Origin of the sequence: Caballeronia temeraria (assembly GCF_001544795.2) — a bacterium.
In the GTDB taxonomy this organism is placed as follows: Bacteria; Pseudomonadota; Gammaproteobacteria; order Burkholderiales; family Burkholderiaceae; genus Caballeronia; species Caballeronia temeraria.
Window position 1 is genome coordinate 1 of the sequence record NZ_FCOI02000033.1, and the last position, 57,671, is coordinate 57,671.

48 protein-coding genes (1 of these 48 running past the window's edge) are annotated in these 57,671 nt (G+C 64.4%); 36 read left to right on the forward strand and 12 right to left on the reverse strand.

All coding sequences use genetic code 11. The features are described from left to right. Positions 1-327 precede the first annotated feature (327 nt). Both purU and AWB76_RS31615 read right to left on the reverse strand, forming a co-directional pair. The gene (gene purU / locus AWB76_RS31610; protein ID WP_061164048.1) at positions 328-1,203 is read right to left on the reverse strand and encodes a formyltetrahydrofolate deformylase; all 876 of its coding nucleotides are present in this window, start codon (positions 1,201-1,203) and stop codon (positions 328-330) included. Between the two features lie 119 nt (positions 1,204-1,322). After that, entirely contained in the window at positions 1,323-2,234 is a 912-nt protein-coding gene (locus tag AWB76_RS31615; protein WP_061164049.1) for a choline sulfate utilization transcriptional regulator, read from the reverse strand. Between the two features lie 108 nt (positions 2,235-2,342). On the opposite strand from AWB76_RS31615, the gene betC reads away from it, so the two are divergent. Together betC and AWB76_RS31625 are read left to right on the forward strand one after the other, a co-directional pair. Continuing rightward, the gene (gene betC / locus AWB76_RS31620; protein WP_061164050.1) at positions 2,343-3,878 is read left to right on the forward strand and encodes a choline-sulfatase; all 1,536 of its coding nucleotides are present in this window, start codon (positions 2,343-2,345) and stop codon (positions 3,876-3,878) included. Positions 3,879-3,922: 44 nt separating this feature from the next. Next, complete coding sequence (locus AWB76_RS31625) at positions 3,923-4,870, forward strand: choline ABC transporter substrate-binding protein (RefSeq protein ID WP_061164051.1); 948 nt, start codon at positions 3,923-3,925, stop codon at positions 4,868-4,870. Between the two features lie 23 nt (positions 4,871-4,893). On the opposite strand, the gene AWB76_RS31630 is transcribed toward AWB76_RS31625, so the two are convergent. Beyond that, the gene (locus AWB76_RS31630; protein WP_061164052.1) at positions 4,894-5,898 is read right to left on the reverse strand and encodes a glycosyltransferase family 2 protein; all 1,005 of its coding nucleotides are present in this window, start codon (positions 5,896-5,898) and stop codon (positions 4,894-4,896) included. Positions 5,899-6,320: 422 nt separating this feature from the next. Here AWB76_RS31630 and AWB76_RS31635 point away from each other — a divergent pair, with 422 nt between their 5' ends. Beyond that, positions 6,321-7,469 carry a porin gene (locus tag AWB76_RS31635; RefSeq protein WP_061164053.1) on the forward strand — a complete coding sequence of 383 codons (1,149 nt, stop codon included), beginning with the start codon at positions 6,321-6,323 and terminating at the stop codon, positions 7,467-7,469. Here AWB76_RS31635 and AWB76_RS31640 read toward each other — a convergent pair. After that, positions 7,466-8,443, reverse strand: a complete 978-nt coding sequence (locus tag AWB76_RS31640) for a GlxA family transcriptional regulator (RefSeq protein ID WP_061164054.1) — start codon at positions 8,441-8,443, stop codon at positions 7,466-7,468. The two genes, AWB76_RS31635 and AWB76_RS31640, sit on opposite strands and share 4 nt — an antisense overlap. Positions 8,444-8,560: 117 nt before the next feature. Next, positions 8,561-11,629, reverse strand: coding sequence for an acetoacetate--CoA ligase (locus AWB76_RS31645; RefSeq protein ID WP_061164055.1), 3,069 nt, complete (start codon positions 11,627-11,629; stop codon positions 8,561-8,563). Between the two features lie 529 nt (positions 11,630-12,158). Here AWB76_RS31645 and AWB76_RS31650 point away from each other — a divergent pair. From AWB76_RS31650 to AWB76_RS31665, 4 genes are all read left to right on the forward strand, one after another. Then, positions 12,159-13,109, forward strand: a complete 951-nt coding sequence (locus AWB76_RS31650; RefSeq protein WP_061164056.1) for a choline ABC transporter substrate-binding protein — start codon at positions 12,159-12,161, stop codon at positions 13,107-13,109. Between the two features lie 698 nt (positions 13,110-13,807). Next, positions 13,808-14,737: a 3-dehydrocarnitine:acetyl-CoA trimethylamine transferase CdhC gene (cdhC, locus tag AWB76_RS31655; protein ID WP_061164057.1), complete on the forward strand. Its 930-nt coding sequence runs from the start codon at positions 13,808-13,810 to the stop codon at positions 14,735-14,737. A 20-nt stretch (positions 14,738-14,757) separates the two neighbouring features. After that, positions 14,758-15,705 (forward strand): L-carnitine dehydrogenase, encoded by a 948-nt coding sequence (locus AWB76_RS31660; protein WP_061164058.1) that lies wholly within the window; start codon positions 14,758-14,760, stop codon positions 15,703-15,705. A 10-nt stretch (positions 15,706-15,715) separates the two neighbouring features. Further along, a complete protein-coding gene (locus AWB76_RS31665) occupies positions 15,716-16,198 on the forward strand; it encodes a thioesterase family protein (RefSeq protein ID WP_061164059.1) in 483 nt (160 codons plus the stop codon). On the opposite strand, the gene AWB76_RS31670 is transcribed toward AWB76_RS31665, so the two are convergent. Continuing rightward, entirely contained in the window at positions 16,138-18,384 is a 2,247-nt protein-coding gene (locus tag AWB76_RS31670) for a heavy metal translocating P-type ATPase (protein WP_061164060.1), read from the reverse strand. The two genes, AWB76_RS31665 and AWB76_RS31670, sit on opposite strands and share 61 nt — an antisense overlap. A 406-nt stretch (positions 18,385-18,790) precedes the next feature. Here AWB76_RS31670 and AWB76_RS31675 point away from each other — a divergent pair, with 406 nt between their 5' ends. From AWB76_RS31675 to AWB76_RS42385, 3 genes are all read left to right on the forward strand, one after another. Continuing rightward, positions 18,791-20,254, forward strand: coding sequence for a DUF1254 domain-containing protein (locus AWB76_RS31675; protein WP_061164061.1), 1,464 nt, complete (start codon positions 18,791-18,793; stop codon positions 20,252-20,254). Between the two features lie 157 nt (positions 20,255-20,411). Further along, positions 20,412-24,122: a DUF748 domain-containing protein gene (locus AWB76_RS31680; protein ID WP_061164062.1), complete on the forward strand. Its 3,711-nt coding sequence runs from the start codon at positions 20,412-20,414 to the stop codon at positions 24,120-24,122. Between the two features lie 167 nt (positions 24,123-24,289). Beyond that, a complete protein-coding gene (locus tag AWB76_RS42385; protein WP_244173524.1) occupies positions 24,290-24,496 on the forward strand; it encodes a DUF29 family protein in 207 nt (68 codons plus the stop codon). 33 nt (positions 24,497-24,529) lie between these two features. Here the strand turns inward: AWB76_RS42385 and AWB76_RS31685 are convergent, their stop codons facing one another. The 3 genes from AWB76_RS31685 to AWB76_RS31695 form a co-directional block, all read right to left on the reverse strand. Continuing rightward, entirely contained in the window at positions 24,530-26,104 is a 1,575-nt protein-coding gene (locus tag AWB76_RS31685) for a DHA2 family efflux MFS transporter permease subunit (protein WP_061164107.1), read from the reverse strand. Positions 26,105-26,223: 119 nt separating this feature from the next. Then, entirely contained in the window at positions 26,224-27,006 is a 783-nt protein-coding gene (locus AWB76_RS31690) for an ABC transporter substrate-binding protein (RefSeq protein ID WP_061164063.1), read from the reverse strand. A gap of 30 nt (positions 27,007-27,036) precedes the next feature. Beyond that, entirely contained in the window at positions 27,037-28,191 is a 1,155-nt protein-coding gene (locus AWB76_RS31695; protein WP_061164064.1) for a methionine aminotransferase, read from the reverse strand. 130 nt (positions 28,192-28,321) lie between these two features. On the opposite strand from AWB76_RS31695, the gene AWB76_RS31700 reads away from it, so the two are divergent. Continuing rightward, entirely contained in the window at positions 28,322-29,248 is a 927-nt protein-coding gene (locus AWB76_RS31700) for a LysR substrate-binding domain-containing protein (RefSeq protein ID WP_061164065.1), read from the forward strand. An 11-nt stretch (positions 29,249-29,259) separates the two neighbouring features. On the opposite strand, the gene AWB76_RS31705 is transcribed toward AWB76_RS31700, so the two are convergent. Next, the gene (locus AWB76_RS31705) at positions 29,260-30,414 is read right to left on the reverse strand and encodes a branched-chain amino acid ABC transporter substrate-binding protein (RefSeq protein WP_096031382.1); all 1,155 of its coding nucleotides are present in this window, start codon (positions 30,412-30,414) and stop codon (positions 29,260-29,262) included. Positions 30,415-30,701: 287 nt separating this feature from the next. On the opposite strand from AWB76_RS31705, the gene AWB76_RS31710 reads away from it, so the two are divergent. The 3 genes from AWB76_RS31710 (at position 30,702) to AWB76_RS31720 (ending at position 33,126) form a co-directional block, all read left to right on the forward strand. Beyond that, positions 30,702-31,130 carry a MarR family winged helix-turn-helix transcriptional regulator gene (locus AWB76_RS31710; protein WP_061164067.1) on the forward strand — a complete coding sequence of 143 codons (429 nt, stop codon included), beginning with the start codon at positions 30,702-30,704 and terminating at the stop codon, positions 31,128-31,130. A gap of 81 nt (positions 31,131-31,211) precedes the next feature. After that, entirely contained in the window at positions 31,212-31,919 is a 708-nt protein-coding gene (locus tag AWB76_RS31715) for an SDR family oxidoreductase (protein ID WP_061164068.1), read from the forward strand. A gap of 13 nt (positions 31,920-31,932) precedes the next feature. Next, entirely contained in the window at positions 31,933-33,126 is a 1,194-nt protein-coding gene (locus AWB76_RS31720) for a thiolase family protein (protein WP_061164069.1), read from the forward strand. 9 nt (positions 33,127-33,135) lie between these two features. On the opposite strand, the gene AWB76_RS31725 is transcribed toward AWB76_RS31720, so the two are convergent. After that, the gene (locus AWB76_RS31725) at positions 33,136-33,552 is read right to left on the reverse strand and encodes a YciI family protein (RefSeq protein WP_061164070.1); all 417 of its coding nucleotides are present in this window, start codon (positions 33,550-33,552) and stop codon (positions 33,136-33,138) included. A 195-nt stretch (positions 33,553-33,747) separates the two neighbouring features. Here AWB76_RS31725 and AWB76_RS31730 point away from each other — a divergent pair, with 195 nt between their 5' ends. The 6 genes from AWB76_RS31730 to AWB76_RS31755 are packed head-to-tail and all read left to right on the forward strand — an operon-like array spanning position 33,748 to position 40,478. Further along, complete coding sequence (locus tag AWB76_RS31730) at positions 33,748-34,767, forward strand: LacI family DNA-binding transcriptional regulator (protein WP_061164071.1); 1,020 nt, start codon at positions 33,748-33,750, stop codon at positions 34,765-34,767. Between the two features lie 2 nt (positions 34,768-34,769). Next, positions 34,770-36,257, forward strand: a complete 1,488-nt coding sequence (locus AWB76_RS31735) for a sugar ABC transporter ATP-binding protein (RefSeq protein ID WP_061164072.1) — start codon at positions 34,770-34,772, stop codon at positions 36,255-36,257. Beyond that, positions 36,238-37,254 (forward strand): ABC transporter permease, encoded by a 1,017-nt coding sequence (locus tag AWB76_RS31740; RefSeq protein ID WP_061164073.1) that lies wholly within the window; start codon positions 36,238-36,240, stop codon positions 37,252-37,254. Before AWB76_RS31735 ends, AWB76_RS31740 begins: the two co-directional genes overlap by 20 nt. A 26-nt stretch (positions 37,255-37,280) precedes the next feature. Further along, positions 37,281-38,246 (forward strand): substrate-binding domain-containing protein, encoded by a 966-nt coding sequence (locus AWB76_RS31745; RefSeq protein ID WP_061164074.1) that lies wholly within the window; start codon positions 37,281-37,283, stop codon positions 38,244-38,246. Between the two features lie 46 nt (positions 38,247-38,292). Then, positions 38,293-39,360 carry a sugar phosphate isomerase/epimerase family protein gene (locus tag AWB76_RS31750; protein ID WP_061164075.1) on the forward strand — a complete coding sequence of 356 codons (1,068 nt, stop codon included), beginning with the start codon at positions 38,293-38,295 and terminating at the stop codon, positions 39,358-39,360. Next, positions 39,357-40,478, forward strand: a complete 1,122-nt coding sequence (locus AWB76_RS31755) for a Gfo/Idh/MocA family protein (protein ID WP_061164076.1) — start codon at positions 39,357-39,359, stop codon at positions 40,476-40,478. The genes AWB76_RS31750 and AWB76_RS31755 overlap by 4 nt, the downstream gene beginning before the upstream one ends. A 53-nt stretch (positions 40,479-40,531) precedes the next feature. On the opposite strand, the gene gnd is transcribed toward AWB76_RS31755, so the two are convergent. Next, positions 40,532-41,938, reverse strand: a complete 1,407-nt coding sequence (gnd, locus tag AWB76_RS31760; RefSeq protein ID WP_061164108.1) for an NADP-dependent phosphogluconate dehydrogenase — start codon at positions 41,936-41,938, stop codon at positions 40,532-40,534. 285 nt (positions 41,939-42,223) lie between these two features. Here gnd and AWB76_RS31765 point away from each other — a divergent pair, with 285 nt between their 5' ends. From AWB76_RS31765 to AWB76_RS31840, 16 genes are all read left to right on the forward strand, one after another. Further along, positions 42,224-42,565, forward strand: a complete 342-nt coding sequence (locus AWB76_RS31765; protein WP_061164109.1) for a hypothetical protein — start codon at positions 42,224-42,226, stop codon at positions 42,563-42,565. A gap of 41 nt (positions 42,566-42,606) precedes the next feature. Continuing rightward, a complete protein-coding gene (panE, locus tag AWB76_RS31770; RefSeq protein ID WP_061164077.1) occupies positions 42,607-43,533 on the forward strand; it encodes a 2-dehydropantoate 2-reductase in 927 nt (308 codons plus the stop codon). Continuing rightward, positions 43,530-44,087, forward strand: coding sequence for a chromate transporter (locus AWB76_RS31775; RefSeq protein WP_061164078.1), 558 nt, complete (start codon positions 43,530-43,532; stop codon positions 44,085-44,087). Before panE ends, AWB76_RS31775 begins: the two co-directional genes overlap by 4 nt. Further along, positions 44,084-44,611, forward strand: coding sequence for a chromate transporter (locus AWB76_RS31780; protein WP_061164110.1), 528 nt, complete (start codon positions 44,084-44,086; stop codon positions 44,609-44,611). Before AWB76_RS31775 ends, AWB76_RS31780 begins: the two co-directional genes overlap by 4 nt. Before the next feature lie 57 nt (positions 44,612-44,668). After that, complete coding sequence (locus AWB76_RS31785; RefSeq protein ID WP_061164079.1) at positions 44,669-45,007, forward strand: thioredoxin family protein; 339 nt, start codon at positions 44,669-44,671, stop codon at positions 45,005-45,007. Positions 45,008-45,093: 86 nt separating this feature from the next. Next, entirely contained in the window at positions 45,094-45,798 is a 705-nt protein-coding gene (locus tag AWB76_RS31790; protein ID WP_061164080.1) for a FadR/GntR family transcriptional regulator, read from the forward strand. Between the two features lie 10 nt (positions 45,799-45,808). Beyond that, a complete protein-coding gene (gene ltnD, locus AWB76_RS31795; RefSeq protein WP_061164081.1) occupies positions 45,809-46,705 on the forward strand; it encodes an L-threonate dehydrogenase in 897 nt (298 codons plus the stop codon). Then, complete coding sequence (gene otnK, locus AWB76_RS31800; RefSeq protein ID WP_061164082.1) at positions 46,702-47,979, forward strand: 3-oxo-tetronate kinase; 1,278 nt, start codon at positions 46,702-46,704, stop codon at positions 47,977-47,979. Before ltnD ends, otnK begins: the two co-directional genes overlap by 4 nt. Further along, a complete protein-coding gene (gene otnC, locus AWB76_RS31805) occupies positions 47,979-48,620 on the forward strand; it encodes a 3-oxo-tetronate 4-phosphate decarboxylase (RefSeq protein ID WP_061164083.1) in 642 nt (213 codons plus the stop codon). The genes otnK and otnC overlap by 1 nt, the downstream gene beginning before the upstream one ends. Positions 48,621-48,960: 340 nt before the next feature. Beyond that, a complete protein-coding gene (otnI, locus tag AWB76_RS31810; RefSeq protein ID WP_061164084.1) occupies positions 48,961-49,749 on the forward strand; it encodes a 2-oxo-tetronate isomerase in 789 nt (262 codons plus the stop codon). Between the two features lie 16 nt (positions 49,750-49,765). Then, positions 49,766-50,731, forward strand: coding sequence for a D-erythronate dehydrogenase (gene denD, locus AWB76_RS31815; protein ID WP_061164085.1), 966 nt, complete (start codon positions 49,766-49,768; stop codon positions 50,729-50,731). Between the two features lie 259 nt (positions 50,732-50,990). Next, positions 50,991-52,094: a DedA family protein/thiosulfate sulfurtransferase GlpE gene (locus AWB76_RS31820; RefSeq protein WP_374729961.1), complete on the forward strand. Its 1,104-nt coding sequence runs from the start codon at positions 50,991-50,993 to the stop codon at positions 52,092-52,094. Further along, the gene (locus AWB76_RS31825) at positions 52,091-53,890 is read left to right on the forward strand and encodes an FAD-dependent oxidoreductase (protein WP_061164087.1); all 1,800 of its coding nucleotides are present in this window, start codon (positions 52,091-52,093) and stop codon (positions 53,888-53,890) included. The genes AWB76_RS31820 and AWB76_RS31825 overlap by 4 nt, the downstream gene beginning before the upstream one ends. A gap of 381 nt (positions 53,891-54,271) precedes the next feature. After that, the gene (locus tag AWB76_RS31830) at positions 54,272-54,940 is read left to right on the forward strand and encodes a cysteine hydrolase family protein (RefSeq protein ID WP_061164088.1); all 669 of its coding nucleotides are present in this window, start codon (positions 54,272-54,274) and stop codon (positions 54,938-54,940) included. 210 nt (positions 54,941-55,150) lie between these two features. Continuing rightward, positions 55,151-56,701, forward strand: a complete 1,551-nt coding sequence (gene fdrA, locus AWB76_RS31835) for an acyl-CoA synthetase FdrA (protein WP_061164089.1) — start codon at positions 55,151-55,153, stop codon at positions 56,699-56,701. A gap of 14 nt (positions 56,702-56,715) precedes the next feature. Further along, positions 56,716-57,671 carry the 5' portion of a YlbE family protein gene (locus AWB76_RS31840; RefSeq protein WP_061164090.1) on the forward strand. Its footprint extends 472 nt past the window's final position, so only the first 956 of its 1,428 coding nucleotides appear in the window; its start codon is at positions 56,716-56,718; the stop codon falls past the right edge of the window.

Consider the following 57,671-nt stretch of genomic DNA (forward strand, 5'->3'; position numbering starts at 1 on the left):
CCAATGGTTTCCCTCGCAGACCCGGCGGCAGCGCGCAGCGCTGTGCCGGAACTCTTTCGTGCTGAACCAGCGCCCTAGAATGACCGGCTAGTCAGACCGTGCGCGATCCAAGCCCGTTGGGGCCTTCGAGGGCACTCTTTAGGCGAGTGCCACCGAGGACGAGAGGACTACCCAAATTGCGTGTGACCGCGGGCCTGAACGAGCTGCTTTCTTTGGTTACTTTCTTTGCAGCAGCAAAGAAAGTGACTGCCGCCCCGCACAGGGGCAGTGCAAATAGACCGATAAGAAAACGGGACCCGGCGAAAGCACAAGCAAGCAAACAACGGCTCAACGCAAAACCACAGTCCGCTCCCCATTGATAAAAACCCGCCGCTCGATAAACGCTTTAACGGCGCGTGCAAGCGTAATGCACTCCACATCCCGCCCGGTGGCGAGCAACCGCTCCGGCCCATAGGAATGATCGACCCGTTCGACTTCCTGCTCGATGATCGGCCCTTCATCAAGATCATCGGTAACGAAATGCGCCGTCGCGCCGATAAGCTTCACCCCACGCGTATGCGCCTGATGATAGGGTTTAGCCCCCTTGAACCCCGGCAAAAACGAATGATGAATATTGATCGCACGCCCGGCGAGCTTGCGACTCGTCTCGCCCGAAAGAATCTGCATATACCGCGCAAGCACCATCAATTCGGCGCCTGAAGTCTCGAACAGATCGAGCAAGCGCGCTTCCTGCTGCGCCTTGGTATCGGCGGTGATGGGCAGATGATGGAACGGCAAGCCATGCTGCTCCGCCAGATGCGCAAGATCCGTATGATTCGACCCGATCCCGACGATATCCATCTTCAACTCGCCCATGCGCCAGCGGAACAGCAAGTCCGCAAGACAGTGCTCGAGCTTCGACACCATGAGCAGCACCTTCGGCCGCACGGCGAGATCGTGCATCGCCCAGGACATCGAGAAACGCGCCGCGATCGCCTCGAATTCGCGCTTCAGCATCGCGAGATCGAGCGTCTCCTCAGGCCGCGCGCCATGAAACACGCAACGCACGAAAAAACGCTCCGAGAGATCGTCGTCGAAGACAGTGAGTTCGTCGATATAACCGTGATGCCGCTCCAGAAAGCCGACGATGGCGGCGACCTGTCCCGCCGCGCTCGGGCACGAAACGGTAAGCACCAGTTGATCAAAGCGGGTATCGGCTGCCATGCGTGCTCCACATTCGAATGGTTGCAGCACCGCGAAATGCGGCGAGCGTACGCGCTAGTAAAGCAAACCCACGCGCCTTCCGGATAGAAGCGAACCGCCGCGTAAATAGTACGAAAACGTCAGCCGGCGACGTCGCATTCGTCCAGCAGCCACTCGCTGAACGCTCGCACTGCCGCGGACGGCTCGCGCTGCGTCACGAGCACGTAGCCGCGATCGGTGACGAGCGGCGCATCGCAGAGCGCGACGAGCTGGCCCGTTGCGATCAGTTCGTCGATGAGCGGCGCCCAGCCGAGCGCCACACCTTGGCCCATCACTGCCGCATGCGCGACGAGCGCGTAGCTGTTGAACGTGAAGCCGCCATGCGTCGGCGGCGCGGCGAGACCGTGTGCTTGGAACCATGCGTTCCACGAAAGCCAGCGCTCCGGAAATGTCGGCTCCAGATGCAGCAGCGGCAGCTTCAGAAGATCGGCGGGCGACACAGGCTCGCTTCTGCCCGCGATCAACGCCGGGCTGCACACCGGCATCACGCGCTCCGCGAAAAGCTTTACGGCGCTCTTGCCGCTCCAGTCCGCTTGCGTGTCGCCGAACACGATCACGACATCGGCATGATCGCCCGATGCGCTCGGCAAGCTCTGCGACGTGATGATCTTCACGTCGACGTCGGGCATCAGCGCCTTGAACTGCGGCAGGCGCGGCATCAGCCAGTAGGTGGCGAAGCCGAAGTCGGTGGACAGCGTGAGCGTGCGCTGCGCATGACGCGAGCGGATATCCGACGTCGCCGCGCGAATCACATCGAGCCCATGACGCACCGCATCGAAAAGACGCGCGCCGTCGTCAGTCAGCGTGACGCCGCGATGCCCGCGCTCGAATAGCGCCGCGCCCAGCGACTCTTCCAGCTGCACGACACGCTGACTCACGGCGGGTTGCGTCGAGCCGAGCTCGCGCGCGGCGGCCGTAAAGCTCGCGAGACGCGCGGCGGATTCGAACATCAACAGCGCCTGCATCGGTGGCAGGCGTTCTTGCCGCGACATAAGTGCCCCTTATATGCGCATAACGAAATGCTGTCTTCACAGCCGCGATTTGAACGGCAATAGTGACATCGAACGCTCAGTGAACGATTCTATTCGAGGCACGCATTCATGCTTGAGACGAAACAAAATATCCTTGTGCTGATGGCCGATCAGCTCACGCCCTTCGCACTCTCCGCCTACGGCAATCGCGTGACGAAGACGCCGCGCATCGACGCGCTCGCACGCGAAGGCGTCGTGTTCGACTCCGCGTATTGCGCGAGCCCGCTGTGCGCGCCGTCGCGCTTTTCGCTTCTCGCGGGCAAGCTGCCTTCGAACATCGGCGCGTACGACAACGCCGCCGAATTTCCGTCCGAATCGCTTACCTTCGCGCACTATCTGCGCGCCGAAGGCTATCGCACGATTCTCTCCGGCAAGATGCATTTCTGCGGCGCGGATCAGTTGCACGGCTTCGAGGAACGCCTCACGACCGATATCTATCCCGCCGATTTCGGCTGGACGCCCGACTGGCAGAACGCCGACGCACGCCCGACCTGGTATCACAACATGGGCTCAGTGATCGATGCGGGCCCGTGCGTGCGCACCAATCAACTCGACTTCGACGACGAAGTGACCTTCACGACGCGTCAAAAGCTTTTCGATATCGCACGCGAGCGCAACGCGGGCAAGGACGCGCGTCCCTTCATGATGGTCGCGTCGCTCACGCATCCGCACGACCCGTATGCGATTCCGCGCAAGTACTGGGATCTGTATCGCGATGAAGACATCGACATGCCTTCGTATCGCGATTCGCTCGATGCCTGCGATCCGCATTCGAAGCGTCTGCGCCATGTGTACGAAGCCGACCGCACGCCGCCGACGGAGCGCCAGGTCCGCAACGCACGGCGCGCGTACTACGGCGCGGTGTCCTATGTCGACGACCAGTTCGCGTCGATTCTCGAAGCGCTCGACGAGGCCGGATTGGCGGACGATACGATCATCATCGTCACGTCGGATCACGGCGAAATGCTCGGCGAACGCGGCCTCTGGTACAAGATGACGTTCTTCGAAGGCGGCTGCCGCGTGCCGCTCATCGTGCATGCGCCGAAGCAGTTCCGCGCGCATCGCGTGAAGGATTCGGTCTCGCATCTCGATGTGCTGCCCACGCTCGTCGACTTCGCTCGCGGAGAAGCGCCGCAGACATGGCCCGATAGCATCGATGGTCAGAGCCTCGTGCCGCACTTGCGCGAGACCGGCGGGCATGACGAAGCGATCGGCGAATATCTCGCGGAAGGCGCGATCGCGCCCATCGTGATGATCCGGCGCGGCCGCTTCAAGTTCATCCACACACGCGTCGATCCCGATCAGCTTTACGACGTCCAAGCCGATCCCTTCGAGCGCGAGAACCTCGCGAGCGATGAACGTCACGCCGCGCAAGTGGCCGAGTTCCGCGCCGAGATCGCGCGCCGCTGGAATCTCGACGCATTGCATCAGGACGTTCTGACGAGCCAGCGTCGCCGTCATTTCCACTTCGCCGCGACGACGCAAGGCACGATTCAGTCATGGGACTGGCAGCCTCATGTCGATGCGAGCCAGCGCTACATGCGCAATCACATCGATCTGGACGATCTCGAAGCGATGGCGCGCTTTCCCAGCGTCGAGCACTGATGCATCGGCCGCAATCCCCACACCACATCCATCAGGATCGCACCATGAAAAAGGGCTTCATCCGCACGCTCTTCGCCGCCGCGCTCGCTTGCGCGGCTTCTCATGCGTTCGCCGCCGAACCGCAGTCCTGCACGCAGGTGCGCATGGCCGGGCCGGGCTGGACCGACATCGACGCGACCAACGCGATGAGCGGCATCGTGCTCAAGGCGCTCGGTTATCGGCAGAACGTCGCGAATCTGTCGGTGCCGATCACCTATCAGGGCATGAAGAAAGGGCAGATCGACGTGTTCCTCGGCAACTGGATGCCCGCGCAGGCGCCGCTCGTGAAGCCGTTCTTCGAGGAGAAGTCGATCGACGTGGTGCGCCCGAATCTCTCGAACGCGAAGTTCACGCTCGCGGTGCCGGACTATGTGGCGGCGGCCGGCGTGCATTCGTTCGCGGATCTCGCGAAGAACGCCGGCAAGTTCGATAACCGCATCTACGGCATCGAGCCGGGCGCGCCCGCGAATCAGAACATCAAGCACATGGTCGACGACAAGGCCTTCGGCTTAGGCGACTGGAAGCTCGTGGAATCGAGCGAAACGGCGATGCTCACGCAAGTGGAGCGCGCGGTGCGCGACAAGAAGTGGATCGTGTTTCTCGCGTGGGAGCCTCATCTGATGAACACGAAGTTCAAGCTCGCCTATCTCGATGGCGGCGACAAGTACTTCGGCCCGAACTACGGCGGCGCGACGGTGAACACGGTGGCGCGCAGCGGCTACGAGCAGCAATGTCCGAACGTGAGCCGGCTCTTCAGGCAGATGGCGTTCAACGTCGATCTGGAAAACGGCGTGATCACCGAAGTGCTCGAGAAGAAGACCCATGTCGATGCAGCCGCCACGGATGCGCTCAAGCGTCATCCGGAGCTGCTGAAGTCATGGCTGGACGGCGTGACCACGGCGAGCGGCGGCAACGGGCTGGAAGCCGTTCAGACCGCGCTCGGCGTGAAGTGAGTGAGACGCGGGGAGTCGCCGGCTCAGAGCTCGAGCGCGTCGAACGCCGAAGCGGTGCGCGGCGAAACGAGGTAGCGCATGGCCTGCACGTGCGACGCATCGAGGAGCTTGTTGTCGATATAGATGCCGAGCATTTTTTCGAGCCGGTCGATGACGATTTCCTGCACGATGGAAACGTCCTGTCCGAGATCGCGCGCCCTGGCGGCGACGAATCTGTCGATTGCGCGCACGATCGTGAGCATGGCGTCCGTCGAGCCCGGATAGACGCTCAGGAACGGCGCCAGGACGAGATCGATGTCGCTCGGATCGAGCGACGGATACCAGAGCGACAGCAGGCGTCGCCGTGCGGTCTGAAGCCACGGTTCCGCGATGTCCGTCCGGCTGTTCGTGAAGCTGCCGCGATGCGACCGGTGCTCCGTGAGAACCTGGTCGACATTGGCGAGCTTGCCGCCGGCCGCCATCACCGAGGTGAGGTAGTCCAGGTCTTCGGCGCTGGCCGAGCGGTCGTCGAACCGGACGTGATGCTTGCGGACAAAGGCGCGCCGCACCATGAGTGTACCGCCGCTGATCGTGTTGGCGCCGTCGAGCAGGCGCGCCTTGATATTGCCGTCGCCCATCGCGCAATGCGCGATGCCGTCGGGTACGTCGCCGAATACGCGGGCATGCGATCCGGCGACTGCCAGCCGGTCACATTCTCTGAACGCGTTGACCTGAGCGGCCAGCCGATGCGGCAGCGCTCTGTCGTCCGCGTCCAGACGAGCGATGAACTCGCCTCGAGCCGCGTCGAAGCCCGCATTCGACGCCGTGCTGATGCCCTGGTTCCGGTCGAAGCGAATGATACGGACGCGCGGGTCGCCGCCGGCTGCGTGGCGGGCGACGGACCGCGTCTGATCGCTCGAACCATCGTCCACGACGATGAGTTCCCAGCTTTCGAGCGTTTGACACTGAATGGAGGCGATGGCTTCGCCGATATAGGCCTCGGCGTTGAAGGCGGGAATGACGACAGTGACGAGAGGAAAGGATGACACGGCAGTTCGGAAAGCAAAGGGTTGGGCAGGCAGCGTTCCCGAAGACCACTGAAAATTGGCGGCCTCGGCCCTGATCGCTGATGCGGGACTGACGGAATGCAGCTTTTTTACATATTCCGAAGTATGCGGAGCGGTGCCCCGTCGCGACTATCGGGCATGTCCGAAATCGCCGCTGTTCTCTCGACGTGAAACACAGCATTGCAGTAGTCGCAACTGGACAGATTTGCGTCGCACCCGGTCGAGCCGCGACATATATGGACCCTTATTTTTACGACAGCGGCACACAGCTTCATCGCATTCCGTAGCAGATCAAACGTAGTCTCCGGCAACGTCAGCTTGCGATATGTCCTCACGCCGTGCGCGCGAGGCAGGGCATCGCTTTTTCCAACGCAATATCGATCAGGACGAGCAAAGGACAGCACATGAGAAAAGGACATGCCGCAAAGATCGCAGGCCTCGCGTTCGCAGCGGGCGCGGCGAGCGTACCGATGGCGGCGCATGCGCAAAGCAGCGTGACGCTATACGGCATTCTCGATGCAGGCGTCACGTGGGTCAGCAACACAGGCGGCTCGCACGTGGTGAAGTTCGACGACGGCATTTCCTACGGCAACCGCATCGGCTTTCGTGGCACCGAGGATCTGGGCGGCGGATTGCAGGCGGTCTTCGTGCTCGAATCGGGCTTTCATCTCGGCAATGGCCAGCTCGGCTTCGGCGGCGCGGAATTCGGCCGGCAAGCCTATGTGGGCCTGAAGAACCAGTGGGGCACGGTATCGCTCGGCAATCAGCTCGACATGACCGAGGAGTTCGTCTATCTCTACAACATCTCCGCGTGGGCGAGCGGCTACGCGATCCACCAGGGCGACTTCGACCGCATGAACGGCGACCGTCTGCCGAACTCGATCAAGTTCCTGTCGAACAACTTCGGCGGCTTCACGTTCGGCGGCATGTATTCGTTCGGCAATCAGGCGGGCGACTTCCATCGCAACAGCGCGTGGAGCGTCGGCGCGCACTATGCGGCGAACACCTTTAATGTCGGCGCGGCGTACACGCAACTGAACAACCCGAACGGCATCTATGCGTTCGATCCCTACGCGATGATCGGCGCGCGCACGTTCCTCGGCCAGCCGACGGTATCGGTCAACCCGACGACGGGCGCCGTCACCGATCTCTATAGCTCGACGCCGTTTCCCGTCGACAAGCAGGGCGCGTTCGCCGTGGGCGCGGCGTGGACCATCGGCGACCTGATGCTGTCGGGCAACTTCACGTACACGACTATCAAGGGACTCGGCCAGACTTCGCACATGCAGGTCTACGAAGGCGGCGCGTCATACAGCTTCATGCCCGACCTGAGTCTCTACGGCGGCTATCAGCACACGCGCTTCGAAGGCAATCACTGGAATCAGGGCTCGCTCGGCCTGCACTATCTGCTCTCGAAGCGCACTGACGTCTATGTCTCCGGCGACTACTTGCGCGCGTCCGGTCCCATCGATGCAGTGATCGGCTACAGCTTCACGCCGTCGTCGTCGAATACGCAGTCGGATGTACGTATCGGCATGCGGCATTCGTTCTAAGCCGCAGCGAGCCGCGCGGGCGGGACGGCGCGCAATGCGCTGCGGTCCTGCCGCGGGCTCGTGTGAAAGCGCGCGCGATACGTGCGCGAGAAATGCGACGGCGATTCGAAGCCGCACGCGACGCACACGGCGAGTATCGACATGTCGGTCTGATGCAGCAGTTCGCGCGCGCGCACGAGGCGCAGGCCGAGGTAGAAATGCGTCGGCGTGTCCTTCATCGACGCGCAGAAGAGCCGCTCGAGTTGCCGCCGCGTCACGCCGATGGACTCGGCGAGCGCATCCGGCGACAGCGGTTCCTCCATGTGCTGCTCCATCAGTTCGATGACCTGAATCAGCTTGCGATTGTGGATGCCGTAGCGCGCCGCGATCTGCATGCGCTGATGATCCGAGCGCTGCCTGATGCGCCCCAGCACGAACTGCTCCGACACTTGCGCCGCGAGCTCCGCGCCGTGCTCGCGCGCGATCAGATCGAGCATCAGATCGATCGATGCCGTGCCGCCCGCGCACGTGATGCGCCGCGTGTCGATTTCGAAAAGCTCCTGACTCGTCGCGATCGCCGGATAACGCTCGGTGAACGCGGCGGCCGCTTCCCAATGCAGCGTCGCGCGCTTGCCCGCGAGCAGGCCGGCTTGCGCGAGAATGAAGCTGCCCGTGTCGATGCCGCCGAGCGTCGCGCCCGCGCGATCGAGCCGCTTGAGCCAGTCGCCGATCGCGCGCGTGTAGCCCGACAGCGGCTCGAAGCCCGACACGACGAACACCGTGCGCGCATCGTTCACCTGATCGAACGCGCATTCGGCGTTGAGCGTGATGCCGTTGCTCGCGGCGACCGGCCCGCCGTCGACGCTGAGAATGTGCCAGCGATACAGCTCGCCCGCGAAGCGATTGGCGACGCGCAGCGGCTCGATCGCGGACATGAATCCGATCGACGAGAATTCGGGCAGCAACAGGAAATGGAAATCGTGGGGAGCGGACATCGGTCGATGATCAAGGCTCGTCGATGAGCAAGCCTTCCACCCTAGCGCGCACAATAAACGCGCGCAATCCGGCGCGCCCCGTAGGACGGGCGGATCGCGATGACGTTACACGCGGGTCTAGGCGCTCGCGAGCGCGTTCGTGAGCGTCTGTGCGACCGTGGCGAGATGCGGCTCCACCACGAGGTCGGTATGCCTGCCGATGACCGGCATCACGCGCACGCCCTGCTTCGCGACGCGCTGCCACACCGGCAGCGGATCGCTGCGCGATTCGTCGAGCAGCGTCGCGCGCACGTAGACGATCGGACCGCCGTCGTAGCGGCGCGGCTTGTAGGTCGCCATCGCGACGTTCATCGAATCGCGCACGCGCTGGAGCACGGGCGGCAGATCCGCGATGTCGCTCGCGGGCCGGTGCGTCTCCTTGCCCATGCGCCCGCGCACGCGGCCGGTGAGCGCCGCCGCCTTGCCGCGCACGAAGCCGATGCGCGCGCCCGCTTCGAGCGAGCGCAGTTCGCGCAGACGTTCGACGAACACGCCCGCCTGATAGCGCGTCCACAGCGAGAAGGGCAGACAGTGCGTGTGAATGTAGGTATCGAGCAGGCAGAGCATTTCGATCTTTTCGCCCGCCGCGACGAGCTGCTGCGCGATCTCGAACGCGACCAGTCCGCCGAACGAATAGCCGACGAGCGCATACGGGCCGCTCGGCTGCACTTCGCGCATGCGCAGCACGTAGCCGCGCGCCATTTCCTCGACGCTGTGCTGCGGCGGTTCATCGCCGTCGAGGCCGAGCGCCTGCAGGCCGTAGACGGGCCGCTCGTTCTGCACCATGCCGGCGAGCGTCAGGCACTCCATCACGGAGCCGGTGATGCTGTGCACCATGAAGATCGGCCGGCCGACGCCCGCGCGCATCTGCACGAGCGTCGAGTCCGCGGTGCGCGCGCCGGGTTCGGCGGCGAGCACGGCGGCGAGTCGCCCGATGGTCGGCGCGACGATCATCGTCGAGAGAGGAAGGGCGCGGCCGGTCGCGCGCTGCACGTCGGCGAGCATGCGCGCGGCGAGCAGCGAATGGCCGCCGAGCTCGAAGAAGTTGTCGTCGCGGCCGATCGGCGAGAAGCTGAAATGCTGCTCCCAGAGCGCGCACAAATACGTTTCGATGGCGTCGATCGATTCGCCCGGCGCGGGCAGTTCGCGTTTCGCGCGGGTGAGCGACGGATGCTCGCGAATCTGATCGAGACATTCCGGATTGGCCAGCGACGACACATTGCGCGCGGGCAGGCCGTTGACCGCATCGCGCGCGGCGGCTTCGGATGGCTTGTTGTTGTGCGTGACAGGCAGGCCATCGACTTTCACGATGACATCGGGCACGAGCGCGGCGGAGCCTTTGCGCGTCAAGTCGCGGCGCACGCGCGCGGCGAGCGCCGCGTTCAGTTGCGCGCCCGGCCGCAGCACGAGCAGCAGCACGATGCGCTGGCCGGCATCGCCCGCGTTGGCGCCGGTCTGGGCGACGACCATCGCATGACGGATCTCGTGAATCTCGCTCAGGATGCGATAGATCTCGCCCGGGCTCACGTTGATGCCGCGCACGTTGAGCACGCCGTCGCTGCGGCCGTGCAGGCGCGCGGAGCCTTCCGGCGAGAACTCGATCACGTCGCCGTGCGTCCACACGCCTTCGTTGGCGGCGAAATACGCCTTGTGGAAGCGCGAGCCGTCGTCGTCGCCGAAGAAGCCGAGCGGACGCGACGGAAACGGATTCGTGCAGACGAGCTCGCCCGGCATGATCGTGCTCGCGCCCTGATCGAACGCCTGCACGTCGAGGCCGAGGCTTCTGCACTGCGCTTCGCCCGCATAGACAGGCAGATTCGGGTTGCCGAGCACGAAGCAGCCGATGATGTCCGTGCCGCCCGAAATCGATTGCAACTGCAACTGCTTCACGTGCTTGTAAACCCACTCGAATTGCGAGTCGTAGAGCACGGCGCCCGTGGACATCATCGCGCGCAGTGCGGAGAGATCGAACTGCGCGGCAGGCTCGATGCCCGCATCCTCGCTCATCTTCAGATAGGCGGGACTCGTGCCGAAGACGGTCGCGCGCTCGTTCGCGATGAGACGCCAGAGCGTGTCGACGGCGGCGACGGGCCCGTCGTACGTGACGATCTCGACGCCCGACGCGAGCACCGACACTTGCCAGTTCCACATCATCCACGAGCAGCTCGTGTGGAAAAAGAGCTTGTCGCCGGGACCGAAGTCGCTGTGCAGACGATGCTCCTTCACATGTTCGAGCAACGTTCCGCCCGCGCCGTGCACGATGCATTTCGGCTTGCCGGTCGTGCCCGACGAAAACATGATGAAGAGCGGATGGTTGAACGGGAAGCGCTTCCATGCAAAGCGCATCGCGTCGCCATGTGCGATCAGCGCGCGCAGTTCGTGCTGGCGCTGCGTCACCGTGCTGGGCAGTTCGGTGTCGTCGAGGCAGACGACATCGGTCAGCGACGGCAATTGCGCGACCACGGCGGCAACGTGCCCCGAGAGCGAGCCGCCCGTGTCGAAGGGGCGCTGCATCGTGTGGGCGAACATGAACGTCGGATCGAGCGGGGCGAAGCGATCGAGAATCGCCTGCACGCCGTTTTCCGGCGCGGCTGTCGAGAGCGTTGCGCCGAGCGCGGTCACGGCGAGCGCCGCGGTGATCGCTTCGCAGTCGTTGCGCATGATCGCGACCACGCGGTCGCCTTCCTTCAGCCCGAGTTCGGAGAGCGCCTGCGCGAGACGCACGACGCGCTCGCGCAATTCGCCGCGCGTGTAGGTCAGGCGGCGGCCATCGGCGAAACAGGAGGTGATCGCGGGCGCGTCGTCGGGCGCGATGCGCTTGCCGAGCAGATTCTCGGCGTAGTTCAGTAAGACGTTGGGGAAGAAGCGCGCCGTTTCGCACTGGTTGCCGATGCAGACGGGCTCGTCGGAACCTGACCATTCGAGTCCGTGCGCCGATTCGAGAAAGCATTTCCAGAATTGGCGATAGTCACGCACCGAGTGAGCATGCAGTTCCGAATAGTCGGCGAAGTGCGCGCCGGTTGCCTTTTCGAAAGCCTGTGCAAAGGCTGTCATGCGCGATGCGGAAATCTGTTCGGCGGAAGGCAGGTAAAGCGGTTCTCGCGCGTAGAGCCGCGCGCTCTCTCGGATGGCGTCTTGACGGTCCATTATCCAGGCACCTTAGTTTTGGGCAGCGTGTATCGAACGGCTATGTTCCCGGCAGACTTCGCGGCAAGCTCCACTGCGAAAGCTTTGCGTTTCTTTCAGCCGCGTCGCTGCCGAGACGAGCTATCTCTTTCCCGAACAATAACCGTCCGCACGTCGCGGCAATGTGCGACCAACCACAGAGGCCGTGGCGTTTCGGCAAAGATTGATCTTGCACAAGCGCGTCGCGCATGCTTCGGATACCGAACGGCGGCAATAAATACGTTTCGCGGACGGACTGTTCATCTCAATGGGTGTTAACACCATTGGCGCCGATCTTTCGGATATGAGCAAAAAAGCCTCATTACAAGGCGCTTACGTGTAATGTTCGCCGCATGCGAACGAGCGTGCATGAACGGTATGTCGGGGCAGGTCGCAGGCAGTCAAGTCGCGGTCGCAAGCGGGCGTTCGGGCGCTTTTATGCGGCGTTACTTTGTATGCACGCCGGCACTCGAACCGGCGCATCGATCCAACTCTCAACGAAAGGCTCGCCATGAGACAACGCCTGATTTCCACACTGCTTTTTGCCGGCGCGTGCGCCGCGTTGGCTGCCGCTCAGGGCGCGCACGCGGAGGATGCGAGCTGCCGCACGGTGCGCTTCGTCGATATCGGCTGGACCGACATCACGTCGACGACGGCGCTTGCGTCGGTCGTATTCGAAGGGCTGGGCTATGCGCCGCGGACGACGGTCGCATCGGTGCCGATTTCGCTCGCGGGCTTGAAGAGCAAGCAGATCGATGTGTCGCTTGGTTACTGGTGGCCGGTGCAGCAGAAGGCGGTCGAGCCGTTCCTGGAAGCGAAGAGCATCGAGAAGCTGGAGCCGCCGAATCTGTCGGGCGCGAAGGCGACGCTGGCGGTGCCGAGCTATGCATATGACGCGGGCATCAAGACGTTTGCGGATATCGCGAAACATCGCGATGAGCTGGGCGGCACGATTTACGGCATCGAGCCCGGCAGCAGCGCGAACGCGAAGATCCAGAAAATGATCGACACGAACCAGTTCGGACTGGGCGGATTCAAGCTGGTGCAGTCGAGCGAGGCGGGGATGCTGGTGACGGTGGAGCGTGCGATCCGCGAGAAGAAGCCGGTGGTGTTTCTCGGCTGGGAGCCGCATCCGATGAACATCCAGATGAAGATCAGTTATCTCTCCGGCGGGGATGATGTGTTCGGGCCGAACTACGGCGAAGCGCGCGTGTACACGCTGACGAATACGGATTTTCTGACGCGTTGCCCGAATGCCGGGAAGTTTGTTTCCAATTTGCGCTTTACGACGGATCTGGAGAATCGGCTGATGCAGCCGGTGATGAACAAGGAGCGGCCTCAGGAGGCGGCGAAGGCCTATCTCAAGCAGAACCCCCAGGTGCTGGATGCCTGGCTCGCAGGCGTGAAGACTCTTGACGGTAAGGATGGCCTGCCGGCGGTTAGGCAGTATCTTGGGCTTTGAGGTTTTTGGTTTTTTTTCGCCGGATCCCTTTGCGTTGCCGGTCTATTAGCACTGCCCCTGTGCGGGGCGGCAGTCACTTTCTTTGCTGCTGCAAAGAAAGTAACCAAAGAAAGCAGCTCGAAACGCCCGCGGTCACACGTAGTTTGGGTAGTTCTCTCGTCCACGGCGGCACTCGCCTAAAGAGTGCCCTCGAAGGACTAACCGGGCTTGGATCGCGCACGGTCTGACAAGCTAGGAGGTTTAGGGCGCTGGTTCAGCGCGAAAGAGTTCCGGCACAGCGCTACGCGCTGCCGCAGGGTATGCGAGGGAAACCAACGTGCGGCACGCGCAGTGAGATGGACATGTTAGCAAAGAAGCACACGCAGCCCCGATTGACCGGTCGGCCGCGAAGCAGGCTGGAGCCATTTCGTGCTGAACCCGTTCGTTATGCGGCGCGAAGCGGCAGACCGTGCGCGATCCAAGCCGGGTGATTGTGATGAGGGCACTCTTTAGGCGAGTGCCGCTGAGGACGAGAGAACTACCCAAATTGCGTGTGACCGCAGGCGTATCGAGCTGCTTTCTTTGGTTACTTTCTTTGCAGCAGCAAAGAAAGTGACTGCCGCCCCGCACAGGGGCAGCGCAAATAGACCGAGAAGAAAACAGGATTCAACGAAAACCCAATGCCAAAGTATTAGGAACCCTAAAGGAAGGCCAAAAACATGAACTACGAAGTGATAGTAACGTGCGCGGTAACGGGCGCAGGCGACACGACGAGCAAGCACCCGTCGATCCCGGTAACGCCGAAGCAGATCGCAGACGCGGCGATAGAAGCGGCCCGAGCGGGCGCCACCGTCGCGCATTGCCATGTCCGCGATCCGAAGACCGGAAGAGGCAGCCGCGACCCGGCGTTATACCGGGAGGTGGTGGACCGCATTCGCTCATCCGATACCGATGTGATCATCAACCTGACGGCGGGCATGGGCGGCGACCTCGAGATCGGCGCGGGCGAAGACCCGATGCGCTTCGGTCAAGGCACCGACCTCGTCGGCGGACTCACGCGTCTTGCCCACGTCGAAGAACTGCTGCCCGAAATCTGCACCCTCGACTGCGGCACGCTCAATTTCGGCGATGGCGACTACATCTACGTATCGACGCCCGCGCAACTTCGAGCCGGCGCCAAACGCATCCAGGAACTCGGCGTGAAGCCGGAACTGGAAATCTTCGACACAGGCCACCTCTGGTTCGCCAATCAACTGCTGAAAGAAGGCCTGCTCGACAACCCGCCCCTCTTTCAACTGTGCATGGGCATTCCGTGGGGCGCGCCGCCCGACACCGGCACGATGAAAGCCATGGTCGACAACCTGCCGCCCGGCGCGCATTGGGCCGGCTTCGGCATCGGCCGCATGCAAATGCCGATGGTCGCGCAAGCGATGCTCCTCGGCGGCCACGTGCGCGTCGGTCTCGAAGACAACCTGTGGCTCGATCGCGGCGTCCACGCGACGAACGGCACGCTCGTGCAACGCGCCGTGGAAATCATCGAACGGCTGGGCGCACGCGCGCTCACGCCCGCCGAAGGCCGCCGCAAGCTCGGACTTCGCCCGCGCGGCGAACGTCTGCTGGAAAAACGCACCGCAGAACAATTCGCCTGAACTGACAAGGACACGACGACATGCAAGTCAAGCAATTCGCCGCGCTCGGCGCGGGTGTGATCGGCAGCGGCTGGGTGGCGCGCGCGCTCGCGCACGGACTCGATGTCACCGCGTGGGACCCGGCGCCCGGCGCCGAGGCGCAGCTGCGCGCCAACGTCGCGAATGCATGGCCCGCGCTCGAACGCGTCGGCCTGACGGAAGGCGCATCGCAAAAAAGATTGCGCTTCGTCGCGACCGTCGAGGAATGCGTCGCCGATGCCGACTTCATCCAGGAAAGCGCGCCCGAGCGCGAGGAACTGAAGCTCGCGCTGCACGAGCGCGTGAGCCGCGCAGCCGAGGCCGATGCCCTCATCGCGTCGTCCACATCCGGGCTTCTGCCGAGCGAGTTCTACGCGCGCGCCGTCAATCCCGCGCGCTGCGTCGTCGGGCATCCGTTCAATCCGGTGTACCTGCTGCCGCTCGTCGAAGTGCTCGGCGGCGACCAGACGTCCGGCGAAGCCATCGATGCAGCCATGAGCTTCTACGCCTCCATCGGCATGCGGCCGCTGCGTGTGAGGAAGGAAGTGCCGGGCTTCATCGCGGACCGGCTGCTCGAAGCGCTCTGGCGCGAGGCGCTGCATCTCGTGAACGACGGCGTCGCGACGACCGGCGAAATCGACGACGCCATCCGCTACGGCGCAGGCATCCGCTGGTCGTTCATGGGCACGTTCCTGACCTACACGCTGGCCGGCGGCGAAGCGGGCATGCGACACTTCATGCAGCAGTTCGGCCCCGCGCTCGAATTGCCGTGGACGAAGCTCGTCGCGCCGAAACTCACCGATGAGCTCATCGACCGCGTGGTCGACGGCACGTCGAAACAGACGAACGGGCGCGGCATCAAGGAACTGGAGCGTTATCGCGACGACTGCATCGCGAGCGTGATCGAGGCGATCGCGCAGGCGAAGGCGCGTCACGGCATCGAAGACTAAAGGAACCACGATGATCTATCGCGACACGGTCAGACCCGAATGGGTCGACTACAACGGCCATCTGCGCGATGCCTTCTACATGCTGATCTACAGCCTCGCGACCGATGCGTTCATGGACCGCATCGGTCTCGACGACGCGGGCCGCCGCGCGCGCCAGCGCACGCTCTACACGCTCGAAGCGCACGTCAGCTATCTGCGCGAGATCAAGGAGGGCGCGGCGGTGCGCGTCGACGTGCGGGTCGTCGGGCATGACAGGAAGCGCGTGCATCTCTATATGGAGATGTTCGAGGGCGATGCCGCCGAGCCCGCGTCCGCGTGCGAGCAGATGCTGCTGCACATCGATTCGAGCGGCGAGCCGAAATCCGCATCGTTCGATGAGGACATCGCCGCGCGCATCGCCGCCGAATCGGGTGTCGCGCTGAAGGACGCGCGCTATGCGGGCCGCGTGATAGGCTTGCCGGCGCGGGCTGCGTCGGCGGGCGCGCCGGCCTGAGCGCGCCACGTTCTCAGCAAGAGCGCGTTGGTCACGACGCTCACGCTCGAGAACGCCATCGCCGCGCCCGCGAACATCGGATCGAGCAGCCCGAACGCCGCGAGCGGAATGCCGATCAGGTTGTAGACGAACGCCCAGAAGAGATTCTGCTGAATCTTGCGATACGTGCGCCGCGAAATATCGATCGCGTCCGCGACGAGCGCCGGATCGCCGCGCATCAGCGTGATGCCGGCCGCTTCGATCGCGACGTCGGTGCCGCTCGCCATCGCGATGCCGATATCGGCGGCGGCGAGCGCGGGCGCGTCGTTGATGCCGTCGCCGGCCATCGCCACGATGCCGTCGCCCGACGCCTTCAGTTGCGCGACGACGCGCGCCTTGTCGTCGGGCAAAGTCTGCGCGAACACGAGATCCGATGGAATGCCCAGCGCACGCGCGACGTTCCGCGCGCTGCCTTCGTTGTCGCCGGTGACGAGCGCGCTTCGCACGCCCATCCGCGCCAGCCGTTCGATGGCGGCGCGTGCGGTCGGCTTGACCGTATCGCCGAAGGCGAGCAGCGCGAGCACGGCCTTGTTTCCTTCGATCAGCCACGACACCGTATTGCCCTGCGCTTCGAGCTCGTTCGCGCGTTTTGCCAGCGACGAAGGCACGTCCGCGCCCAGTTCCGCGACCCAGCGCGCGCTGCCGATCGCGATGCGCCGTCCGTCGACAGCCGCCTCCACGCCGCGCCCCGCAACCGCGCGCGCGGCGCTCGCCTCGAAACGCGGCGCATCGGTCGCGGCGGCGACGACGGCCTTCGCCAGCGGATGCTCGCTCATGCGCTGCACGGCGGCGGCGAGCCCGAGCGCGTGCGCACGATTCTGCCCGGGCGCGGCATCGAACGCGACGAGGCTTGGTTTGCCGACCGTCAGCGTGCCGGTCTTGTCGAACGCGACGATTCTGATCGCATGCGCCTGTTCGAGCGCCTGCGCGTCCTTGATGAGAATGCCCTGGCGCGCCGCGACGCCGGTGCCCGCCATGATCGCGGTCGGCGTCGCGAGGCCGAGCGCGCACGGGCACGCGATCACGAGCACGGCGACCGCGTTGAGCAGCGCCGTTTCGGCGGCCGCGCCGTGCCAGAACCATCCGGCGAGCGTGACGAGCGCGATCGCCAGAATCGCCGGCACGAACACCGCCGACACGCGATCGACGAGCCGCTGGATCGGCGCCTTTTCCGCCTGCGCCGATTCGACGAGCCGGATGATGCGCGCGAGCGTCGTTTCCGCGCCGATCGCCGTGGTTTCGATCGCGATCACGCCTTCGCCGTTGATCGAGCCGCCGGTCGTGCGCGCGCCCGGTTCCTTCGCCACGGGCAGGCTTTCGCCCGTGATCAGCGATTCGTCGATGTGCGTGCGGCCCTCGCGCACGATGCCGTCGACCGGCACGCGCTCGCCCGGCCGCACGATGGCGATATCGCCGATGCGCACGTCCGCGAGCGGCACGTCGCGTTCACGCGCGGGATCGTCGCGGTCGCGCACGCGGGCCTTGTCGGGCCGCAGCGCGTTGAGCGCGCGGATCGCGTCGGTGGTCTGGCGCTTGGCGCGCGCTTCGAGCCACTTGCCGAAGCGCACCAGCGTGATGACGACCGCCGACGCCTCGAAGAACAGATGCTCCGTCATGCCGCCGTGCGCGAACATTTGATAGACGGACAGGCCCCACGCCGCCGACGTGCCGAGCGCGACGAGCAAATCCATATTGCCCGCGAACGCCCGCGCCGCGCGATATCCGCCGATATAAAACCGCGCGCCGAAGCCGAACTGCACGACGCTCGCGAGCGCGAGTTGCAGCCACGGGTTCAGCGTGGCGCCGAACATCGGCGCGAGCAGCGGCAAGGTGAGCACGCCGGAGGCGAGCACCGCCGCAAGCTCGCGATCGAACGCGCCCGGCGCAGCGGCGGCGGGCGCGGCGTCGGGCAAAATTGGCGCGGCTTCGTAGCCGGCTTTCGCGATCGCCGCGACGAGCTGATCGTCGGTGACTGTGCCGCTCGCGTGCACGGTCGCCTTCTCGGTCGCGAGATTGACCGCGACGCTCTCGACGCCCGGCACGCGCCTGAGCACTTTTTCGACGCGCGCGACGCACGACGCGCACGTCATGCCGCTGACGGCCAATTCCGCGGTGCGCGGATTCTCGGATGGTGCTGTCGACATCATGAAACGCTCCGGTCTGGCTGGGATCGCGAAGATCCCTCACGAGACAAGTATTGACCTTCCAATGATTGGAAGGTCAAGCCTGCGATGAATCGCATCGGGAAAGAGGATTCGGTGGAGCGGGATCATCGAATGCTACGAGATGAAGCGATTCGAAGGACGAAATGCGCGTCTTTCAGTGCTTTTGGGCGACATCTGGTGCATTCTTCGGCATGCCGATGCGCTTTTGCCGACTTAATCTTGCCTATAGTCAGCGGATAAGTTAAAACCCGAATTTCGAGATACTGCTCGTGGCGCGCCGCGCGGGGACTTGAGGCGGCGTCGACCGGCGTGCGAGCGTGCTTCGCATCGATGGCGAATCGATGCGCGCGAAAACCCAAATCGAAAGAAGAACCGGATTTCCATTCGAATGAAGAACAACCGACGCTGGACGTTGCCGCTCAACACCGCAATCTGGATGAGCGTGAGTCTCGCGGGCATGGCGGTCCTGGCGGGCTGCGCGACCAGGCAGCCCGAGTTGAAGCCGACGACCACCGGCTGGGTGAAGAACCAGGTCGCCGACGCCTACACGTTCGGCTTCCCGCTCGTTGCCACGGATATCGCTCGTGAGCGCGCGAGCGGCCGCGCCGGACAGCCCGGCCAGGCGCCGCTCAACACCTTCCGCCACGCGAGCGCGCTGCCGCCCGCCGGCGCGGCTGGCTGGCCGAGCGTCGACACGCTCGAATCGACGGCCTGGCTCGACGTCTCCGCCGATCCCGTGATCGTCACGCTGCCCGCCGCGCCGCGCGGCCGCTATCTGGACGCGCGCGCGTTCGATGCATGGACCAACGCGCTCTATTCGAGCGCCGACACGACGCCGTATCCGAAGATGCAGCTGATCGCGTTCGTGCCCGCGGGCTTTGCCGGCACGCTGCCCGCCAACGCGACCCGCGTCGAGACGCGCACGCGTTACGTGTGGCTCTCGGTGCGCGTGCGCGTGAACGGCCCGCGCGATGTGCGCGACGCGCGCAAGCTCCAGACCGCGATGCGCATCGACACGCTGACGCCCGCGAAAGGCTCCGCCGCCGATCCGACGCCGGTCGTCGCCGGCGCGTGGCCCGCGAACGGCGCGCAGCAACCGGCGGTGCCGCCGCTGCCCTCTTCACTGGCGACGATCGCGCCGGGCGCGCAGGCCGAAGCGCTCGACGCGAACGCGTTCTTCGCGCGCCTTGCCCGCTCGCTCGACGACAATCCCGCCGCCACCGACGACAGCCATGCGATGAGCCAGCTTGCCGATCTCGGCGTGAAGCCGGGCGAACCGGTGCAGTTCAAGAAAACGGATGCGCCGCTGCTCGATTCCGGTCTCGCCGATGCACGCGAGCGGCTGGACACGGCGCCGCCGAACGCGATCACGAAGAACGGCTGGACCTGGTTCGGCGATGGCGTCGGCGTCTACGGCACGGATTACACGCTGCGCGCGTATCTCGCGCGCCGTCAGACCGCGACGAGCACGAAGGAAGGCGAAGTGAAGCCGGTGACGCGCGTGGACAGCGAAGGTCACGCGCTCAACGGCGCGAACGCGTACACGCTGCATTTCGCGCCGGAGCAGGCGCCGCCCGTGCGCGGCTTCTGGACGATCACCGTCTACACGAAGGACGGCGCGCTCGCGGATGCGAAGCTGCCGCGCCTGTCGCTTTCGGATCACGACCGGCTGAAGAAGAATCGCGATGGTTCCGTCGACGTGATCGTGTCGGCGAAATCGCCGGGACGCACGCGCGATGCGAACTGGCTGCCCGCGCCCGAAGGCGAGTTCCAGCTCACGATGCGTCTCTACGCGCCCAAACCGCAGGCGAGCGACGGCTCGTGGGCGCCGCCGCCGGTCGTGCGGCAGTGAGCCGGGCGCGCAAAAGCGCTTGAACCGAGCATTGAAGGCCGCGATTTTTTCGCGGCCTTCATGCTTTTGACGCGCAGTTTGGCGAACGTTTGCGGGCCGCGTCGTCGTATACTCGGGCATCATCTTCCCGGGGACGGCGGCTCGTCGCCACGCATCAATGTCAAGCATCACGAAGTCTTCTCTCGCCTCCGCCGGCCAGACGCTGCGCGGCGTCGTTCACGCGCGGCGCACGCGGCGCATTTTCATCGGCCTGCTGATCGCGCTGCTCGTGATCGGCGTGCTCGGGTTCTTCGTCGCGCCGCCGGTCATCCGGCATATCGCCGAGCAGCAGCTCGCGAAGCAGCTCGACCGGCCCGTCAGCATCAAGCGCATTTCGCTCAATCCCTACACGCTGGATTTCGAAGCAGAAGGCGTGCATATCGGCGAATCGCCGGCGAATCTCGCGAAGGCGCCGGGCGCGTCGGCGGATTTCGTCGATGTATCGCGGCTCGTCGTGCGCACGTCGTGGGCGTCGGTGGTCAGGCTTGCGCCGGTCGTCAACGAGCTGAAAGTCGATTCGCCGCGCATCAACGTCGTGCGCTACGACGGCGAGCATTTCAATTTCTCAGATCTGATCGCCAAATTCTCGAAGCCGTCGTCGCCGCCGTCGGACAAGCCGGCGCGCTTTTCGGTGTCGAACATCCGGCTCGAAAACGGCCGGATCACGTTCGATGACAGGCTTCTGAAGGCGAAGCACGTGATTGACCGATTTGCGCTCGGCATTCCGTTCATCGCGACGCTGCCGTCCGCCACGGACATTTTCGTGACACCGCTGTTACAGGCGCGCATCGACGGCTCGCCGCTCGTCGTGAAAGGGCGCACGAAGCCGTTCGCGCAGTCGCGTGAATCGGAGGTCGCGCTCACGCTCGACGGCCTCGACGTGCCGCAAATGGCGTCCTACGCGCCGGCGTCGGTGCCGGTCGCGGTGAAGAGCGGCAAGCTCTCGACCGATCTCAACGTGAGCTTCGCGATTTCGGGCGATACGCCGACGATCCGCATCGAAGGCACCGCCGATCTCGCCGATCTCGCCGTGACGGACAAGGCGAACGCGCCGCTCGTCGCGGCCCGCGCGCTGCATGTGAAGATCGCGAACGCGGAACCGCTGCGCGACATCTATCACCTCGACGAAGTGACGCTCTCGAATCCCGATGTGCATCTCGCACGCGATTCCGCTGGCCAGTTGAACGTGCAGAAGCTGGCCGGTCCCGCGCCGAAGCCTGCCGCGCAGGACGGGAAGAAGGAAGCGGCGAAGGAAGCGCAGAAAGAAGCGCCGCCGCTCGATCTGGCGATCCGCCATCTCGCGATCGACGGCGGCACGATCGCGCTCGACGATCAGTTGCTGAAGCAGCGCGTGCAGGCCGCGCTGACCGGATTCGCGGTCACCCTCGACGATTTCTCGACACTCGCGAAGACGCCCGCGAAATACACGCTCAAGACCGCGTTCGACAAAGGCGGCGCGCTCGATGCATCCGGCAACGTGACGCTCGCCGCGAAGACGGCGGACGTGAAACTCGCGTTGAACGCGCTGGCGCTGCCGCCGTTGCAGCCGTATCTCGCGAACATGATGGCCGCGCGCGTGACGAGCGGCACGCTCGGCGCGAATCTGCCGGTGTCGGTGGACTGGAGCAAGCCGGACGCCGGCGTGCAGGTCGGCGCGGGCGATGTGAAGCTCGACGCGCTCGCGCTCACGCCCAATGCAGGCGGCGCGCCGGTCAAGCTGGCATCGGCGACGGCGAAGATCGGCAAGGTCGACGTGCCCGCGCGCAATGCCGTCATCGACAGCGTGCAGTTGAGCGGCCTCGCGCTCGATGCGACCCGCCGCAAGGACGGCAGCATCGATCTCGCCGCGCTCGCCGAGCCGCACGAAGCCGCGCCCGAGCAGACGGCGGCGCACAAGATCCAGAAGGCGCAGGCGGCGGGGCCGGCGTGGCGCTATCAGATCGGCGAGATCGCGCTGGCGGATGCATCGGCGAATATCACCGACGAAACCACGGCGCGGCCGGTCAAGCTGCGCATCGCGCCGCTCGCGCTGAACGTCAGGCAATTCAGCGACGACCTGACGAAGCCGCTCGCCGTCGACGGCAAGCTGACGCTGAACGGCAAGGGCGCGCTGGCTGTCGGCGGCAATGTCACGGTGACGCCGCTCAAGCTCGCACTGCACGTGAAGGGCGATCAGGTCGATGCCTCCGCGTTCGAGCCGTACTTCGGCGACAAGCTCAATATCGAGCTGGCGAGCGCGTATCTGAACGCGAACGGCGACGTCGCGATGTCGGGCAGCGGCAAGACGCTCGCGGCGTCCTATAAGGGCGATGTGTCGCTGTCGGACGTGCGCATGCTCGACAAGGCGACCTCCGACCGCTTCGCCGGCTGGAAGCTGCTCGGCCTCAGCAACGTGAAGGTGAACTACAGCGAGCGCGGCACCGATGTCGACGCGGCCCGCGTGACCTTCGCGAAGTTCTACGGCCGCGTGCTGCTCGACGCGCAGGGCAAGCTGAACCTGAAGAGCGTCGTGGCGGGCGAGAACGGCCCGCAATCGCTGACGCGCGACCGGGCGAAGGAAGAGGGCGCATCCGCGCCGGCCGCGGCGAGCGCGAGCGCGACGGCGCCGGTGAAGACCGCGGAGAAATCGGGGCCGCCGGTCAACATGCGCTTCGGCCAGCTCGTGCTGCAGGACGGTCGCGTGACGTATACCGACAACTTCATCAAGCCGAACTACACAGCGAATCTCGTCGCGATCAACGGCACCATCGGCGCATTCGGCACGCATTCGACGACGCCCGCGCCCGTCGATGTATCGGCGAAGCTGGCGGCGAACGGGCCGGTGTCGATCAAGGGGCAGGTCAATCCGCTGATCGACAAACCCGCGCTCGATCTGACCGCGAGCGCGCACGGCGTCGAGCTGACGAACCTCACGCCGTATTCGTCGAAGTACGCGGGCTATCCGATCACGAAGGGCAAGCTCAATGTCGACCTGCACTACATGCTCGCCGACAACAAGCTCACGGCGAACAACCATTTGTTCATCGATCAACTGACGTTCGGCGATCACATCGACAATCCGACCGCGACGAAGCTGCCGGTGCGGCTCGCGGTGTCGTTGCTGAAGAATTCGCGCGGCGAGATCGACGTCAACATTCCGATTTCCGGCTCGCTGGACAATCCGGAGTTTTCGATCGGCGGGCTCGTGTGGCAGGCGATCGTCAACCTCGTGCAGAAGGCGGTGACCGCGCCCTTCACGCTGCTCGCGCATGCGTTCGGCGGCGGCGGTGGCGAGGATCTGAACTACATCGAGTTCGATGCAGGTTCGGCCACGCTGAACGATGCCGCGCAGAAGAAGCTCGATACGATCGCGAAGGCGCTGGCCGACAAGCCGTCGATACGGATGGACGTGACGGGCCGCGTCGATCCGAAGACCGACGAGCCGGCGTTGCGCACCGCGTGGCTGGACCAGCAGGTCAAGCGCGCGAAGGTGCGCGACATGTCGAGCAACGGCGAGAACGTGGACTGGAACGCGATCAGGATATCGGATGCGGACTACGACAAGTATTTGACGAAGGCGTATAAATCGGCGGATTTCAAGAAGCCGACCAATCTCATCGGCATGACGAAATCGATCTCCGACGACGACATGAAAGCCGCGCTGACGAAGAACGCACCGGTCGATGAAGGCTCGCTGCGCGATCTGGCGCAGCGCCGCGCGCAAGCCGTGCAGGAATACTTCGACGGGAAGATCGACAGCGCGCGGATTTTCGTCGTCGCGCCGAAGATGAACGCCGATGACATCAAGGACAAAGGGGCGGGCTCGCGCGTGGAACTGGGACTGAAGTGAAGCGCGTTGGCCGAACGGACGATCTGTATGAATAAAGGAATCCAAACTAATATCGGCGACACCGGGAACGATGAAGAGAACGGGAGTCAGCCGATGGGAACACCTTATGAGAAGGACGTTGGCAATGGCAGCCGGAGCGGCGGACCAGTAGCTGGACGAACACCATCCTGACGCAGCGCGCGGCGATCGAGCGTCGGATCAGGAAAACGCCGAGTCTAAGACCTATGTTCACCGATGAGGACTGGATTGCCGATATGTGGGGCGACGCTCTCGAACAGGCGGCGAATGAAACACATATCGATTTTGCCGATCTCCCGGAAAGCTGTCCGTGGCCGATGTCCTCCGTGCTTGAGGACGGTTTTCTGCCCGAGTAGCGTCCGGCGCACGAGCCTTCCGGCTCGCGCCCCTCAATGCGCCCCCGACGCCGCCCCGCCACCCCCGCCTTTCGCCACCTTCGTAATCCAGATCAGCGGAATGATCAAAATGAAGATCACCGCCGAGATCAGGAAAATATCGTTCAGCCCCATCATCGCGGCCTGCGAATTGACGGTGAAGTTGAACATGCCGCGCGCCTGCGCTTCGCTGACGTCGAGCGTCGATCGCGATAATCCGAGCGACTGCACAAACGCCGGATTGTAGATATTCGCCTGCTCGGTGAGCCGCTCGTGATGCAGCGCGATGCGGTTATCCCACGCATTGCCCGCGAGCGACGTCCCCACCGCGCCGCAAAACACCCGCGCGAAGTTCGACAAACCCGCCGCCGCGGGAATCTTCGAAGGCGGCAGGCCCGACAGCACGATCGCCGTGAGCGGCACGAAGAACATCGCCATCGGGATGCCTTGCAGCAGCGTCGGCAGCACGAGATGCCAAGTGTCGATTTCGATCACGTACTTCGAGCGCAGCCAGAACACGAACGCGAAGCCGACGAACGCCGCCGTCGCGATGATGCGCGCGTCGCTGCGCGGCAGCACCTTGCCCATGATCGGCGCGAGAATCACCGCGAAGATGCCGAGCGGCGCGGTGACGAGGCCGGCATCGATGGAGCGGTAATTCAGATACTGCTGCATCCACTGCGGCAGCAACACCAGATTGCCGAAGAACACGCCGTACGCGACCGAAATCGCCACCGTGCCGCCGAAGAAATTGCGCCCCGCGAACAGCCGCAAGTCGACGACCGGATTCGGGTCCGTCAGCTCCCACACGACGAAGAACGCAAACGCGATCACCGCGACGATCGCCAGCACGACGATCAGCGGCGACGAAAACCAGTCGAGATCGCGTCCCTTGTCGAGCATGATCTGCAACGACGCGACCCACGAGACGAGCAGCAGCAGGCCGACGACGTCGATCGGCGCCTTGCGTGTCGGCGATTCGCGCTCGCGGTAGATCATCCACGTCACGCCCGCCGCGAAGATGCCTACCGGAATGTTGATGTAGAAGATCCACGACCACGAATAGCTGTCGGTGATCCAGCCGCCGAGCGCGGGACCGGCGATCGGGCCGACGGTCGCGGTCATCGCCCAGAGCGAGAGCGCCATCGACGACTTCTCTTTCGGATACGAGCCGAGCAGGATCGCCTGCGACAGCGGAATCAGCGGCCCGGCGACGGCGCCCTGCAAGACGCGCGCGAGCAGCAGCACCGGCAGATTCGGCGCGAGGCCGCACAGCCACGACGACAGCACGAACATCAGGATGGCGCCGACGAAGAGATGCACCTGCCCGAGCCGCTGCGTGAGCCAGCCGGTGAGCGGAATGGAAACGGCGTTCGACGCCGCGAACACCGTGATGACCCACGTGCCCTCGTTGACGGACACGCCGAGGTTGCCGGAGATCGTCGGAATCGCGACATTGGCGATCGACGAATCCAGCACGTTCATGAAGGTCGCGAGCGCCACGGCGAACGTGGCGAGGACGAGTTGGCCGCCCTGGAGCGGCTTCGGCGGCGGTGCGGCGGCGGGCTTGGGCGTCGTCGGCGTGCTCATGCGGTCCTCGTGTTCGAGGCCGCGATCTCGCGATCGACGCGCGGCGGCCAAAGAAGGTCAAGCCGCCAGTGTGCCTGCGCTCAAGAAAAGCTGCTGAAGCCGCCGCCGCGCGCCGTGCCTTACTTCGCCGAAATATCGATGTTGCCCAGATACTTCTTCGCGTACTTGTCGATCGTGCCGTCCGCCTTGACCTTCTCGATCGCCGCGTTGAGCTTGGCCTTGAGCGCGTCGTCGCCCTTGCGGATGCCGTAGGCGATGCCGCTGCCGAGAATCTTGTCGTCGCGCACCGGCGCACCGACGAACGCGAAGCCTTCGCCGTCCGGCTTCGAGAGGAAGCCGCTCTGTCCCGCGGGCGCGAGCACGAGCGTCCCATCGAGACGGCCGGACTTCAGGTCCGCATACACCTGATTCTGGTCCTGATACGGCACGACCTTCACGCCTTCGCCTTCCCAGTGCGCCTTCGCGAACGTTTCCTGAATCGAGCCTTGCAGCACGCCCACGCTCTTGCCCTTGAGCGACGCCGACGTCGGCTCGATGCCGCTGCCCTTCTTCGCGATGAGTTGCGTCGGCACGCGATACACGACCGTCGTGAAGTCGATCGCCTGGCGGCGCTGCTCGGTCGCGTTCATCGCCGAATTGATCGCGTCGAACTTGCGGCCCTGGAGCGCCGGAATCAGGCCGTCGAACGACGTTTCGACCCACTTGCACTGCATCTTCGCGGCGGCGCACACCGCATTGCCGACGTCGATATCGAGCCCTTGCAGCTCGCCCGTCGACGATTTCGATTCGAACGGAGGATATTGCGCCTCAAGGCCGAAGCGCAGCGTATCGGCGGCGAGCGCCGCTCCGCTTGCGAACGTGCATGCGAAAAACAGGGCGCCGGCGAGGTGTTTGAGTTTCATCGTGTGGTCTCCAGAAATGTCGGGAAATCGTCAGATCGCGCAAAGGCGGCGCGCGCCTTCGACGAGCGTGTCGTCGTCCTTCGCGAAGGAAAGACGGATCAGGTGGTTGTCGGTGCCGTCGGTGTAGAACGCCGACAGCGGAATCGTCGCGACACGCGCCTCGCGAATCAGGCGCAGCACGAAGTCGCTGTCGCTCTGGTCGGAAATCGCGTCGTAACGCGCCAGCATGAAGAAACTGCCGGCGCTCGGCAACAGCTCGAAGCGCGATTCCTTCAGCGATTCGGCGAGCAGATCGCGCTTGTGCTGATAGAACGGTCCGAGATTCAGATAGCTCGATTCGTCCGCGAGCGCTTCGGCGAAGGCCATCTGCATCGGCGTATCGGCGGAAAAGGTCATGAACTGGTGAATCTTGCGGATTTCCGCCGTCAGCGCGGCGGGCGCGAGACAGTACCCGACACGCCAGCCCGTCACGTGATACGACTTGCCGAATGACGACACGATCACGCTGCGCTCGGCCAGCGCCGGATAGCGCGCCATGCCGTGATGCAGCGCGCCGTCGAACACGACGTGCTCGTAGACTTCGTCCGACAGCACGATGATCTTCGTGTCGCGCGTGAGCGCCGTGAGCCGCTCGATGTCGGCGGATGTGAAGGCGCTGCCCGTCGGATTGTGCGGCGTGTTGACGAGGATCATGCGCGTCTTCGGCGTGATCGCGGCGGCGACTTCGTCCCAGTCGATGCTGAAATTCTCCGCCGACAGCTTGATCGCGACGGGCTTCGCGCCCTGCAACTGGACGATAGGCGCGTAGCTGTCGAACGACGGCTCGAAGTAGATCACTTCGTCGCCGGGATGCACGAGCGCGCTGATCGTCGCGTACAGGCCTTCGCTCGCGCTCGCGACCACGGTGACTTCCGTGCCCGGATCGTAGGTCGCGCCATAGAGCTTTTGCGTCTTTACGGCGATGGCCTCGCGCAGCGCGAGCACGCCGGACATCGGCGAATACTGGTTATGTCCTGCCCGCATGGCTCGCTCGACGCCTTCGATGAGCTTCGGATCGCACGCGAAGTTCGGCGCGCCTTGCGACAGGTTGAGCGCGTGATGCTCATCAGCCAATTGGCCGATGACCGTGAAAATAGTCGTGCCGACGTTCGGCAGCTTCGACTCGGGAATGCAGGCGCTTTGCACGGCGGGTGTCTCCGGAATTGCGGTTCGGCGAAATGCTGCCGATGATTCAACCGCAGCAATAAAGCGCGGACAATCGAAACTTTGTCATACTAGCCATGCTTGCAGATCATGGCTACATGTCAAAAACCCGATGAAACCGCTGCCTTCCCTCGATGTGCTCAAGACTTTTCTCGTCGTCGCGCAGAAACTGAACTTCACGCGCGCGGCCGATGTGCTGAACGTGACGCAGGGCGCGGTGAGCCGCCAGATCGCGGGACTGGAGGCGCATCTGGGCTACGCGCTCTTTACGCGACAGGCGCGCGGGCTCGCGCTCACGCATCACGGCGCGTTGCTGGTCGCGCCGTTGCAGCAGGCGTTTGGACAGATCGACGATGCGCTCGCGAAAGGCGGCGCGCAATCCGGCGTTCTGCGCGTGAAGTGTCCGACCTGCGCGATGCGCTGGGTGCTGCCGCGCGTGATTCGCCTGCAAAACGAGCGGCCGGAGCTGGTGGTGGAAGTCACGGCGTCGGTGTCGCACGGCGTCGAGTTCAGCGCGGAGCAGTTCGACGCGGCCATTGTCTTCGGCGCGGCGCCGTCGGGCAAAGGCATGAACGCGCATCATCTTTTCGATGAAGTGCTGACGCCCGTTTGCGCGCCCGAATTGTGGAAGCCGAAAAAAAGCGCCGCGCCGACGCCCGACGAGCTCGCCGGCAAAACGCTGCTGCATCCCACGCGCGACCGCCGCGACTGGCTGCTGTGGCTCGGCGCATACGGCTATGCGGGATTGCCGTCGACGAAAGCGCAGCATTTCGACACGCTCGATCTGGCGATCTCGTCGGCGATGCAGGGTCTGGGCGTGACGATCGGCGATATCTCGCTGATCGAGGAAGACTTGCGCGCGAAACGCGTGATCGCGCCGTTTTCGCTGTGCGTGCCGAGCGGCGCGGCGTACTACCTCGTGTATCCGGAGCGGCCGGCGCCGTCGTCCGCGTTGCAGCAATTCGCGCAATGGCTGGACGACGAAGCGGCGCGCACCCGTTCGATGCTTCAGGCCCGCGCGCACACGGCGCAAGCCTGAAGCGTTTCGCGTCACATGCCGTGCTTGGTGACGACCGACTCCCACTGACCGTTCTTCACCTGATACAGCGTCGACGATGCGTTCTTCAACGCGCCGTTGCTGTCGAACGCGATCGGCCCGGTGATGCCGTCGAACTTGTTGGTCTTCAGCACCGGGCGGTACACGTTCGGATCGATGGAATTGGCCTTTTGCATCGCGTTGATGGCGGCCCACGCGGCGTCATAGCCGAACGGCGCGTACGAAAGAATCGCGACGCCGAAGCGTTTCTGGAACTTGTCGCTGAACGCCTTGCCCTCGGGCAGCTTGTCGAGCGGGCTGCCGTATTCCCACGCCTGCGCGCCTTCGGCGGCATCGCCCGCGAGCTTGAGGAAGTCGGCGTCCATCACGCCGCCGCCGCCCACGAACTGCGCGTTCATGCCGAGCTGCTTCATCCGCTTCACGACCGCCGCCGCCTGCCGGTCGAGACCGCCGAAGAAGATCAGATCCGCGTTGGTCGACTTGATGCGCGTGAGCTGCGCGCTGAAATCGACGGTCTGGTTGTCGCTGTACTCGCGCGTGACGATCGTGCCGCCCTTCGCCTTCACCGCTTTCTCGAACTCATCGGCCTCGCCCTGACCGAAGGCCGTGCGGTCGTCGATGATCGCAATGCGCTTCGCCTTCGTCGTCGCGACTGCGTAGACGCCGGCGTTGCCCGCGTTCTGCGCATCGCTCGAAATGACCGTGAACATGTTTTCCAGACCGCGCGTCGTGATGGTCGGGTTCGTCGCGGCGGGATCGATCGTCGGGATGCCGGCGCTGTTGTAGATCGGCGAGGCGGGCAGCGTCGTGCCCGAATTGAAGTGGCCGACGACGACGACCACGCCGTCATCGACGAGCTTCTGCGCCGCCTGCACGCCGACGCGCGGATCGGCCTGATCGTCCTCCGCGCGGATCTCGAACTTGGCCGTCTTGCCGCCGATCGTGATCTTCTTCGCGTTGGCTTCGTCGAGCGCGAGCTGCACGCCGTTCTGGAGATCCTTCCCGTAGCCCGCGTTCGCGCCGGTCAGCGGCGCGGCGAAGCCCACTTTCACGGGAAGTTCGTCGGCGCTCGCGGCGAACGGCATGGCGCCGAGCGTGGCCGTGGCGCACGCCACGAGCCAGGCCAGAGGTTGGGTACGGAAGCGCATGATCATTCCTCTCCTTTTTGGTTTGGCAATTCGTATGGAACACGCCCCAAGCAGCGGACATGCGAAATGTAGGGAGCCAATTTCGCCGCGTCTTGGTGTTTAGTTGCGCGTCCGATGCGGATTTCGGCACAGCCCCGATGCGCCTCGATCGCAAGGCCGGGGCGGCTCTGCGCGTTTTCCCTGCCCGCCGCGCGCGACGATTCGCGACCACCCTCGCGCCGCGCCTATCGCGCCGATTGAAATTTCCGCGCTTGACAAAGTGCATATGCACTCATATCCTGCGACACATGACTTCCCACTCTTCTCCTCTCGACTGCAACTGCTTTGCGATCCGTCAGGCGGCGCGTTACGTGTCGCAGATGTACGAGCGGCATTTGAGCGTCGTCGGCATCACGGCGGCGCAGTTCACGATTCTCGCGGCGATTGGGCGCAGGCCCGGCGTGCAGATGATCGAGCTCGCCGACTACATGGTGATGGACCGCACGACGCTCGTGCGCGCGCTCAAGCCTTTGCAGCGCGACGGCTTCGTCGAAGCGGCGCAGGAATCGGCCGGCTCGCGCGCGGTCGGTTTGCGTCTCACGGCGAACGGCAAAGAAACGCTCGTGAAGGCATCGGCGCAATGGCGCGCGGCGCAGGCGGAATTCGAAGCGAAGTTCGGCGAGCGACGCGCGAAGGCATTGCGCGAATCGCTGTTCGAACTGACGACGATGGAGTGAGCGGCATCCAGCAGGCCCGCCGCGTGGCGGGCCTTTTGTTTATCGGTAAAAGTGCATATGCACAATTAAGCGGAGCAGATCATGCAGGTCAAAGGAAAAGTGGTACTCGTCACCGGCGCCAACCGCGGTCTCGGCAAGCAATTCGCGAAGTCGCTGCTCGAAGCGGGCGCGGCGAAGGTCTACGCCGCGGCGCGCGATTCGAAGAGCGTCGATATTCCCGGCGTCGAAGCGATCCGGCTCGATGTGACGAATGCCGCCGATATCGCCGAAGCAGCGGCGACATACACCGACGTGCAGGTGATCGTCAACAACGCCGGCGTGACGACGCGCGGTTTGCTCGTCGATCCGGCATCGACGCAAGGCATCCGCGACCTGCTCGACATCAACACGTTCGGCCCGATCGCGCTCACGCAGGCCTTCGCGCCCGTGCTGAAGAAGAACGGCGGCGGCGCGGTCATCAACATTCTGTCCGTGTTGAGCTGGGTGTCGTTGCCGGCGGGCGGCGCGTATCACATCTCGAAGGCGGCGGCGTGGGCGGCCACCAACGCATTGCGCGAGGAACTGCGCGAACAGGGCACGCTGGTCGTGGCGGCGCACCCCGGCTATATCGATACCGACATGACCGCGCAGGTCACCGCGCCGAAATCGACGCCGGAACATGTCGTGCGCGAAGTGCTCGCGGCGGTGGAGAAAAACCAGGAAGAAGTGCTCGTCGATGACACCGGCCGCGCGGTCAAGCAGTCGCTGTCGACCGATGAACCGATCTACCTCAGCGGCATTCCGCGCTGATCGGGGGAACGCCATGTTTGCGCAAGACATCGTGTTGTGTCATCCGGTGCGCACGGCGATCGGCGCGTTCGGCGGCTCGCTGAAGGATACGCCGGCCGTCGATCTGGGCGCGGCGGTCATCGCGGAAACGTTGCGGCGCGCGGGTTCGGCGCTCGATCCGGCGTCGGTCGATTCGCTCGTGTTCGGCAACGTGATTCAGGCGGGCAATCGCATGAATCCGGCGCGGCAGGCGTCGGTGGGCGGCGGCTTGCCGGTTACCGTGCCTGCACTGACGGTCAATCGCGTGTGCGGCTCCGGCGCGCAGGCCATCGCGACGGCGGCGACCGAAATCGCGGCGGGCGTCGCGCGCCTCGCGATTGCGGGCGGCATGGAGAACATGGACCGCGCGCCGTATCTGCTCGATGGCGGCCGTCGCGGTTATCGCATGGGCAACGCGCAGATTGACGACAGCATGCTGCGCGACGGCCTCGTCGATGCCTTCTCCGGCGAGCATTCGGGCTGGCACACGGAAGATCTCGTGACGAAGCTCGATATCACGCGCGAGGCGCAGGATCGCTGGGCCGAGCGTTCGCAGCAGTCGTTCGCGGCGGCGCAGAAGGACGGCGTGTTCGATGCGGAAATCGTCGGCATCGATGTGAAAGCGGGCAAGGAATCGGTCTCGTTCGCGCGCGACGAGCAGCCGCGTCCCGACACGACGCTCGCGACCCTGGCGAAATTGCGCCCGGCGTTCCGTCCCGACGGCACGATCACGGCCGGCAATGCGCCGGGGCTGAACAGCGGCGCATCGGCGATGATCGTGACGAGCCGCAAGGAAGCCGACGCGCGCGGCATCGAACCGTTCGTGCGGCTCGCGGCGTTCGGCGTGGCGGCGGTCGAGCCGGGCATGTTCGGGCTCGGTCCGGTGCCCGCCGTGCAGCAGGCGTTGCAGCGCGCGGGATGGACGATCGGCGATGTCGGGCGCTTCGAGATCAACGAAGCGTTCGCGGCCGTGCCGATTGCGGTGGCGCGAACGCTCGGCGTGCCCGAGGACATCGTCAACGTGGAGGGCGGGGCGATCGCGCACGGGCATCCGATCGGCGCGACCGGCGCGGTGCTGACGACGCGCCTCGCCCACGCGATGCGCCGCGACGGCGTGAAGCGCGCCATCGTGACGTTGTGCATCGGCGGAGGACAGGGCATCGCGCTCGCGCTGGAAGCGATCGCGTAGACGTTTGCGTCAGCGCTTGGCAGCCTTCTGCATGTCATCGAATCCCGCCGCGGCCTGCTGCACGTCCGGCGGGAAATCGTCCATCTCCATGACCTGACGGATTTCGATCATCTCCGTTTCCGATCCCGGACAACGTTTCGCCCATTCGATCGCTTCCTCGCGCGACTTCACCTGGAGCATCCAGTAGCCGCCGAGCACTTCCTTCGCTTCGGCGAACGGTCCGTCGGTGACGCGCGGCTTGCCGCCTTCGAACGTGACGCGCGCGCCCATCGACGGCGGATGCAGTCCGTCGAGCGCGAGCAGCACGCCGGCCTTTTGCAGTTCCTCGTTGTATTTCATCATCGCGGCGACGGCTTCCGCGCTCGGCATCGTGCCCGGTTGCGCGCTTTCGTAGCCGCGCGGGATCATCAGCATCATGAATCGCATGTGGATCGCTCCCTGAAGTTCGTGTATTGGTATCGAGCGTCATCGGTCCGCTCGCATACTACGACGGACGACATCGCGAGAGATCGACATGCCCGCTCTTAAGCGTTTTTCCCTAGTCGATTGCTGTTGCCTTCGCGACCCGTACGACCAAATAATGTAATCCATTACATCTCGATCGCGCCGAGCGACTGAGCGATGTCAGATACGGTCCGTACACGCGAGGAAGTATCGATTGCCGATGTCGCCGAACGCGCGGGCGTGTCGGTGGCCACGGTATCGCGCGTGCTCAACGGGCACACGAACGTTCGCGAGACGACACGCGAAAAAGTCCTCGAAGCCGTCGCGACGAGCGGCTATCGCATCAACGAGCTTGCGCGCAATCTGCGCACGGCGGAAAGCCGCCTCTTGCTCACCATGGTTCCCGACTTCGGCAATCCGTTCTATGCGGCGATCGTGCGCGGCATCGACAGCGTCGCGCGTCAGAACGGCTATTTCATGCTGCTGTGCGATACCGGCGCGGACCCGTTGCGCGAGCGAAGCTATTTCGATCTGCTGCGCGGACGCCGCGCCGATGGCGCCATCTGTCTCGATCCCGCCGCCGTGCAGAAGGCGCTCGCCGAAGAAGCGTCGACGCTGCCGTGGGTCGCGTGCTGCGAGTTCGATCCGGCGGCGGGCGTGCCTTATGTCGGCATCGACAATCATCTCGCGGCGGGCGATGTCGTGCGTTATCTGACGGCCAAGGGTCATCGGCGGATCGCGCTCATCAACTCGGGGCAGGGTTATCTGTATGGACGCCAGCGGCTCGCGGGTTATCGCGATGCGTTGAAGGACGCGGGCATCGAGCCGCGTGCCGAATGGCTGATCGAGCTCGACAGTCTCGATTACGACGCGGGCGAACGCGCGGCCGCGCAACTCGCATCGCTGGGCGATGCACGGCCGAGCGCCGCGTTCGCCGTCTCCGATACGCTCGCCATCGGCGTGATGAACGGCTTTCGCGGCGCGGGCTTCGCGGTGCCCGACGATGTCGCCGTCGTCGGCTTCGACGATATCGCGGTTGCCGCGCATGTCGATCCGCCGCTCACGACGGTCTCGCAGCCGATGCAACTGCTCGGCGAAACCGCGGCCGATCTGCTGCTCAGGCGCCTGCGCGATCCGCGCGCGGAGGTGCCGGGCGTGCTGCTGCCGCATCGGCTGATTCAAAGAAGGAGCGCCTGACGATGAGCCTCGCCGTGCGCTTTCAGGGCATCGAAAAGCAGTTCGGGCCGGTGCGCGTGCTGCACGGCGTGTCCTTCGATCTCGCGCCGGGTCGCATCTACGGATTGCTCGGCGAGAACGGCGCGGGCAAGTCCACGCTGATGAAGATTCTCGCGGGCTACGAGCGCGCGAACGCGGGCGAGCTGTTCATCGACGAACGCGAGCGCGACTTCACGAGCTCGCGCGATGCCGAACAGGCGGGCATCGTGCTGATCCATCAGGAGCTGAATCTCGCGGATCATTTGAGCATCACGCAGAACATGTTCCTCGGGCACGAGCTGAAAAAAGGCTTCTTTCTCGACGAAACCGCGATGCGCGACGATGCCCGCGCCGCGCTGAACGACGTCGGTCTGCACAAAAATCCGGATACGAAGGTGCGCGATCTGATCGTCGCGGAGAAGCAGCTCGTCGAGATCGCGAAGGCGATGCTGCGAAGCGCGCGCCTGCTCATCATGGACGAGCCGACCGCGACGTTGACGCCATCGGAGACGCAGCGCCTGTTCGGCTTGATGGCGCGTTTGAAGGATGCGGGCACGACCATCGTCTATATCTCGCACAAGCTCGACGAAGTGGAGCGCGTGACCGACGAAGTGATCGTGATGCGCGACGGCCGCTTCGTCGCGCGCGCGCCGACCGACGAACTCACGCGTCAGCAGATGGCGAATCTGATGGTCGGCCGCGAAGTCTCCGACATGTTTCCCGACAAGCCGCCCCTGCCCGACGATGCGCCGGTCGCGTTCGAGGTCGAAGGCGCATCGGTGCCGGGCTGGGCGGACGGCATCGGCTTTTCGGTGCGCAAGGGCGAAGTGTTCGGCTTCGCGGGGCTGGTCGGCGCGGGACGCACGGAGCTGTTCGAAGCGCTCGTCGGCTTGCGGCCCTTGAGCGCGGGGCGCATCGTCATCGACGGGGAAACGGTGAAGCTCAAAAGCCCGCGCGACGCGATGCAAAACGGCCTCACGTATCTGAGCGAGGATCGCAAGGGACGCGGCCTGCACGTCGACATGGCGCTGAAAGACAACCTCACGATGATGACGCTGGAACGCTACGCGCATCCGCTCGTCGATACGCGCGCCGAACGCGAAGCCTTGCAGGAAGCGGTGAAGGATTTCGGCATCCGCACGGGCAACACGTCGATACGCGCGCGCATGTTATCCGGCGGCAATCAGCAGAAGCTCGCGCTCGCGAAGTTCCTGAATCCCGATCCGCGCGTGATCGTGCTCGACGAACCCACGCGCGGCGTCGATGTCGGCGCGAAACGCGATATCTATTTCCTGATTCATCGGCTGGCGGCGGAAGGCCGCGCGGTGATCGTGATTTCGTCGGAGCTGATCGAGCTGATCGGCTTGTGTCATCGCGTCGCGGTGATGCGCGCGGGCGAGCTCGTCGCGACGCTCGGCATGGATCTTTTGACCGAAGAGAGGTTGATCGCGCATGCGACCGGCACACACTGAAGACACCGAAAGCGAGAGCCGTCTCTCCACCGTCGCGCGCTTCATGTTCGGCGTCGGGCCGCTCATCGGGCTGATCGCGCTGTGTATCGGGGGCACCTTGCTCAACGGCGACTTCGCCACCATCGACAACGCGATGAACGTGCTCACGCGCACGTCGTTCATCGGCATCATCGCGGTGGGGATGACCTTCGTCATCATCTCGGGCGGCATCGATTTGTCGGTCGGCTCGATGGCCGCGCTCATCGCGGGCAGCATGATCTACATGATGAACGCGCTGATGCAGGGCTTTCATGGGCATGCGGTGCCGCCGCTTCTGATCATCGCGCTCGGCATCGTGCTTGCGCTCGTGCTCGGCGCGATGTTCGGCTTCGCGCATGGCGTGCTCGTGACGAAAGGGCGCATCGAGCCGTTCATCGTCACGCTGGGCACGCTCGGCATCTTTCGCGCCTTGCTGACATGGCTTGCGGATGGCGGCGCGCTCACGCTCGACAACTCGCTCGTCGATCTTTACGGGCCGGTCTATTACGCGAGCTTGCTGCATGTGCCGGTGCCGATCTGGATATTTCTCATCGTCGCGGCGGGCGGTGCGCTCGTGCTGAATCGAACGGTGTATGGGCGGCATGTGCAGGCGATCGGTTCGAACGAACAGGTCGCGCGTTATGCCGCGATTCAAGTCGATCGCGTGAAGATTGTCACGTATGTTTTGCTTGGGCTATGCGTGGCCGTCGCGACGATTCTCTACGTGCCGCGCTTAGGCTCCGCCACGCCGACGACGGGCCTCTTGTGGGAGCTGGAAGCCATCGCGTCCGTCGTGGTCGGCGGCACGGCGTTGAAGGGCGGCGAAGGGCGCGTGATCGGCACGGTCATCGGCGCGATTCTGCTTTCGGTCATCAACAACATACTGAACCTCACGAGCATCATCAGCGTGTATCTGAACGCGGCGGTGCAGGGCGCCGTGATCATCCTCGTCGCATTCTTGCAGCGCGGTCGTCGTTGAAAAGTCATAAAACCGGAGACATCGTCATGAAGAAAATGCTTCGCGCGCTCGGCGCGCTCACGTTGGCGGCGAGCGCGTTTGCCGCTGCATCGTCGTCCGCATTCGCCGCCGACAAGGTCGTGCTCGGCGTCGCCATTCCGACCGCCGATCACGGCTTCACGGGCGGCATAGTATGGTGGGCCAACGAGGCGAAGAAGGAACTGGAGAAGGCGCATCCGGACCTGAAGGTGATCGTGAAGACGGCGGGCACCGCGCCTGAACAGGCGAACCAGTTGCAGGATCTGGTCACGGTCAACAAGATCAATGCGCTCGTGATTTTCCCGCAGGAATCGGCATCGCTCACGCAGCCGGTCGCGCAGGTGAAGAAGAAAGGCGTGTATGTGACGGTGGTGGATCGCGGCCTCACCGACACCAGCGCGCAGGATGCCTACGTCGCCGGCGACAACACCGCGTTCGGCAAGATCCCCGCCGAGTATCTCGCGAAGCAGCTGAACGGCAAGGGCGATATCGTCGCGTTGCGCGGCATTCCGACGACGCTCGACAACGAACGCTGGACTGCGTTCGAAGGCGTGATCAAGCAGCATCCCGACATGAAGATTCTCGATGCCAAGTACGCCAACTGGAATCGCGACGATGCCTTCAAGGTGATGCAGGACTATCTCACGCGATTCAAGCATATCGACGCCGTGTGGGCCGCGGATGATGACATGATGGTCGGCGTGCTGAAGGCGATCGATCAGGCGAAGCGCACGGACATCAAGATCGTGTTCGGCGGCGCGGGATCGAAGGAAGCGGTGAAGCGCATCATGGACGGCGATGCGCGCGTGCCGGCGGACGTGTCGTACTCGCCGAAGTTCATCTACGACGCGATCAAGCTGACCGCCGAAGCGCGCCTGAAGGGCGACAAGCTGCCGCCGACGACGATCATTCCGTCGGTGCTCATCACGAAGGACAACGCCAAGCAGTTCTATTTCCCGAACTCGCCGTTCTGATGCGCGAAGGCCGGTCAACCGGCCTTCATTCTTTTAGAGGCGAACGATGAAAACCATCAAAGGCCCGGCGATATTTCTCGCGCAGTTCATGGGCGATCAGGCGCCGTTCGATACGCTCGCGAATCTCGCGTCGTGGGCGGCATCGCTCGGATACAAGGGCATTCAGGTGCCCGCCGACCCGCGTCTGATCGATCTCGAGAAGGCCGCATCGAGCGATGCGTATTGCGATGAGATTCGCCGCACCGTCGACGATGCGGGCGTCGCGATCACCGAGTTGTCGACGCATTTGCAAGGACAGCTCATCGCCGTTCATCCTGCATACGACACGCTCTTCGATGGCTTCGCCGCGCCGCACGTGCGCGGCGATCCGGCGGCGCGCACCGAATGGGCGATCGCGCAACTGAAGCTCGCGGCGGCTGCATCGAAGCGTCTCGGCCTGAATGCGCACGTGACGTTTTCGGGCGCGCTCGCGTGGCCGTATATCTATCCGTGGCCGCAACGTCCGGCGGGTCTCGTCGAAGCGGCGTTCGAAGCGCTTGCGAAGCGATGGCGCCCAATTCTCGATGAGTTCGATCGCGCGGGCATCGACGTGTGTTACGAGCTTCATCCCGGCGAAGACCTGCACGATGGCGTGACGTTCGAGCGCTTTCTCGCGGCGGTGGACGATCATCCGCGCGCGAACATCCTCTTCGATCCGAGTCACTTCGTGTTGCAGCAACTCGATTACCTTGCGTTCATCGACATCTATCACGCGCGCATCAAGGCGTTTCATGTGAAGGACGCGGAGTTCCGGCCGAACGGGAAGCAGGGCGTGTACGGCGGCTATGCCGGATGGGCCGATCGCGCGGGGCGTTTCCGTTCGCTCGGCGATGGCCAGATCGACTTCAAGGCGATCTTCTCGAAGATGGCGCAATACGATTTTCCAGGCTGGGCCGTGCTCGAATGGGAATGCGCGTTGAAGCATCCGGAAGACGGCGCGCGCGAGGGCGCGGTGTTCATTCGCGATCACATCATCCGCGTGGCCGAGCGTGCCTTCGATGACTTCGCCGGCAGCGGCGCGAGCCGTGAACAGATGCGCGGCGTGCTCGGCATCGAACCGGGAGAGAAGCGATGAATCGCGTGCGGCTGGGGATGGTCGGCGGCGGCGAAGGTGCGTTTATCGGCGCGGTGCATCGGATTGCGGCGCGGCTCGATGATCGATATGAGCTCGTCGCGGGCGCGTTGTCGTCGGATGCGCGGCGCGCGGCATCGAGCGCGGCGGCGATCGGGCTCGCGCGCAGTTACGACGATTATCGCGAGATGGCGCGCATCGAAGCGGGACGCTCGGACGGCATCGAGGCCGTGGCGATCGTCACGCCGAATCATCTGCATGCGCCGATCGCGACGGCGTTTCTCGAAGCGGGCATTCACGTGATCTGCGACAAGCCGCTGGCCGTATCGCTCGATGAAGGCGAGGCGCTGGCGAAGCTCGCGCGCGAGAAGGATCGCGTGTTCGCGGTGACTTACACGTACACGGGTTATCCGCTCGTGCGGCACGCGCGCGGGATGGTGCGTCGCGGCGTGCTCGGCGATATTCGCGTCGTGCAGGTCGAGTATGCGCAGGACTGGCTTTCGCTGCCTGTCGAGACGCAGGCGAATCGGCAGGCCGTATGGCGCACTGATCCGGCGCTGGCGGGTCCGGCGGGCTGTCTTGGGGATATCGGCACGCATGCGTATCAGCTCGCGGAGTACGTGACGGGGATGCGGCCTTCCGAGCTTGCCGCCGATGTCAAGACGTTCGTGGCGAATCGTCGTGTCGACGATCACGTTCAGGCGATGTTGCGTTACGAGAACGGCGCGCGCGGCATGTTGTGGGCGAGTCAGGTCGCGGCCGGTGAGGAGAATGCGTTGCGACTGCGCGTGTATGGGACGAAGGCGGGCATCGCGTTCGATCAGGAGAAGCCGAATGAACTGTGGTTCACGCCGATAGGCTGCGCGTCGGAGCGCATCACGCGCGGACGTGTGCAGAGTCCGGAAGCGTTGCACGCGACGCGCGTGCCGGCCGGGCATCCGGAAGGGTATCTGGAAGCGTTCGCGCAGGTTTATACGGATGCGGCGGCGTGCATCGCGAGCGGGACGACGCAGGGGGATGAGTGGCTGACCACCGTCGAGGATGGGGTCGCGGGGTTGAGGTTCGTGGACGCGGTGTTGAGGAGCAGCGGGAAGGGTGGGGAGTGGGTGGGGCTGGAGTGAGAAAAAAACGGGGCAGCCCGAAAGCCGCCCCGCTTCTTACTTCAGGTCCGAAATCACGCCCAATTCGCGTGAAAACTCCCTTCCTTATCCGTGCGCTCGAACGTATGCGCGCCGAAGAAATCGCGCTGCGCCTGCACCAGATTCGCCGGCAGCCGCTCCGACCGATACGCATCGAAATAAGCAATCGCCGACGAAAACGCCGGCACCGGAATCCCCGCCTTCACCGCCGCGACGACGACATCGCGCAATGCCTCCTGATACTTCGCCGCGATATCGCTGAAATACGGATCGAGCAGCAGATTCGCGAGGTCGGGATTGGTCTTGTACGCATCGGTGATCTTCTGCAGGAAGCGCGCGCGGATAATGCAGCCCGCGCGGAAGATCTTGGCGATCTCGCCATAATGCAGATCCCACTTGTACTCTTCCGATGCCGCGCGCAACTGCGCAAAGCCCTGCGCATACGACACGATCTTCGACAGATACAACGCGCGTCGCACCGACTCCACGAACGCCGCGCGATCGCCGTCGAACTTCGGCGTCGGGCCAGCAAGCACCTTGCTCGCCGCGACACGCTGCGTTTTCAGCGACGACAGCACGCGCGCAAACACCGCTTCGGTAATCAGAGGCAGCGGCGCGCCGAGATCCAGCGCATTCTGGCTCGTCCACTTGCCCGTGCCCTTCTGCGCGGCGCGGTCGAGGATCACATCGACGAGATCCTTGCCGGTTTCCTCGTCCTTCTTCGAAAAGATCTTCGACGTGATCTCGATCAGGTAACTATCCAGCTCGCCCTGATTCCACTCGACATACACCTTGCCGAGCTCTTCGTTCGACAAACCCGCGACGCGCTTCAGCACGTCATAACTTTCGGCGATGAGCTGCATGTCGCCGTATTCGATGCCGTTGTGCACCATCTTCACGAAATGGCCCGCGCCGTCCGGACCCATGTACGCGACGCACGGCTCGCCGTCCGGCGCCTTCGCGGCGATTTCGGTGAGGATCGGCGCGACCAGCTCGTACGCTTCCTTCTGTCCGCCCGGCATGATCGACGGGCCTTTCAGCGCGCCTTCCTCGCCGCCCGACACACCCGTGCCGATGAAATGCAGCCCCGACTTCGCGAGATCCTGATTGCGGCGGATGGTGTCGGTGAAATGCGTGTTGCCGCCGTCGATGAGAATGTCGCCCTTTTCCAGCAGCGGACGCAGCGAAGCGATGGTGTCGTCGGTGCCGGCGCCGGCCTTCACCATCATCAGAATGCGGCGCGGCTTTTCGAGCGACTCGACGAACTCTTCGAGCGTATAAGTGGGCACGAGCTTCTTGTCGGAATGTTCGGCAATCAGTTCGTCGGTTTTGGCGCGGCTGCGGTTGTAGACCGAAACGGCGTGACCGCGGCTCTCGATGTTCAAGGCCAGATTGCGGCCCATGACGGCGAGGCCTACCACGCCGATAGCTTGTTTGCTCATTGCTTGATCTCCGAATGACCGAAACGTCGCGCGGCTCGTGGCGCGCGGCTTCGGGATAAAAACGTGTCGATGGGGCGGCGCTTGCGCCAGAGAGATCGTCTCCGGTTCGATCGGCGGCGCGATGGGCCGCGCCGCCGTCCGATCGTTTTGCGCGAGCGCAGACCGCCCGAATTTACCACTTTGAGGCGTATCCGGCAGGCTCCGCGCCGCCCGATCGAGCGCCAAAGGCGTCGGCGTCATAGAATGAACGCCCGCAACGAGCACGCCGCGAAGGCCAGCCGAAACATGCCGCCAGCCCGGCGCGCGCGCAGCCATCATTACTCCGTCTACGTCGTCGAACTGTCCGGCACGGTCTGGAACGAAGCGCGTTTCCGTCGCGCGAATCCGGACTATGTGATCGGCATGCCGTTCGTCTACGTGGGCATGACGGGCATCGATCCCGACGTGCGTTTCGACAAGCACAAAGCCGGCATCCAGTCGAACCGCTTCGTCCGCGATTTCGGCCTGCGGCTCCTGCCGCAACTGTACGAGATGTACAACCCGATGCCCTATGACGGCGCGCGCGACATGGAAGTGGAACTGGCGATCGGCTTGCGGGAGGCGGGCTATGGCGTCTGGCAAGCTTGATGCAAGCGGGAAGCGATGAAATTCGACAAAAGGAGCGAGACATGCGGATTCTGGTAGTGGGCGCGGGGGCTATCGGCGGATATTTCGGTGCGCGGCTGCTCGAAGCGGGCCGGGACGTGACCTTTCTCGTGCGCGAGCGCCGCGCCGAGCGGCTGCGCCAATGCGGCCTGAAAGTGAAGAGCCCGGAAGGCGATCTCACGTTCGCCTGTCCGCCGATGGTGCTCGCGAAAGACATCGACCGTCCTTACGATCTCGTGCTGCTCAGTTGCAAGGCCTACGACCTGCAAGGCGCGATCGATTCGTTCGCGCCCGCCGTCGGTCCGCAGACGGCGATCCTGCCGCTCCTGAACGGCATGGGCCATCTCGATGCGCTCGACGCGCGCTTCGATCCCGCGAACGTGCTCGGCGGCCAGTGCGTGATCGCCGCGACGCTCGACGCGGAAGGCGAGATCGTGCATCTGAACAACATGCATTCGATGACCATCGGCGAGCGCGCGGGCGGCCGCTCGCCGCGCGTCGATGCGATCGCCGCGCAAGTCGACGGCGCGGGCTTCGATCTGAACGTGAGCGAGGACATCCTGCAATCGATGTGGGACAAGTGGGTATTCCTCGCCACACTCGCGACGGGCACCTGCCTGATGCGCGCGCCCATCGGCGATATTCTCGCGGCGCCGGGCGGCGAAGCGCTGCTGTTCCAGCTCTTCGACGAATGCTGCGGCATCGCCCGCGACAACGCGCATGCGCCAGGCGAGGCGGTGCTCGCACGCGCGCGGGCGTTCTTCTCGGAGCGCGGCTCGCTGATGACCGCGTCGATGCTGCGCGATCTCGAGAACGGCGCGCCGATCGAAGCGGATCACATCGTCGGCGATCTGCTGTCGCGGCGGCGCACGGACGTCGCGGGGCTGTCGGCGCTGGCGGTCGCGTATGCGCATCTGAAAGCCTACGAAGCGCGCCGGGCACGCGCATGAATGTCGTGACCGACGACCGCGCGCCCCGGCCCACGGTCGCCGAAATTTTCATCGGCTTTCTGACGCTCGGGCTGACGGCGTTCGGCGGCGCGTTGCCGCTCGCGCGGCGCGAGATCGTCGAGCGCCGCAAATGGCTCGACGCCGACGCGTTCACCGATCTCCTCGGTCTCTGCCAGTTCCTTCCGGGCGGCAACGTGATCAATCTGTCGGTGGCGATCGGCATGCGTTTTCGCGGCGTGCCGGGCGCGCTCGCGGGCTTGCTCGGGCTGCTCGTCGGGCCGTCGCTCGTCGTGATCGGGCTGGGCGTGATTTATCAGCGCACGCATCAGGACCCGCGCATCGCGCATCTGTTCGCGGGGCTCGCGGCGGCCGCGGCGGGCCTGCTCGTCGCGATGGCGGTGAAGATCATGTGGCCGCTGCGCCGCAAGCCGGAAGCGGCGATCGTCGCGCTGCTGATGTTTGCGTCGATCGCGTTTCTGCGCACGCCGCTTCTGCCGACGATGCTCGTCTTCACGCCGATCTCGGTGCTGATCGCATGGAAGTGGCGCCGATGAAAGACGATCTGATCTCCCTCGCCGCGATCTTCAGCCAGCTCTCGCTGCTCGCGTTCGGCGGCGGCAATTCGATCCTGCCGGAAATGCAGCGCCAGGTCGTGCAGGTCCACGACTGGATGTCGAAAGCCGATTTCTCCGCGCTCTTCGCGCTCGCGCAAGCCGCGCCCGGCCCGAACATGATGGTCGTCACGCTGATCGGCTGGCACGTGGCGGGCTGGCCGGGCGTGCTGGTCACGTCGATTGCGAAGTTCGGGCCGTCGTCGCTCGTGACGATCGCCGCGCTGCACGCGTGGGAGCGCTTCAAGGATCGCCCGTGGCGGCGCTACATCCAGCTCGGGCTCGTGCCGATCACGGCGGGGCTCGTCGCGGCGAGCGCGCTGCTGATCGCGGAAGCGTCGGATGGAACGTGGACGCTGGCGGCCATTACGGCGCTCGTCGCGTTCATGTCGTACCGGACGAAGCTGCATCCGCTATGGCTGCTCGCGGGTGGCGCGCTCATCGGGCTGACTGGCTTCGGGCAGTAATATCGGGCAAGCTTTCTGCTGAATGCATCGACACGAAAAGGAGTAAGGACGCACGCCATGAGCATGAATATCGAATACGCGAAGACGGCGCCCGAGCGCGCGGAGATCGACGCGCTTTCCGGCCCGACCGTCGTCGAGTTCGGCACCGACTGGTGCGGATTTTGCCGCGCCGCGCAGCCGCTGATCGCGCAGGCGTTCCAGAGTCATCGCGCGGTGAAGCACATCAAGATCGAGGACGGCAGCGGCCGTCCGCTCGGCCGATCGTTTCGCGTGAAGCTCTGGCCGACGCTCGTCTTCATGCTAGGCGGCAAGGAAGTCGCGCGCCTCGTGCGTCCCGGCGACGTCTCCGAAATCCGCGACGCGCTCGCGCTCATCGACGAACCGCTCGCGCAGTAACGTACGACCGAGGGTTATCCCCCGGTCCACTTGCATCGTAAAAATTTGTATGATGACCCGATGACCTTACGAGGCAGTCGAGTCGCATGTTCGAAAAGATTCCGCCGCGCGCGCTGAGCGACACCGTCGCGCAGCAGCTGCAAAAGCTGATCGAGAAGGGCAGCTTCGCCGCGACCGGCAAGCTGCCGACCGAAACCGTGCTCGCGCAGAAATTCGGCGTGAGCCGCACGGTGATCCGCGAAGCCGTTTCGCGGCTGAAGAACGAAGGCATGGTGGAGCCGCGGCAGGGCAGCGGCGTGTTTATCGTCGAGCGGGCGGGCATCCGGCCGTTGCGCATCGATTACGCGCAGGCGGTCGAGCCGGGCGCGGTCGTGCAGATTCTCGCGCTGCGCCGGGCGATCGAAGCCGAAGTGGCGTCCGAAGCCGCGTTGCGGCGCACCGATGAACAACTCGCCGCCATCGATGACGCGCTCGCATCCATCGACAAAGCCGTGCGCGCGGGCCGCGACGGCGTCGCGGAGGACGTCGCGTTCCATCGGGAAATCGCGAATGCGACCGGCAACCCATACTTCCTGAAAACCCTCACCTTTCTGAACCAGTATCTGGAAGCCGGCACGCTCGTCACGCGCGGCAACGAGGCGCTGCGCGAGGACTTCATGCGACAGGTGCGCGAAGAGCACGCGGCGATCGTCGAGGCGATCCGCGGGCGCGAGCCCGACGCCGCGCGCCACGCCGCGCAGACGCATCTCATCAACGCCGCGCGCCGCCTGGCGGAAGCGGGCATTTGCTAAGGACTTTGCGATGACACGAAACGTCGGAGTGATCGGTTTGGGCGCGATGGGCATGGGCGTCGCGCGCTCGCTGTTGCGCGCGGGCTTCGCGGTGCATGCGTGCGACGTGCGCCGGCCGGTGCTCGATGCGTTCGCGGCCGAGGGCGGCATCGCGTGCGCAACGCCGGCCGAACTGGGCGGCAAGTGCGAGGTCGTGCTGACGGTCGTCGTCAACGCGGCGCAAACCGAAGCCGTGTTGTTCGGTGACAACGGCGCGCTCGACGCGATGAAACCCGGCGGCGTCGTGCTCGCCTGCGCGACGGTCTCGCCGCAATTCGCCGCCGATCTCGGCAGGCGTATCGGAGAAAGGGGCGTGCATATGCTCGACGCGCCCTTGTCCGGCGGCGCGGCGAAGGCCAGTTCCGGCGACATGACGATGATGACCTCCGGCCCCGCCGACGCCTACGCCGCCTGCGAAGACGTGCTCGATGCGATCGCGGGCAAGGTTTATCGCCTCGGCGACGCGCACGGCGCGGGCTCGAAGGTCAAGATCATCAATCAGTTGCTGGCGGGCGTGCATATCGCGGCGGCGGCCGAGGCGATGGCGCTCGGCTTGCGCGAGGGCGTCGATCCGGACGCGCTCTACGACGTCATCACGCACAGCGCGGGCAATTCGTGGATGTTCGAGAACCGCGTGCCGCACATTTTGTCGGGCGATTACACGCCGCTTTCCGCCGTCGATATTTTCGTGAAGGACCTGGGCCTCGTGCTCGACACGGCGCGCACGTCGAAATTTCCGTTGCCGCTGTCGGCGGCGGCGCATCAGATGTTCATGATGGCGTCGACGGCTGGTCACGGCGGCGAGGACGATTCGGCGGTGATCAAGATTTTCCCGGGCATCGACATTCCGAAGGGAGCGAAGCAATGACGCAAGCGGCGCAGGCACTGCTCGGCTGTATCGCCGACGATTTCACCGGCGCGACCGATCTCGCCAACATGCTCGTGCGCGGCGGCATGCGCACGGTGCAGACCATCGGCGTGCCGGACGCGGGCGCGAAGATCGACGCGGACGCGATTGTCGTCGCGTTGAAGTCGCGCACGATTCCCGCCGCCGATGCCGTGCGCCAGTCGCTCGATGCGCTCGAATGGCTGCGCGCGCAGGGCTGCCGTCAGTTCTTCTTCAAGTATTGTTCGACGTTCGATTCGACCGGCGAGGGCAACATCGGACCGGTTGCGGATGCGTTGCTCGACGCGCTGAACGACGATTTCACCATCGCGTGCCCGGCGTTTCCGGAGAACGGCCGCACGATTTTTCGCGGCAATCTGTTCGTCGGCGATGTGTTGCTGAACGAATCGGGCATGGAGAATCATCCGCTCACGCCGATGACCGATCCGAACCTCGTGCGCGTCTTGCAGCGTCAGACGAAATCGAAGGTCGGGCTGATCCGCTACGACACGATCGCAAAGGGCGCGGACGCGATCCGCGCGCGCATCGGCGAATTGAAGAAGGATGGCGTGCGCCTGGCGATCGCGGATGCGGTATCGGACGCGGATTTGTACGTGCTCGGCGACGCGTGCCGCGACCTGAAGCTGATCACAGGCGGCTCGGGCATTGCGCTCGGGTTGCCGCAGAACTTCCGCGCGTCGAATCTGCTTGCGCATGCCGAGCACGCCGCCGATCTGCCGAAGATCGAGGGGAAGTCGGTGGTGCTGGCGGGGAGCGCATCGAAGGCGACGAACGCGCAGGTGGCGCACTGGCGCGAATCGAAGCCGGGTTTTCGCATCGACCCGATGGCGTTATCGCGCGGCGAGCCGGTCGTGCGGAGCGCGATCGAATTTGCGCGCACGCATGACGAGCCGGTGTTGATTTTCGCGACGTCATCGCCGGAAGAAGTGAAGGCGGTGCAGAAGGAGCTGGGCGTCGAAAAGGCGGGGCATCTGGTCGAGAATGCGCTGGCATCGATTGCAAAAGCGTTGCGCGATGAGGGCATGCGCAAGTTCGTCGTGGCGGGCGGCGAGACATCGGGCGCGGTGGTGCAGGCGCTGGAAGTGCGTTCGTTGCGTATCGGACCGCAGATCGATCCGGGCGTGCCGGCGACGCAATCGATCGGCGCAAGCGAAAGCGACGCGCTGGCTCTGGCGCTCAAGTCGGGCAACTTCGGCACGACCGATTTCTTCGAGAAGGCGTTGAAGGCACTGTGATGGCATCGAACGAAAACTCGATTCGCGAAGAGATTTGCGTGACGGGCAGGAGCCTGTACGAGCGGCGTTACACGGTCGGCAGCGCGGGCAACATCAGCGCGCGACTCGACGACGGCTGGCTGATCACGCCGACGGATGCGTGCCTGGGCCGCCTCGACCCGAATGACATCGCGAAGGTGGACAAGGACGGAAACCACGTATCGGGCGGCCGTCCGTCGAAGACGTTGGCGCTGCATCGGCGCATCTATGAAAACGACCCGAACGCGCGCGGCGTGGTGCATACGCATTCGACGTATCTGGTTGCGCTGACGTTGGCGGGCGTATGGAAGAACGAGGATGTATTGCCGCCGATCACGCCGTACTACGTGATGAAGGTGGGCCACGTCCCGTTGATTGGGTATCGCCGTCCGGGCGATGCAGCGGTGGCGGAGGAAGTGGCGGCGTTGGCGTCGAGGGTGCGTGCGGTGTTGCTGGAGCGCCTTGGACCGGTGGTGTGGGAGAAGTCGGTATCGCAGGCGAGTTATGCGCTGGAGGAGTTGGAGGAGACGGCGCGACTGTATTTGTCGACGATGCCGCGCCCGTCCCCGTTACCGAAGGAAGCGATAGAAGAGTTGCGCACGACTTTCAACGCCCGCTGGTAGCAAAGGAAAGACGATGAACCGGTCGGCCGCGAAGCGGGCCGGAGCAATTTGGTGCTGAACCAGCAAGTCAAGCGGCGCGATGTGACAGACCGTGCGCGAACCCAGCCCGATAGGGCCAATGAGGGCACTCTTTAGGCGAGTGCCACGGTGAACGAGAGAACTACCCAACGTGCGTGTGACCGCGGGCGTGAGAAGCTGCTTTCTTTGGTTACTTTCTTTGCAGCAGCAAAGAAAGTGACTGCCGCCCCGCACAGGGGCAGCACTAATAAACCGACAAGAAATCAGGATTCCATAGAAGTGAAGCAGCGCAAATCGAACCGAACAGAAGGAGCCGAAGCAAATGCCAAAATTCGCAGCAAACCTGACGATGATGTACACGGAGCACGCGTTCCTGGACCGTTTCGCCGCTGCGGCGGGCGATGGATTCAAGGCGGTGGAATTCCTGTTCCCGTACGACTTCGAAGCGAACGAAATCGCGAAGCGTCTGAAGGACAATGACCTGACGCAGGCGCTATTCAACGCCCCGCCGGGCGATTGGTCGAAGGGCGAACGCGGCATCGCATCGCTGCCGGGCCGCGAGGAAGAGTTCAAAACGAGCGTGTCAAAGGGCCTGGAATATGCGGCCGTGCTGGGCAACAAGAAGCTGCACATGATGGCCGGCCTGATCGCCCAGGACGAGCCACGAGATAAACATCGCGCGATATACCTGAAGAACCTCGAATACGCGGCAGAAGAAGCGCAGAAAGCGGGCATAGGCATTGTGATCGAGCCGATCAACACCCGCGATATCCCCGGATTCTTCCTGAACCGTCAAGACGAAGCCCAACAGATATGCGATGAAATCAAAGTCCCGAACCTGCAGGTTCAATTCGACATCTACCACTGCCAGATTGTCGAAGGCGATATCGCGATGAAGCTGAAACGCGACATGAAGCGCCCGAACGCGGGCATCGGCCATATCCAGATTGCGGGGGTACCGGAGCGCCACGAGCCGAGCATTGGCGAACTGAACTATCCGTATCTGTTCGAGCTGATCGATGCGCTCGGCTACGAGGGCTATATCGGCTGCGAATACAAACCGAAAGCGGGCACGTCCGAAGGCCTCGGCTGGCTCAAACCTTATCTGTAAAACAGGAACCGACCACATGAAGATTCTGATCACCGGCGGCGCGGGTTTCATCGGTCAACGCCTGGCGAAGCGTCTGCTCGAGCGTAACGAACTCAATGGCAAACCGATCACGGAACTGGTGCTGCTGGACGTCGCGCGCCCGAGCGACGAACGCCTTCTGAACGACAAACGCGTACGCGCCGAAACCGGCGATATCTCCGACCCGGCCGTGCTGCGCCGCCACATCGACACGCAGACGGAAGCCATCTTCCATCTCGCGGCGATCGTGAGCGGCCAGGCCGAAGCGGACTTCGATCTCGGCATGAAGATCAACCTGGATGCATCGCGTGCGCTGCTCGAAGTGTGCCGCGCGGCGGGCCACAAACCGCGCGTCGTGTTCACGAGTTCGGTCGCGGTATACGGCGGCGAATTGCCCGATGTCGTGCAGGACGACACCGCGCTCAATCCGCAATCGTCGTACGGAACGCAGAAGGCGATCGCCGAACTGCTGCTGTCGGACTATGCGCGGCGCGGCTTCGTCGATGGCCGCGTGCTGCGCCTGCCGACCATCAGCGTGCGGCCGGGCAAGCCGAACGCGGCGGCGTCGTCGTTTGCGAGCGGCATCATCCGCGAGCCGTTGAATGGTGAGCGCTCGACCTGTCCCGTCGACGGCGAAACGCGCGTGTGGCTGCTGTCGCCGAAAAGCGCGGTGGACGCGCTGATCGCGGGCTGCGAGATCGAGCGCGAAAAGCTGGGCTTGCGGCCGGTGATCAATCTGCCGGGGCTGTCGGTGAGCGTGAACGAGATGGTCGCGGCGCTGCGCGAAGTGGCGGGCGAGGAAGCCGTGCAGCGCATCGACTGGCAGCGCGACGAGCGCATCGAAAAGATCGTGTGCAGCTGGCCGGGCGCGTGGAACCCGGCGCGCGCGGAGCAGCTCGGCCTGTCCGGCGATAAAAATTTCGCCGATGTGATCCGCGCCTATATCGCCGACGACCTCGGCTGAATCCCACTCTGCGGGCATCGCGCACGCGATGCCCGCGTCCCGCGCGCCTGTCATGCTTACGTTCGCATTTCCGGGCTACACTTACCCCTTAAATGTGACGAACGTCGGCCCGGCGCCGCGTGCACCGCGTTGAACCACGAGCGGCCTCAAGCTCGTATCTCTCTCGCTTTCGTGCTTTTTGCGCCTTCGCAGCGCCGGTTTCGCGGCGCGCGTCTCGTCGTCCCGTGAATAGACCCTTCCCGCGCGGGAGATTCCCATGCTGTTGCATCAGCTAGTCGATCGATTCGGCCCGGCGATCGTGTTCATCAACGTGATGGGCTCGGCGCTCGGGCTGCCCGTGCCGGCCATGCCGACGATGATCGTCGTCGGCGCTTCCATCGCGCTCATGGCGGTCAACGGCGGCGCGTTCTGGCCGCCGCTCGTGGGCGTGCTGTGCGTCGCGGTGGCGGGCGGCGTGCTCGGCGATCTCGTCTGGTTCCAGGGCGGGCGCAAGTACGGCGACAAGACGCTCAAGACCATCTGCAAACTCTCGCTGTCGCGCGATACCTGCGTGAAGAAGACCGAACGCTTCTTCGGACGCTGGGGCGTGCGCATCCTGCTCGTCGCGAAGTTCATCCCCGGCCTCTCGCTCGTGTCCGTGCCGCTCGCGGGCGCGATGGGCGTGAAGCTGCGCAGCTTCATCGCGCACGACGGCGCGGGCATCGCATTGTGGGGCGCGGTCGGGCTGACGGTCGGCGTCATCTTCGCGGCGCAGCTGGAAATGGTCTTCGCGATGATCTCGCAGCTCGGGCGGCAGGCGGTCGTCGTCATCGCGGTGCTGCTCGCGATCTATGTCACGTATCGCTGGTGGCGCCGCCGCGCGCTCATGGCGACGCTGGAAAAAGCGCGCATCAGCGTGGACGAGCTCTACAAGCTCATGAACGACGAGCCGCTGCCCGTGATCTTCGATATCCGTTCGCCCGAAAAGCGCATGCTCGACCCCGAAGCGATTCCCGGCTCGCTTTTCGCCGACGAACGCGATCTCGCGAAGATCATGGAGAGCTATGACAAGGCGCGCAAGGTCGTCATCTACTGCTCGTGCCCGAACGAAGTGTCGGCGGCGTGGATGGCGAAGACGATGCGCAACGCCGGCTTTCGCGACGTGGTGCCGCTCACCGGCGGCCTCGACGCGTGGCGGCTCGCCGGTTTCCACGTCGCGACGCTGACCGAGTTCGGCGAACTCGCCGCGTCTTCGCCCGAGGAAGTCGCGGAAATGGCGGCGATGTGCCCGTGGCCCGTGAAATCGGCGGCGCCGGCGGCGGCATCGCCCGCGGGGTCGGCATCCCTGCATGAAGCTGGTTTTCCACACGGAGATCGCGCATGAGCACAACGCCGTTCAACGAGTCTGGTCAAGGCATGCCGAATGTCGTCGCGTGGAGCGCGCGCGAGCCGCTGGAGAATCCGAATCCGAACGTGGTGGCGTCGCCTGCCGGCGCTGCGGCGAGCGACGACGGCGCGCCGTTCTCGCCGCTCGAAAGCCGCATGCACCAGATGTTCCCGCGCCTCACCGACAACGAAATCGAGCGTATGAGCCGCTTCGGCACGCCGGCGCACTATCGCGCGGGCGAATGGATATTTCGCGTCGGCGAGACCGGGCGCGGCATGGTGATCGTCCTGAAGGGCACGGTGCGCGTGACGCGGCGCGATGCGCTCGGCATCGAGCACATCGTCCGCGAGCACGGCGAGGGGCATTTTCTCGCGGAAGTGGCGCAACTGTCGGGCAAGCCCTGTCTCGTCGACGGCATGGCGGTGGGCGAAGTCGACGGCATCGTGATTCCGCCCGAGCGTCTGCGCGCGCTGCTCGTCGCCGAAGCGGAGCTGGGCGAGCGCATCATGCGCGCGCTGATCCTGCGGCGCGTCGGTCTGATCGAAAAAGGCAGCGGGCCGGTGCTGCTCGGCCAGTCCGACGATGGTCGCCTCGTTTCGCTGCAAGGCTTTTTCCGCCGCAACGGTTATCCGCATACGGTGATCGACGCCTGCACCGATCCCGACGCGATCTCGCTGCTCGAACGCATTTCGGCATCGACGGCGGATTTTCCGCTCGTGATCTGCCCCGATGGCACTGTCTTGCGCGCACCCGATGAAAATCAGGTCGCGACGCAGCTCGGCTGGCTGCCCGAGTTCGATCCCGCGCATGTCTACGATGTCGCGATCGTCGGCGCCGGGCCGGCCGGTCTCGCGACGGCGGTGTACGCGGCGTCCGAGGGTTTGTCGGTGGCGGTGTTCGATTGCCGCGCGCCGGGCGGTCAGGCGGGCGCGAGTTCGCGGATCGAAAACTATCTCGGCTTTCCGACCGGCATCTCCGGTCAGGCGCTCGCCGGGCGCGCGTTCGTGCAGGCGCAGAAATTCGGCGCGCATATCGCGATTCCGACCAAGATCAAGGCGCTGCATTGCGATTGCAATCCGATCCAGATCGAGCTCCAGAACGGCAAGCGCGTGACGACGCAGACGGTCGTGATCGCGTCGGGCGCGGCATACCGGCGGCCGGATATCGCGGGACTGGAGCGCTACGAAGGACACGGCACGTATTACTGGGCGTCGCCAGTCGAGGCGAAGCTCTGCAAGAACGCGGAAGTCGTGCTCGTGGGCGGCGGCAATTCGGCAGGACAGGCGGTCGTCTATCTCGCGACGCACGCGAAGCACGTGCACGTGCTGATTCGCGGCGCGGGGCTCTCGGCGAGCATGTCGCACTATCTGGTCGAGCGCATCGGCTCGTTGCCGAACGTCACGGTGCGCACGCACACGGAGATCACATCGCTCGATGGCGACGGCCGCGCGCTCACCGCCGTCAACTGCAAGTCGCCCGATGGACCGCTCACGATCGAATCGCGGCATCTGTTCCTCTTCACCGGCGCGGACCCGAATACCGACTGGCTGCGCAATTGCAACGTGAATGTCGATGGCAAGGGCTTCGTGCTGACCGGTCCCGAGGCGCATGAAGGCCGTACGGAAGGCGTCATGGCGCTCGAAACCAGCGTGCCGGGCGTGTTCGCCATCGGCGATGTGCGTTCGAGTTCGACTAAGCGCGTCGCGGCGGCGGTGGGCGAAGGCGCGGCGGTCGTCTCGCAGATTCACGGCCTGCTGGCGAGCCGCGAGGCGCTGGGCGTGCCGGTGCGATAAACGACCGCGCGCTTCGCACAATGAGACGGCCACTCGACAGTGGCCGTTTTTATTTTTCTCATCTTTGCGCGATTTACGCGACATTCAGCCTCAGTTGCAAAAATATGTTTTAAGCCGCGCCAGCATTGACGTTCTGGGCATTCATTATTCAGCTTCGAGAAATTTGATCCTTCGCATTCAATCATTTCATCGTGCTCGATTCGGCGCTGCCTATAATCAGTTGAAATTCAGTTGAGTTCGACGCAAGCTGATTCCCCATAGCAAAAGGGATTGAGTGATCGTGTGAATAAAGGAATTCATTTATTTCGAATTCCTTAGTTTTTCATGGGCGTTTAGCAGACGAATCGATTTCAACCAATTAACGAAGAAAAGGAGTATGCCGTGAAGCAAAAACATTTTCGTGCCGAACCTTTCGATTTGCCGTTCGAGCCGCAACGCACGGCGCTCGTCATGATCGACATGCAACGCGATTTCGTTGAACCTGGCGGATTCGGCGAGGCGCTGGGCAACGACGTGTCGTTCGTGCGCACGGCGATCGAGCCTTGCAAACGCCTGCTGGCCGCGGCGCGGGAAGCAGGCATGCTCGTCATCCACACGCGGGAAGGGCATCGCGCCGATCTGACGGATTGCCCGCCGGCCAAGCTCACGCGCGGCGGCAAGACGTTCATCGGCACCGATGGCCCGATGGGCCGCATCCTCGTGCGCGGCGAAAAGGGCCACGACCTGATTCCGGAGCTGTATCCGGTCGCGGGCGAGCCGGTCATCGACAAGCCGGGCAAGGGCGCGTTCTATGAAACGGACCTGCATCTCATTCTGAAAAACAGCGACATTCGCACGCTGATCGTCTGCGGCGTGACGACCGAAGTGTGCGTGACGACGACGGTGCGCGAGGCCAACGATCGCGGCTTCGAATGCATCGTGCCGCAGGATTGCGTCGGCTCGTATTTCCCGGCGTTCCAGAAATCCGCGCTGGAAATGATCAAGGCGCAAGGCGCGATCTTCGGCTGGGTCAGCGACTCGGGCGCGGTCATCGAAGCGCTGCGCGGCTAGGCGCATCTGAATCGCATCGACGATATCGGCAGCCATTGCCTGAAACCCGCGCTCGGCGATCGCTTTAACGCGATTGCATCGGCGCGGACGATAACGCCGATATCGACGAAGCGGTGAGCGCGAAATATTTAACGCGTTCGCCGGCTTGAAAGCATTTGATATTCAGTTTGCAAGCGCTCGGAAATCGCAATTAAAGAACGGAGAGGTGCAATGGCCACCAAAATCGAAATATTCAAAAACCTGTATCAGGATTCGGTGTCCCTGATGCAGATTTCGGCGCAGATCAGCAAGCTGCCGGGCGTCGCGCAGGCGTCGGTCGTCATGGGCACGCCGTCCAATCTCGTGCAACTCGCGGACGCGGGCCTTGGCGACGATGTCAAGGCGAGCCCGAACGATCTGGTCATCGCCGTGCGTGGCGACGAAGCCGCCTGCGAAGCCGCGCTCAATCTCGCTCGCGAGCGCCTGAGCGCGCGCGCGTCGTCTTCGGAAGCGCAGACGAGCGAAGCGCTCGCGGCCACCAGTCTCGCGATGGCCTGCGACGAAGAGCCGGCGTCCAACCTCGCGCTCATTTCCGTGCCGGGCGACTACGCCGCCGCCGAAGCCATCAAGGCGCTGCAGCTCGGCATGAACGTCATGCTCTTCAGCGACAACGTCAGCATGGCGCACGAAAAGGCCATCAAGACGCTCGCCCGCGAAAAGCGGCTCATCGTGATGGGGCCCGATTGCGGCACGGCGATCGTCAACGGCATGCCGCTCGGCTTCGCCAATGTGGTGCGGCGCGGCGGAATCGGTGTCGTGGGCGCATCGGGCACCGGTTTGCAGGAAGTGACTTGCCGCATCGACCAGCTCGGTGCGGGCATCTCGCAGGCGCTCGGCACGGGCGGACACGATCTGCACGAGGACATCGGCGGTATTTCGATGCAGTTCGGCCTCGACGCGCTCGCCGAAGATCCCGACACGCGCGTGATCGTCCTGATCTCGAAGCCGCCCGCGCGCGCGGTGGCGGAGCGCATCCTCGAGCGCGCGCGGAAGTCGGGCAAGCCTGTCGTCGTGAATTTTCTGGGCGCGTCCGAAGACGACATGCGCGCGCCGGGTCTCACGTTCGCGCACACGCTCGCCGATGCCGCGCAGTTCGCGGTCGCTTTGCTGAATGGCGCGCCGCTGCCCGCGAGCGTCGCCCGCGTGGAGCCGCACGACGACGCGACGCTCGCCGCGCAGAGCGATGCGCTGGGCGCGCGCCGCCGATTCATCCGCGGTGTGTTCGCGGGCGGCACGTTCTGCTACGAGAGCCAGTTGCTGTGCAAGGCGGAGGGCTTTACGGCCAGCTCGAATACGCCGGTGAAGGGCAACGCGAAGCTCGCGGACATCTGGAAGAGCGAAGCCCATACGATCGTCGATATGGGCGATGACGATTTCACGCGCGGCCGTCCGCATCCGATGATCGATCCGACCTTGCGCGACGAACGCGTGCGCGCCGAGATCCTCGACCCCGAAACCGCCGTGGTCCTGTTCGATCTCGTGCTCGGTTACGGCGCGGCGGACGAACCGGCGCAAGGGCTGATCGCATTGCTGGCGCAACTGCCGCGCGATAACGGCCCGCTTCTGATCGCGCACGTATGCGGCACGGAGGCCGATCCGCAAGTGAGAAGCCGTCAGATCGATGCATTGCGCGCGGCGGGCGTTCTCGTCGCCGGCTGCAATGCCGAGGCCGCGCTGTGGGCGAGCCGCGTCGCACGTCTGCAGGCGCAACGCCACGCGTAAAAAGGAGCAAAAGAATGAACCGATTGTTTGGTCAGCCACTGAAAGTGGTGAACTGCGGCCTCACGAGTTTCGCCGACAACCTGCGTCTCGCGGGCGGCGAAGTCAGCCACGTCAACTGGCAGCCGCCCGCGCTCGGCGATGTCGGCGCGGGCCTCGATCTCGCCTGGCTGACGCGTCATCCGCTCGTCGAGCAGGCGAACGAAACGGCCTTTGCGCGCTATCTCGAAGCGCAGCCCGTGCTCGCCGATGTCGTCATCGCGTCCGAAGCGATCAGCGCGATGAACGCGCGCAAGCTGATTCTCCACTCCGGTCCGCCGATCGCGTGGGAGAACATGTGCGGGCCGGTGAAGGGCGCGATCATCGGCGCGGTGATGCTCGAAGGCTGGGCGCCGGATCACGCCGCCGCCGAGCGCCTGATTCTCGACGGCAAGGTCGATCTCGAACCGTGTCATCACCATCAGGCCGTCGGTCCGATGGCGGGCATCATCAGTCCGTCGATGCCGCTCTTCGTCGTCGAGAACAAGACGAACGGGCATCGCACGTATAGCAACCTGAACGAAGGTCTCGGCAAGGTGCTGCGCTTCGGCGCGAACAGCACGGAAGTGCTCGACCGCCTGCGCTGGATGAAAGCGACGCTCGCGCCCGCGCTGAAGGCCGCGCTGGCGGTATCGGGCGAAATCGAGCTGAAGCCGATGATGGCGCAGGCGCTCCACATGGGCGATGAAGTCCACAACCGCAACAGCGCGGCGACCGGCCTTTTCATCAAGCGCATCGTGCCGGCGCTGCTCGGCACACAACTGCCGCTCGCGCAGATTCGCGAGGTGAGCGCGGCGATCATCGCCAACGATCACTTCTTCCTCAACATTTCGATGGCCGCATGCAAGGCCATGATGGATGCCGCCGCCGGCGTGCCCTTAAGCTCGATGGTCTCGGTGATGGCGCGCAACGGCGTGAACTTCGGCATCCGGCT

Excerpts from the sequence above, each read along its gene's own strand:
- AWB76_RS31700 (WP_061164065.1), top strand. The coding sequence starts at position 28,322 with ATGAAACCGCTGCCTTCCCTCGATGTGCTCAAGACTTTTCTCGTCGTC.
- AWB76_RS31825 (WP_061164087.1), top strand. The coding sequence starts at position 52,091 with ATGAGCACAACGCCGTTCAACGAGTCTGGTCAAGGCATGCCGAATGTC.
- AWB76_RS31725 (WP_061164070.1), bottom strand. The coding sequence starts at position 33,552 with ATGCGATTCATGATGCTGATGATCCCGCGCGGCTACGAAAGCGCGCAA.
- AWB76_RS31665 (WP_061164059.1), top strand. The coding sequence starts at position 15,716 with ATGATCTATCGCGACACGGTCAGACCCGAATGGGTCGACTACAACGGC.
- AWB76_RS31680 (WP_061164062.1), top strand. The coding sequence starts at position 20,412 with ATGTCAAGCATCACGAAGTCTTCTCTCGCCTCCGCCGGCCAGACGCTG.
- AWB76_RS31675 (WP_061164061.1), top strand. The coding sequence starts at position 18,791 with ATGAAGAACAACCGACGCTGGACGTTGCCGCTCAACACCGCAATCTGG.
- denD (WP_061164085.1), top strand. The coding sequence starts at position 49,766 with ATGAAGATTCTGATCACCGGCGGCGCGGGTTTCATCGGTCAACGCCTG.
- gnd (WP_061164108.1), bottom strand. The coding sequence starts at position 41,938 with ATGAGCAAACAAGCTATCGGCGTGGTAGGCCTCGCCGTCATGGGCCGC.
- AWB76_RS31730 (WP_061164071.1), top strand. The coding sequence starts at position 33,748 with ATGTCAGATACGGTCCGTACACGCGAGGAAGTATCGATTGCCGATGTC.
- AWB76_RS31670 (WP_061164060.1), bottom strand. The coding sequence starts at position 18,384 with ATGATGTCGACAGCACCATCCGAGAATCCGCGCACCGCGGAATTGGCC.
- AWB76_RS31750 (WP_061164075.1), top strand. The coding sequence starts at position 38,293 with ATGAAAACCATCAAAGGCCCGGCGATATTTCTCGCGCAGTTCATGGGC.
- AWB76_RS31640 (WP_061164054.1), bottom strand. The coding sequence starts at position 8,443 with ATGTCCGCTCCCCACGATTTCCATTTCCTGTTGCTGCCCGAATTCTCG.
- AWB76_RS31790 (WP_061164080.1), top strand. The coding sequence starts at position 45,094 with ATGTTCGAAAAGATTCCGCCGCGCGCGCTGAGCGACACCGTCGCGCAG.
- AWB76_RS31650 (WP_061164056.1), top strand. The coding sequence starts at position 12,159 with ATGAGACAACGCCTGATTTCCACACTGCTTTTTGCCGGCGCGTGCGCC.
- AWB76_RS31705 (WP_096031382.1), bottom strand. The coding sequence starts at position 30,414 with ATGCGCTTCCGTACCCAACCTCTGGCCTGGCTCGTGGCGTGCGCCACG.
- AWB76_RS31785 (WP_061164079.1), top strand. The coding sequence starts at position 44,669 with ATGAGCATGAATATCGAATACGCGAAGACGGCGCCCGAGCGCGCGGAG.
- AWB76_RS31710 (WP_061164067.1), top strand. The coding sequence starts at position 30,702 with ATGACTTCCCACTCTTCTCCTCTCGACTGCAACTGCTTTGCGATCCGT.
- otnC (WP_061164083.1), top strand. The coding sequence starts at position 47,979 with ATGGCATCGAACGAAAACTCGATTCGCGAAGAGATTTGCGTGACGGGC.
- AWB76_RS31635 (WP_061164053.1), top strand. The coding sequence starts at position 6,321 with ATGAGAAAAGGACATGCCGCAAAGATCGCAGGCCTCGCGTTCGCAGCG.
- AWB76_RS31660 (WP_061164058.1), top strand. The coding sequence starts at position 14,758 with ATGCAAGTCAAGCAATTCGCCGCGCTCGGCGCGGGTGTGATCGGCAGC.
- AWB76_RS31715 (WP_061164068.1), top strand. The coding sequence starts at position 31,212 with ATGCAGGTCAAAGGAAAAGTGGTACTCGTCACCGGCGCCAACCGCGGT.
- purU (WP_061164048.1), bottom strand. The coding sequence starts at position 1,203 with ATGGCAGCCGATACCCGCTTTGATCAACTGGTGCTTACCGTTTCGTGC.
- AWB76_RS31780 (WP_061164110.1), top strand. The coding sequence starts at position 44,084 with ATGAAAGACGATCTGATCTCCCTCGCCGCGATCTTCAGCCAGCTCTCG.
- AWB76_RS31685 (WP_061164107.1), bottom strand. The coding sequence starts at position 26,104 with ATGAGCACGCCGACGACGCCCAAGCCCGCCGCCGCACCGCCGCCGAAG.
- AWB76_RS31645 (WP_061164055.1), bottom strand. The coding sequence starts at position 11,629 with ATGGACCGTCAAGACGCCATCCGAGAGAGCGCGCGGCTCTACGCGCGA.
- AWB76_RS31735 (WP_061164072.1), top strand. The coding sequence starts at position 34,770 with ATGAGCCTCGCCGTGCGCTTTCAGGGCATCGAAAAGCAGTTCGGGCCG.
- AWB76_RS31755 (WP_061164076.1), top strand. The coding sequence starts at position 39,357 with ATGAATCGCGTGCGGCTGGGGATGGTCGGCGGCGGCGAAGGTGCGTTT.
- AWB76_RS31775 (WP_061164078.1), top strand. The coding sequence starts at position 43,530 with ATGAATGTCGTGACCGACGACCGCGCGCCCCGGCCCACGGTCGCCGAA.
- panE (WP_061164077.1), top strand. The coding sequence starts at position 42,607 with ATGCGGATTCTGGTAGTGGGCGCGGGGGCTATCGGCGGATATTTCGGT.
- ltnD (WP_061164081.1), top strand. The coding sequence starts at position 45,809 with ATGACACGAAACGTCGGAGTGATCGGTTTGGGCGCGATGGGCATGGGC.
- otnK (WP_061164082.1), top strand. The coding sequence starts at position 46,702 with ATGACGCAAGCGGCGCAGGCACTGCTCGGCTGTATCGCCGACGATTTC.
- AWB76_RS31720 (WP_061164069.1), top strand. The coding sequence starts at position 31,933 with ATGTTTGCGCAAGACATCGTGTTGTGTCATCCGGTGCGCACGGCGATC.
- AWB76_RS31615 (WP_061164049.1), bottom strand. The coding sequence starts at position 2,234 with ATGTCGCGGCAAGAACGCCTGCCACCGATGCAGGCGCTGTTGATGTTC.
- AWB76_RS31765 (WP_061164109.1), top strand. The coding sequence starts at position 42,224 with ATGCCGCCAGCCCGGCGCGCGCGCAGCCATCATTACTCCGTCTACGTC.
- cdhC (WP_061164057.1), top strand. The coding sequence starts at position 13,808 with ATGAACTACGAAGTGATAGTAACGTGCGCGGTAACGGGCGCAGGCGAC.
- fdrA (WP_061164089.1), top strand. The coding sequence starts at position 55,151 with ATGGCCACCAAAATCGAAATATTCAAAAACCTGTATCAGGATTCGGTG.
- AWB76_RS31740 (WP_061164073.1), top strand. The coding sequence starts at position 36,238 with ATGCGACCGGCACACACTGAAGACACCGAAAGCGAGAGCCGTCTCTCC.
- AWB76_RS31625 (WP_061164051.1), top strand. The coding sequence starts at position 3,923 with ATGAAAAAGGGCTTCATCCGCACGCTCTTCGCCGCCGCGCTCGCTTGC.
- otnI (WP_061164084.1), top strand. The coding sequence starts at position 48,961 with ATGCCAAAATTCGCAGCAAACCTGACGATGATGTACACGGAGCACGCG.
- AWB76_RS31745 (WP_061164074.1), top strand. The coding sequence starts at position 37,281 with ATGAAGAAAATGCTTCGCGCGCTCGGCGCGCTCACGTTGGCGGCGAGC.
- betC (WP_061164050.1), top strand. The coding sequence starts at position 2,343 with ATGCTTGAGACGAAACAAAATATCCTTGTGCTGATGGCCGATCAGCTC.
- AWB76_RS31690 (WP_061164063.1), bottom strand. The coding sequence starts at position 27,006 with ATGAAACTCAAACACCTCGCCGGCGCCCTGTTTTTCGCATGCACGTTC.